The 47,353-nt window shown below is 62.8% G+C and carries 46 protein-coding genes, 4 tRNA genes and 3 pseudogenes; 34 read left to right on the top strand and 19 right to left on the bottom strand.

The annotated features are described in order from the left end of the window. Positions 1–303: 303 nt before the first annotated feature. Genes IRZ56_RS08125 through IRZ56_RS08115 form a run of 3 tightly spaced genes read left to right on the top strand, consistent with a single transcriptional unit; the run spans position 304 to position 3,866 of the window. Positions 304–963: a paraquat-inducible protein A gene (locus IRZ56_RS08125; RefSeq protein WP_196144471.1), complete on the top strand. Its 660-nt coding sequence runs from the start codon at positions 304–306 to the stop codon at positions 961–963. Beyond that, complete coding sequence (locus tag IRZ56_RS08120; protein ID WP_196144470.1) at positions 950–1,573, top strand: paraquat-inducible protein A; 624 nt, start codon at positions 950–952, stop codon at positions 1,571–1,573. The genes IRZ56_RS08125 and IRZ56_RS08120 overlap by 14 nt, the downstream gene beginning before the upstream one ends. Beyond that, positions 1,566–3,866, top strand: coding sequence for a PqiB family protein (locus tag IRZ56_RS08115; protein ID WP_196144469.1), 2,301 nt, complete (start codon positions 1,566–1,568; stop codon positions 3,864–3,866). Before IRZ56_RS08120 ends, IRZ56_RS08115 begins: the two co-directional genes overlap by 8 nt. Positions 3,867–3,989: 123 nt before the next feature. Here IRZ56_RS08115 and rpsT read toward each other — a convergent pair whose 3' ends face one another. After that, the gene (rpsT, locus tag IRZ56_RS08110) at positions 3,990–4,268 is read right to left on the bottom strand and encodes a 30S ribosomal protein S20 (RefSeq protein WP_023382471.1); all 279 of its coding nucleotides are present in this window, start codon (positions 4,266–4,268) and stop codon (positions 3,990–3,992) included. A gap of 251 nt (positions 4,269–4,519) precedes the next feature. On the opposite strand from rpsT, the gene murJ reads away from it, so the two are divergent. From murJ to ispH, 6 genes are all read left to right on the top strand, one after another. Beyond that, positions 4,520–6,058, top strand: a complete 1,539-nt coding sequence (gene murJ / locus IRZ56_RS08105) for a murein biosynthesis integral membrane protein MurJ (RefSeq protein WP_196144468.1) — start codon at positions 4,520–4,522, stop codon at positions 6,056–6,058. A gap of 118 nt (positions 6,059–6,176) precedes the next feature. After that, a complete protein-coding gene (gene ribF, locus IRZ56_RS08100; RefSeq protein WP_196144467.1) occupies positions 6,177–7,127 on the top strand; it encodes a bifunctional riboflavin kinase/FAD synthetase in 951 nt (316 codons plus the stop codon). Next, a complete protein-coding gene (gene ileS, locus IRZ56_RS08095; RefSeq protein ID WP_196144466.1) occupies positions 7,124–9,955 on the top strand; it encodes an isoleucine--tRNA ligase in 2,832 nt (943 codons plus the stop codon). The genes ribF and ileS overlap by 4 nt, the downstream gene beginning before the upstream one ends. Further along, a complete protein-coding gene (gene lspA, locus IRZ56_RS08090) occupies positions 9,948–10,463 on the top strand; it encodes a signal peptidase II (RefSeq protein ID WP_196144465.1) in 516 nt (171 codons plus the stop codon). Before ileS ends, lspA begins: the two co-directional genes overlap by 8 nt. Next, positions 10,456–10,893: an FKBP-type peptidyl-prolyl cis-trans isomerase gene (gene fkpB, locus IRZ56_RS08085; protein WP_196144464.1), complete on the top strand. Its 438-nt coding sequence runs from the start codon at positions 10,456–10,458 to the stop codon at positions 10,891–10,893. The genes lspA and fkpB overlap by 8 nt, the downstream gene beginning before the upstream one ends. Positions 10,894–10,907: 14 nt before the next feature. Next, positions 10,908–11,855, top strand: coding sequence for a 4-hydroxy-3-methylbut-2-enyl diphosphate reductase (ispH, locus tag IRZ56_RS08080; protein WP_196144463.1), 948 nt, complete (start codon positions 10,908–10,910; stop codon positions 11,853–11,855). On the opposite strand, the gene IRZ56_RS08075 is transcribed toward ispH, so the two are convergent. Continuing rightward, positions 11,856–12,347, bottom strand: a complete 492-nt coding sequence (locus IRZ56_RS08075; RefSeq protein WP_196144462.1) for a GspH/FimT family protein — start codon at positions 12,345–12,347, stop codon at positions 11,856–11,858. 108 nt (positions 12,348–12,455) lie between these two features. Here IRZ56_RS08075 and IRZ56_RS23465 point away from each other — a divergent pair, with 108 nt between their 5' ends. Genes IRZ56_RS23465 through thiO form a run of 5 tightly spaced genes read left to right on the top strand, consistent with a single transcriptional unit; the run spans position 12,456 to position 15,480 of the window. After that, complete coding sequence (locus IRZ56_RS23465) at positions 12,456–12,803, top strand: prepilin-type N-terminal cleavage/methylation domain-containing protein (protein WP_196144461.1); 348 nt, start codon at positions 12,456–12,458, stop codon at positions 12,801–12,803. After that, positions 12,800–13,465: a PilW family protein gene (locus IRZ56_RS08065; protein WP_196144460.1), complete on the top strand. Its 666-nt coding sequence runs from the start codon at positions 12,800–12,802 to the stop codon at positions 13,463–13,465. Before IRZ56_RS23465 ends, IRZ56_RS08065 begins: the two co-directional genes overlap by 4 nt. Further along, positions 13,462–13,944: a hypothetical protein gene (locus IRZ56_RS08060; protein ID WP_196144459.1), complete on the top strand. Its 483-nt coding sequence runs from the start codon at positions 13,462–13,464 to the stop codon at positions 13,942–13,944. Before IRZ56_RS08065 ends, IRZ56_RS08060 begins: the two co-directional genes overlap by 4 nt. 1 nt (position 13,945) lies before the next feature. Beyond that, positions 13,946–14,344 (top strand): type IV pilin protein, encoded by a 399-nt coding sequence (locus IRZ56_RS08055; RefSeq protein ID WP_196144458.1) that lies wholly within the window; start codon positions 13,946–13,948, stop codon positions 14,342–14,344. A 35-nt stretch (positions 14,345–14,379) separates the two neighbouring features. Next, positions 14,380–15,480: a glycine oxidase ThiO gene (gene thiO / locus IRZ56_RS08050; protein ID WP_196144457.1), complete on the top strand. Its 1,101-nt coding sequence runs from the start codon at positions 14,380–14,382 to the stop codon at positions 15,478–15,480. 80 nt (positions 15,481–15,560) lie between these two features. On the opposite strand, the gene IRZ56_RS08045 is transcribed toward thiO, so the two are convergent. Together IRZ56_RS08045 and IRZ56_RS08040 are read right to left on the bottom strand one after the other, a co-directional pair. After that, the gene (locus IRZ56_RS08045) at positions 15,561–15,791 is read right to left on the bottom strand and encodes a PP0621 family protein (RefSeq protein WP_196144456.1); all 231 of its coding nucleotides are present in this window, start codon (positions 15,789–15,791) and stop codon (positions 15,561–15,563) included. A 260-nt stretch (positions 15,792–16,051) separates the two neighbouring features. Beyond that, positions 16,052–17,071 (bottom strand): outer membrane protein assembly factor BamD, encoded by a 1,020-nt coding sequence (locus IRZ56_RS08040; RefSeq protein ID WP_196144455.1) that lies wholly within the window; start codon positions 17,069–17,071, stop codon positions 16,052–16,054. A gap of 148 nt (positions 17,072–17,219) precedes the next feature. Between IRZ56_RS08040 and rluD the strand changes: the two genes are divergently transcribed. The 6 genes from rluD (at position 17,220) to IRZ56_RS08010 (ending at position 22,352) form a co-directional block, all read left to right on the top strand. Beyond that, positions 17,220–18,182: a 23S rRNA pseudouridine(1911/1915/1917) synthase RluD gene (gene rluD / locus IRZ56_RS08035; RefSeq protein WP_196144454.1), complete on the top strand. Its 963-nt coding sequence runs from the start codon at positions 17,220–17,222 to the stop codon at positions 18,180–18,182. Next, positions 18,179–18,916, top strand: coding sequence for a peptidoglycan editing factor PgeF (gene pgeF, locus IRZ56_RS08030; RefSeq protein ID WP_196144453.1), 738 nt, complete (start codon positions 18,179–18,181; stop codon positions 18,914–18,916). The genes rluD and pgeF overlap by 4 nt, the downstream gene beginning before the upstream one ends. Before the next feature lie 200 nt (positions 18,917–19,116). Next, positions 19,117–21,681 (top strand): ATP-dependent chaperone ClpB, encoded by a 2,565-nt coding sequence (gene clpB, locus IRZ56_RS08025; protein WP_196144452.1) that lies wholly within the window; start codon positions 19,117–19,119, stop codon positions 21,679–21,681. 432 nt (positions 21,682–22,113) lie between these two features. Next, positions 22,114–22,189 (top strand) — tRNA-Asn (locus tag IRZ56_RS08020). Positions 22,190–22,193: 4 nt separating this feature from the next. Then, positions 22,194–22,270: transfer RNA gene (locus IRZ56_RS08015), tRNA-Pro, on the top strand. A gap of 6 nt (positions 22,271–22,276) precedes the next feature. Continuing rightward, positions 22,277–22,352: transfer RNA gene (locus IRZ56_RS08010), tRNA-Lys, on the top strand. 129 nt (positions 22,353–22,481) lie between these two features. Here IRZ56_RS08010 and IRZ56_RS08005 read toward each other — a convergent pair. From IRZ56_RS08005 to IRZ56_RS07995, 3 genes are all read right to left on the bottom strand, one after another. Next, positions 22,482–23,777, bottom strand: coding sequence for an NAD(P)/FAD-dependent oxidoreductase (locus IRZ56_RS08005; protein ID WP_084857033.1), 1,296 nt, complete (start codon positions 23,775–23,777; stop codon positions 22,482–22,484). Between the two features lie 84 nt (positions 23,778–23,861). After that, on the bottom strand, positions 23,862–24,035 hold the full coding sequence (locus IRZ56_RS08000) for a DUF3094 family protein (RefSeq protein WP_084857035.1): 174 nt from the start codon (positions 24,033–24,035) through the stop codon (positions 23,862–23,864). 132 nt (positions 24,036–24,167) lie between these two features. Beyond that, the gene (locus tag IRZ56_RS07995) at positions 24,168–24,797 is read right to left on the bottom strand and encodes a DUF1780 domain-containing protein (RefSeq protein ID WP_196144451.1); all 630 of its coding nucleotides are present in this window, start codon (positions 24,795–24,797) and stop codon (positions 24,168–24,170) included. A 140-nt stretch (positions 24,798–24,937) separates the two neighbouring features. Here IRZ56_RS07995 and IRZ56_RS07990 point away from each other — a divergent pair, with 140 nt between their 5' ends. Continuing rightward, complete coding sequence (locus tag IRZ56_RS07990; RefSeq protein WP_196144450.1) at positions 24,938–25,618, top strand: energy-coupling factor ABC transporter permease; 681 nt, start codon at positions 24,938–24,940, stop codon at positions 25,616–25,618. 74 nt (positions 25,619–25,692) lie between these two features. On the opposite strand, the gene yacG is transcribed toward IRZ56_RS07990, so the two are convergent. The 4 genes from yacG to IRZ56_RS07970 are packed head-to-tail and all read right to left on the bottom strand — an operon-like array spanning position 25,693 to position 28,589. Further along, positions 25,693–25,893, bottom strand: coding sequence for a DNA gyrase inhibitor YacG (yacG, locus tag IRZ56_RS07985; RefSeq protein WP_084857049.1), 201 nt, complete (start codon positions 25,891–25,893; stop codon positions 25,693–25,695). Continuing rightward, positions 25,890–26,513: a dephospho-CoA kinase gene (gene coaE, locus IRZ56_RS07980; RefSeq protein ID WP_196144449.1), complete on the bottom strand. Its 624-nt coding sequence runs from the start codon at positions 26,511–26,513 to the stop codon at positions 25,890–25,892. Before coaE ends, yacG begins: the two co-directional genes overlap by 4 nt. After that, positions 26,513–27,379 (bottom strand): prepilin peptidase, encoded by an 867-nt coding sequence (locus IRZ56_RS07975; protein ID WP_196144448.1) that lies wholly within the window; start codon positions 27,377–27,379, stop codon positions 26,513–26,515. The genes coaE and IRZ56_RS07975 overlap by 1 nt, the downstream gene beginning before the upstream one ends. Before the next feature lies 1 nt (position 27,380). Further along, a complete protein-coding gene (locus tag IRZ56_RS07970) occupies positions 27,381–28,589 on the bottom strand; it encodes a type II secretion system F family protein (RefSeq protein ID WP_196144447.1) in 1,209 nt (402 codons plus the stop codon). Between the two features lie 220 nt (positions 28,590–28,809). Here IRZ56_RS07970 and IRZ56_RS07965 point away from each other — a divergent pair, with 220 nt between their 5' ends. The 3 genes from IRZ56_RS07965 (at position 28,810) to IRZ56_RS07955 (ending at position 30,417) form a co-directional block, all read left to right on the top strand. Continuing rightward, a complete protein-coding gene (locus IRZ56_RS07965) occupies positions 28,810–29,220 on the top strand; it encodes a pilin (protein ID WP_196144446.1) in 411 nt (136 codons plus the stop codon). Positions 29,221–29,302: 82 nt separating this feature from the next. Continuing rightward, a tRNA-Thr gene (locus IRZ56_RS07960) sits at positions 29,303–29,378 on the top strand. 193 nt (positions 29,379–29,571) lie between these two features. Continuing rightward, positions 29,572–30,417: a DUF6602 domain-containing protein gene (locus tag IRZ56_RS07955; protein ID WP_196144445.1), complete on the top strand. Its 846-nt coding sequence runs from the start codon at positions 29,572–29,574 to the stop codon at positions 30,415–30,417. 2 nt (positions 30,418–30,419) lie between these two features. Here the strand turns inward: IRZ56_RS07955 and IRZ56_RS07950 are convergent, their stop codons facing one another. Then, positions 30,420–31,046 (bottom strand): recombinase family protein, encoded by a 627-nt coding sequence (locus IRZ56_RS07950; RefSeq protein WP_196144444.1) that lies wholly within the window; start codon positions 31,044–31,046, stop codon positions 30,420–30,422. Positions 31,047–31,163: 117 nt separating this feature from the next. On the opposite strand from IRZ56_RS07950, the gene IRZ56_RS07945 reads away from it, so the two are divergent. After that, positions 31,164–32,132 carry a hypothetical protein gene (locus IRZ56_RS07945; RefSeq protein WP_196144443.1) on the top strand — a complete coding sequence of 323 codons (969 nt, stop codon included), beginning with the start codon at positions 31,164–31,166 and terminating at the stop codon, positions 32,130–32,132. A gap of 8 nt (positions 32,133–32,140) precedes the next feature. Here the strand turns inward: IRZ56_RS07945 and IRZ56_RS07940 are convergent, their stop codons facing one another. Genes IRZ56_RS07940 through IRZ56_RS07930 form a run of 3 tightly spaced genes read right to left on the bottom strand, consistent with a single transcriptional unit; the run spans position 32,141 to position 33,710 of the window. Further along, positions 32,141–32,758, bottom strand: coding sequence for a tail assembly protein (locus IRZ56_RS07940; RefSeq protein WP_196144480.1), 618 nt, complete (start codon positions 32,756–32,758; stop codon positions 32,141–32,143). Continuing rightward, entirely contained in the window at positions 32,758–33,099 is a 342-nt protein-coding gene (locus IRZ56_RS07935) for a hypothetical protein (protein ID WP_196144442.1), read from the bottom strand. Before IRZ56_RS07935 ends, IRZ56_RS07940 begins: the two co-directional genes overlap by 1 nt. Continuing rightward, positions 33,099–33,710: a hypothetical protein gene (locus tag IRZ56_RS07930; protein WP_230390349.1), complete on the bottom strand. Its 612-nt coding sequence runs from the start codon at positions 33,708–33,710 to the stop codon at positions 33,099–33,101. The genes IRZ56_RS07935 and IRZ56_RS07930 overlap by 1 nt, the downstream gene beginning before the upstream one ends. On the opposite strand from IRZ56_RS07930, the pseudogene IRZ56_RS23125 reads away from it, so the two are divergent. The 4 genes and pseudogenes from IRZ56_RS23125 to IRZ56_RS07915 form a co-directional block, all read left to right on the top strand. Beyond that, positions 33,645–33,859: pseudogene (locus IRZ56_RS23125) on the top strand (integrase); the annotation flags it as partial. The gene IRZ56_RS07930 and the pseudogene IRZ56_RS23125 overlap by 66 nt on opposite strands. Before the next feature lie 468 nt (positions 33,860–34,327). Continuing rightward, entirely contained in the window at positions 34,328–35,683 is a 1,356-nt protein-coding gene (locus tag IRZ56_RS07925; RefSeq protein WP_196144441.1) for a type II toxin-antitoxin system HipA family toxin, read from the top strand. Next, positions 35,680–36,171 carry a helix-turn-helix domain-containing protein gene (locus IRZ56_RS07920; RefSeq protein ID WP_196144440.1) on the top strand — a complete coding sequence of 164 codons (492 nt, stop codon included), beginning with the start codon at positions 35,680–35,682 and terminating at the stop codon, positions 36,169–36,171. The genes IRZ56_RS07925 and IRZ56_RS07920 overlap by 4 nt, the downstream gene beginning before the upstream one ends. Positions 36,172–37,256: 1,085 nt before the next feature. Beyond that, complete coding sequence (locus IRZ56_RS07915; protein ID WP_196144439.1) at positions 37,257–37,484, top strand: hypothetical protein; 228 nt, start codon at positions 37,257–37,259, stop codon at positions 37,482–37,484. A 164-nt stretch (positions 37,485–37,648) separates the two neighbouring features. Here the strand turns inward: IRZ56_RS07915 and IRZ56_RS07910 are convergent. The 3 genes and pseudogenes from IRZ56_RS07910 to IRZ56_RS07900 all read right to left on the bottom strand — a co-directional run. Beyond that, positions 37,649–37,783 (bottom strand): annotated as a pseudogene (locus IRZ56_RS07910) (type II toxin-antitoxin system RelE family toxin); the annotation flags it as partial. Continuing rightward, entirely contained in the window at positions 37,773–38,012 is a 240-nt protein-coding gene (locus IRZ56_RS07905; protein ID WP_196144438.1) for a type II toxin-antitoxin system RelB/DinJ family antitoxin, read from the bottom strand. The gene IRZ56_RS07905 and the pseudogene IRZ56_RS07910, both read right to left, overlap by 11 nt. A 242-nt stretch (positions 38,013–38,254) precedes the next feature. Continuing rightward, positions 38,255–39,811, bottom strand: a complete 1,557-nt coding sequence (locus tag IRZ56_RS07900; protein ID WP_196144437.1) for a methylenetetrahydrofolate reductase C-terminal domain-containing protein — start codon at positions 39,809–39,811, stop codon at positions 38,255–38,257. 273 nt (positions 39,812–40,084) lie between these two features. Here IRZ56_RS07900 and metE point away from each other — a divergent pair, with 273 nt between their 5' ends. Next, the gene (gene metE / locus IRZ56_RS07895) at positions 40,085–42,391 is read left to right on the top strand and encodes a 5-methyltetrahydropteroyltriglutamate--homocysteine S-methyltransferase (protein WP_196144436.1); all 2,307 of its coding nucleotides are present in this window, start codon (positions 40,085–40,087) and stop codon (positions 42,389–42,391) included. A gap of 187 nt (positions 42,392–42,578) precedes the next feature. Here metE and IRZ56_RS07890 read toward each other — a convergent pair whose 3' ends face one another. Continuing rightward, positions 42,579–43,757, bottom strand: coding sequence for an acetyl-CoA C-acetyltransferase (locus IRZ56_RS07890; RefSeq protein WP_196144435.1), 1,179 nt, complete (start codon positions 43,755–43,757; stop codon positions 42,579–42,581). A gap of 206 nt (positions 43,758–43,963) precedes the next feature. On the opposite strand from IRZ56_RS07890, the gene IRZ56_RS07885 reads away from it, so the two are divergent. The 4 genes and pseudogenes from IRZ56_RS07885 to IRZ56_RS07870 all read left to right on the top strand — a co-directional run bounded on the left by IRZ56_RS07885 (position 43,964) and on the right by IRZ56_RS07870 (position 47,249). Continuing rightward, positions 43,964–44,230 (top strand): PepSY domain-containing protein, encoded by a 267-nt coding sequence (locus IRZ56_RS07885; RefSeq protein WP_196144434.1) that lies wholly within the window; start codon positions 43,964–43,966, stop codon positions 44,228–44,230. Beyond that, positions 44,230–44,786 (top strand): annotated as a pseudogene (locus IRZ56_RS07880) (cytochrome b/b6 domain-containing protein). The gene IRZ56_RS07885 and the pseudogene IRZ56_RS07880 overlap by 1 nt, the downstream one beginning before the upstream one ends. A 137-nt stretch (positions 44,787–44,923) precedes the next feature. Beyond that, entirely contained in the window at positions 44,924–46,135 is a 1,212-nt protein-coding gene (gene fabV, locus IRZ56_RS07875; RefSeq protein ID WP_196144433.1) for an enoyl-ACP reductase FabV, read from the top strand. Positions 46,136–46,340: 205 nt separating this feature from the next. Next, a complete protein-coding gene (locus IRZ56_RS07870; RefSeq protein WP_196144432.1) occupies positions 46,341–47,249 on the top strand; it encodes an alpha/beta fold hydrolase in 909 nt (302 codons plus the stop codon). Positions 47,250–47,353 lie beyond the last annotated feature (104 nt).

Raw genomic sequence — 47,353 nt, 5'->3', positions numbered from 1 at the left:
CTTCCCCATGTGAGAGTAGGTCATCGTCAAGATTCATTTCGCAAAACCCCTATCTGCGCGAGCAGGTAGGGGTTTTGTCTTTCCGGGTCTGGCAGCCGTGCCCCCCCCCCTCCTGTAGGAGCGGCCGCATCGCGGCCGCAAAATCTGCATCCTCGATCACCCAGGTACACCGCGCCCGGGGTCTACGCCCCCTTCGCGGCACAAGCCCGCTCCTATATAAAAGTGGATTACCGTTATGGCTATCTCCCACAATTCGAGTCAGAACACTAGAATAGAGCCCATTCCTCCATCCAGATGTCTGATATGCCCAACCCTGCCGACTCCGAAACGCTGGCTCAATTGCCGCTGGAAAAGCTCGTCGCCTGCCATGAGTGCGACCTGCTGATGCGCAAGCCAACGTTGCAGAATGACGAAAAGGCGCATTGCCCCCGTTGCGGTTACGAGCTATATGCCCACCGTCATAACGTGGTCAACCGCAGCCTGGCCCTGGTGATCACCGCGCTCCTGCTCTATGTGCCCGCCAACTTCCTGCCCATCATGCAGTTGCACCTGCTCGGCCAGACGTCCGACGACACTGTCTGGAGCGGTGTGGTTGGCCTGTATAACTCGCAGATGCGCGGTGTTTCCGTGGTGGTGTTCCTGTGCAGCATGGCGATCCCATTGCTCAAGCTACTCTGCCAGTTGCTGGTATTGCTGAGCATCCGCCTGGACGTCGGGCGCAGTCATGGCCTGCTTTTCTATCGTGTCTATCACCACCTACGTGATTGGGGCATGCTCGAGGTGTATTTCATGGGGGTGCTGGTTGCGATCGTCAAACTGGTCGATCTGGCTGAGCTGACCATAGGGCTTGGCCTGTTCTGTTTCATCAGCCTGTTGCTGGTCCAGGTGTGGCTGGAAGTCGTCATGTCGCCGCACCAGATCTGGAGTGCATTGTCGGGGGAGGATGAGCATGCGGGCGATTGATGCAGGCATCCTGGTCTGCAATGAATGCCATGAGCTCAACCGGCAGGCGCCTGGAGGTGAATCGCAGGCCTGCACCCGTTGCGGGGCGATCGTGCATGCGCGCCGGCCCAACAGTATCGTGCGCACCTGGGCGTTACTCATCACGGCGACCATCCTCTACATACCTGCCAACGTCTTGCCGATCATGACGGTGAGCGCGCTGGGGCAGGGCAGCCCAGACACGATCATGTCCGGCGTCATCACCCTGCTCAAGCACGGCATGCTGCCTATTGCTGCCGTGGTGTTCATCGCCAGTATCCTGGTGCCCACCTTCAAGCTGGTAGGGATCGGGCTGCTGCTTTACTCGGTGCAGCGACATCAGCCCCTGTCGGCAAGGCAGAGGATATTGATGTACCGCTTCATCGAATTCATCGGGCGCTGGTCCATGCTGGATATTTTCGTCATTGCCATCCTGGTGGCGGTGGTGAATTTCGGTCGCATCGCCAGCGTCGAAGCCAACCTGGGCGCCGTCGCTTTCGCCTCTGTGGTGATTCTGACGATGCTCGCTGCTTTAACTTTCGATCCCCGACTGATCTGGGATAACACGGAGTCGGATGACGACCATGAGTGACATGCCTACGGCTAAAACCCGCCCAGCCTCGAACTGGTCGGCCATCTGGATCCTGCCGCTGATTGCCTTGGTGATCGGTGGCTGGCTGGCCTGGCAGGCCTACCGTGATTCCGGGGTGGATATCCAAGTGCGTTTCCTGTCCGGTGAAGGCATCGTCGCCAACAAGACCGAAGTTATCTACAAAGGCATGTCGGTCGGCAAGGTGAAGACCCTGGTGCTCGATGCGGAGGGCAGCAACACCGGTGTCATCGCCACCATCGAGATGAACAAGGCCGCCGAGCCGAACCTGACCACCGGCACGCGCTTCTGGCTGGTCAAACCCAGCGTCAGCCTGGCGGGGATCTCCGGCCTGGAAACCTTGGTATCGGGCAACTACATCGCGGTCAGCCCTGGTGAGGGCGAGAAGACCAAGCGCTTCACTGCCTTGTCGGAGGCGCCGCCGCTGTCCGACACCGAGCCAGGCCTGCACCTGACCCTCAAGGCGGACCGCCTGGGCTCGCTCAACCGCGACAGCCCCGTCTTCTACAAGCAGATCAAGGTCGGCCGGGTGAAGAGCTATCGCCTCTCCGAAGACCAGGACACCGTCGAGATCAAAGTCTTCATCGAGCCTGCCTATGCCAGCCTGGTGCGCAAGCACACGCGTTTCTGGAACGCCAGCGGCATCAGCATCGACGCGGACCTGTCGGGCGTGAAGCTGCGTAGCGAGTCTCTGGCCAGCATCGTGGCCGGTGGCATCGCCTTCGCGACTCCCGAGCATCGCCGGGACAGCCCGCCCACCGATCCGACCCTGCCGTTCCGCCTGTACGAAGACTTCGACGCGGCCCAGGCCGGCATTCGCATCAAGGTCAAGCTGACGGACTACGAGGGCCTGCAGGCCGGTCGCACGCCGGTCATGTACAAAGGTATCCAGGTCGGTTCGCTCAAGACCATGAAGATCGCCGATGACCTGAGCAGCGCCACTGCCGAATTGACCCTGGACCCATTGGCCGAAGACTACCTGGTCGAAGGCACGCAGTTCTGGGTGGTCAAGCCGTCCATTTCGCTGGCGGGTATCACCGGCCTGGAAGCCTTGGTCAAAGGTAACTACATTGCCATCCGCCCCGGCGAGAAGGGCGCCAAGCCCCTGCGTGAATTCGAGGCGCGCGCCAAGGCGCCGCCGCTGGACCTCAAGGCGCCGGGCCTGCACATGGTGTTGTTCGCCGAGAACCTGGGCTCGCTCGAAATCGGCAGCCCCGTCATGTATCGCCAGGTCAAGGTCGGTAGCGTGCAGAGCTACCAGTTCGCCCGTAACAGCAAGCGGATCCTGATCGGCGTACATATCGAGAAAGAGTACGCCAACCTGGTCAATGGCTCCTCGCGCTTCTGGAACGCCAGTGGCATCACCCTGTCTGGGGATTTGTCTGGGATCAAGGTCAAGAGTGAGTCGTTGCAGACGCTCATGGCCGGAGGCATCGCCTTCGATACACCGAAGCCGGACGTGCCGCTCAAGCGTCATATTCCGCGCTTCCGCCTGCACGAGAACCAGGAAGCCGCCGACCGCGCCGGCACCCTGATCACCATTCGCGTCGATCGCGCCGATGGTCTCAAGCCCGGTACGGCGATTCGCTTCCGCGGCCTGGACGTGGGGAGCGTCGAAAGCGTCGACCTCACCGCTGACCTGCAAGCCGTGCTGCTGCGGGCGCGCATCACCCAGGCGCAGGCGCGCATCGCCCGTGCCGGTACCCAGTTCTGGGTGGTCAAGCCTGCCTTCGGCCTGGTGCGCACCGAAAACCTCGACACCCTGGTGGGGGGGCAGTACCTGGAGGTTTTGCCGGCTATCAAGGACAAGGGCCCCCAACATGACTTCATCGCGTTGCCTGAAGCTCCCGAGGTGGCCGGCCCGGTGGTCGGGCTGCCGCTGACCCTCAGTGCGCCCCGGCGTGGCTCGATCAAGCCAGGCGTACCGGTGACCTATCGCGAAGTTACTGTCGGCAAGGTCACTGGCTTCGAATTGGGGCAGACGGCAGACCGCGTACTGATCCACATCCTTATCGAGCCGCGCTATGCGGCCCTGGTGCGCGGTGGCAGCCGCTTCTGGAACAGCAGTGGCTTCGGCTTCGACTGGGGCCTGTTCAAGGGCGCCACGGTGCGTACCGAGTCGCTGGAGACGTTGATCGATGGTGGCATCGCCTTCGCCACGCCGGAAGGCGAGCAGATGGGCAACCCGGCCCGGCCGCAGCAGACCTTCGCCTTGTTCGACAAGCCCGAGGATGAGTGGCTGAAGTGGGCGCCGAAGATCCAGGTCGGCAAGTAAGACGAGAGGGCCGCTATGCGGCCCTTTTGCTAGGCCCGCTCCTACACAGGGGGGTGGTTTCGACACTGAATTGCGGGCAATAAAAAACCGACCCTAGGGTCGGTTTTTCGACAAGCGCGTCGCTTAGGCAGCTGCAGCTTCTTTCAGTGCCTTGATGTGGCCATTCAGACGGCCTTTGTGGCGAGCAGCCTTGTTCTTGTGGATGATGCCCTTGTCGGCCATACGGTCGATTACAGGCACAGCCAGGATATAGGCGGCTTGCGCTTTTTCGGCGTCTTTTGCGTCGATGGCCTTGACTACATTCTTGATGTAGGTGCGGACCATGGAACGCAGGCTGGCGTTGTGGCTGCGACGCTTCTCAGCCTGTTTTGCACGTTTCTTGGCGGAAGGTGTGTTGGCCACCGTCGAGCTCCTCGAAAGACTTTAGGTAAATAGCAAACAAAATAGGCCGCGAATCATGCCGATCAGTCGAACGGTTGTCAAGGCCACCTTGAGGGTTCCGCCGAGCGGTGCGCAAGCGAGAAGGAAGGATTTCTTTCTGCGCAGCGACCTGTAAACTCGGGAGTTTTGGCTTCCCCGTCAAAAGGCGCGGAAGTATCGCATATTCGGGCGCTTTCTGGCAGCGCCCTCCGTCTCAGGCGCGAATTTTTTCCATGAACCTGCTCAAATCCCTGGCCGCCGTCAGTTCCATCACCATGATTTCCCGGGTGCTCGGGTTCATACGCGATACCATCCTGGCCCGTGTATTCGGCGCCGGCATCGCCACCGATGCCTTCTTCATCGCGTTCAAGCTGCCCAACCTGCTGCGGCGGATCTTCGCCGAAGGGGCCTTCTCCCAGGCGTTCGTGCCGATCCTGGCCGAGTACAAGACCCAGCAGGGCGAGGAGGCCACCCGGACCTTCATCGCCTACATCAGCGGCCTGCTGACCCTGGTCCTGGCCGTGGTCACGGCCTTGGGCATCCTCGCCGCGCCCTGGATCGTCTGGGTGACGGCACCTGGCTTCGTCGACAGCGCCGAGCGCTACGAACTGACCACGGCCCTGTTGCGGGTGACCTTTCCTTATATATTGCTGATCTCGCTGTCCTCGCTGGTGGGTGCGATCCTCAACACCTGGAACCGCTTTTCGGTCCCCGCGTTCACGCCGACCTTGCTGAACGTGGCGATGATCGCCTTCGCCGTGTTGCTCACGCCGTACTTCGACCCGCCGATCATGGCCCTGGCCTGGGGCGTGTTGGCCGGGGGACTGGCGCAGTTGCTGTACCAGCTGCCGGCGCTGAAGAAGATCGGCATGCTCGTGCTGCCACGGGTGAGCCTGCGCGATACCGGCGTCTGGCGGGTGCTCAAGCAGATGTTGCCGGCCATCCTCGGCGTTTCCGTCAGCCAGATCTCGCTGATCATCAACACCATCTTCGCGTCGTTTCTGGTGGCAGGCTCGGTATCGTGGATGTACTACGCCGACCGCCTCATGGAACTGCCCTCGGGCGTGCTGGGGGTGGCTCTGGGCACCATCCTGCTGCCCACCCTGGCCAAGACCTACGCCAACCGAGACCGCCATGAGTACTCGCGGATCCTCGACTGGGGCCTGCGCCTATGCTTCCTGCTGGTGCTGCCCTGCACCTTGGCCCTGGCGATCCTCGCCGAGCCGCTGACCGTGGCGCTGTTCCAGTACGGCAAATTCACCGCGTTCGACGCGGCCATGACCCAGCGCGCGCTGATCGCCTATTCGGTCGGCCTGCTGGCGATCATCCTGGTAAAGGTACTGGCACCGGGCTTCTATGCGCAGCAGAATATCCGCACGCCGGTGAAGATCGCGATCTTCACCCTGGTCTGCACGCAGCTGCTCAACCTGGCGCTCATCGGCCCGCTGCAGCATGCCGGGCTTGCCTTGGCCATCAGCCTCGGTGCCTGTCTCAATGCCGGCCTGTTGTACTGGAAGCTGCGCAGCCAGCAGCTGTTCCAGCCACAGCCGGGCTGGGCGATGTTCCTGTTCAAGCTGGTGCTGGCAGTTGCACTGATGTCCGGTGTGCTGCTGGCCGGCATGCATTACTTGCCGGCCTGGGAACAGGGCGGTATGCCCGAGCGGTTCCTGCGCTTGGGGGCGTTGATCCTGGCGGGCGTGGTGACCTATTTCGGTTGCCTGTACCTGTGCGGCTTCCGGCCCCGGCATTTCGCTCGCAAGGCCTTGCACTGAGGCCGATGGCGGGCCAGGCGTCGGTTTTTCGAATTCCACGCCGCCCTGTGGCGCTGCTGCCTGTCACCGGCGCCCGGGTGTGGTTATAATCGGCCACTTTATGAGCAAGAAGCGCGTTATGCAGCTGGTTCGAGGTCTTCACAACCTGCGCCCCGAGCATCGGGGCTGTGTCGCCACCATTGGCAACTTCGACGGGGTTCACCGTGGCCACCAGGCAATCCTGGCGCGCCTGCGTGAGCGTGGGCAGGCGCTTGGCCTGCCCACGTGCGTGGTGATCTTCGAGCCGCAACCACGCGAATACTTCGCCCCCGACACCGCACCGGCACGCCTGGCTCGCCTGCGTGACAAAATCGAGCTGCTGGCCGCCGAAGGCATCGACCGGGTCCTGTGCCTGGCCTTCAACCAGCGCCTGAGCAAGCTCAGTGCCGACGAGTTCGTCAAGGCGATCCTGGTCGACGGCCTGGGCGTGCGCCACCTCGAGGTGGGCGATGACTTCCGCTTCGGCTGCGACCGCGCCGGCGACTTCGCCTTCCTGGTCGAGGCCGGTAAGCACTACGGTTTCACCGTCGAAGCCGCCAACACAGTGATCCAGGACGGCCTGCGCGTTAGCAGCACCGAGGTGCGCAAGGCGCTAGCCGATGGCAACTTCGAGCTGGCCGAGCACCTGCTGGGCCGCCCGTACCGTATTACCGGCCGTGTGCTGCACGGGCAGAAGCTGGCCCGCCAACTCGGCACGCCGACCGCCAACATCCAGCTCAAGCGCCGCCGCGTGCCGCTGTCCGGGGTCTACCTGGCCAGCATCGAGATCGATGGCAAGGCCTGGCCGGGTGTCGGCAATATCGGGGTGCGCCCCACCGTCGCTGGCGAGGGCCGGCCGCACCTCGAGATTCATCTACTGGATTATGCCGGCGATCTCTATGGCCGGCGCCTGACGGTGGAGTTCCACCACAAGCTGCGCGAGGAGCAGCGTTTCGCCTCCCTGGAGGCGCTGAAGTCGGCGATCGACGCGGACATCGCCGCCGCACGTGCCCACTGGCACGCTCAACCGCTAACGAAGAGCCTGAAATGACCGACTACAAAGCCACGCTAAACCTTCCGGACACCGCCTTCCCGATGAAGGCCGGCCTGCCTCAGCGCGAACCGCAGATCCTGCAGCGCTGGGACAGCATTGGCCTGTACCAGAAGCTGCGCGAAATTGGCAAGGATCGTCCGAAGTTCGTCCTGCACGACGGCCCGCCCTATGCCAACGGCAAGATCCACATCGGTCATGCGCTGAACAAGATCCTCAAGGACATGATCGTCCGCTCCAAGACCCTGTCGGGCTTCGACGCGCCCTACGTACCGGGCTGGGACTGCCACGGCCTGCCGATCGAGCACAAGGTCGAGGTCACCCATGGCAAGCACCTGGCCGCCGACCGCACCCGTGAGCTGTGCCGCGAGTATGCCGCCGAGCAGATCGAAGGGCAGAAGACCGAGTTCATCCGCCTGGGTGTGCTGGGTGACTGGAACAATCCCTACAAGACCATGGATTTCGCCAACGAGGCCGGTGAAATCCGCGCCCTGGCCGAAATGGTCAAGCAAGGTTTCGTGTTCAAGGGCCTCAAGCCTGTGAACTGGTGCTTCGATTGCGGTTCGGCCCTGGCCGAGGCCGAGGTCGAGTACGCCGACAAGAAGTCCCAGACCATCGACGTGGCCTTCCCGGTCGCCGACGATGCCAAGCTGGCCGCGGCCTTCGGCCTGGCCTCGCTGGCCAAGCCGGCCGCCATCGTGATCTGGACCACCACCCCCTGGACCATTCCGGCCAACCAGGCCCTGAACATCCACCCGGAGTTCAGCTATGCCCTGGTCGACACCGGTGAGCGCCTGCTGGTGCTGGCCGAAGAGCTGGTCGAGTCGTGCCTCAAGCGCTACAACCTGGAAGGCTCGGTGCTGGCCACCGCCCCGGGCTCCGCGCTGGAGCTGATCCATTTCCGCCACCCGTTCTATGATCGCCTGTCGCCCATCTACCTCGCCGACTACGTCGAGCTGGGCGCCGGTACCGGCGTGGTCCACTCGTCGCCTGCCTACGGTGAAGACGACTTCGTCACCTGCAAGCGCTACGGCATGGTCAACGACGACATCCTCACCCCGGTGCAGAGCAATGGTGTGTACGTCGAGTCGCTGCCGTTCTTCGGCGGCCAGTTCATCTGGAAGGCCAACCCGGCCATCGTCGACAAGCTGAGCGAAGTCGGCGCGCTGATGCACACCGAGACCATCAGCCACAGCTACATGCACTGCTGGCGCCACAAGACCCCGCTGATCTACCGCGCCACCGCCCAGTGGTTCGTCGGCATGGACAAGCAGCCAAACACCGGCGAGCCGCTGCGCGAGCGTGCCCTCAAGGCCATCGAGCAGACCAAGTTCGTCCCGTCCTGGGGCCAGGCGCGCCTGCACGCGATGATTGCCAATCGCCCTGACTGGTGCATCTCGCGCCAGCGCAACTGGGGCGTGCCGATCCCGTTCTTCCTGCACAAGCAGACCGGTGAGCTGCACCCGCGCACCGTCGAGCTGATGGAAGCCGTGGCCAAGCGCGTCGAGAAAGAAGGCATCGAGGCCTGGTTCAAGCTCGATGCCGCCGAACTGCTCGGTGACGAAGCCGGCCAGTACGACAAGATCAGCGACACCCTGGACGTGTGGTTCGACTCCGGCACCACCCACTGGCACGTGCTGCGTGGTTCCCACGACATCGGCCATGCCACTGGCCCGCGCGCCGACCTGTACCTGGAAGGTTCCGACCAGCATCGTGGCTGGTTCCACTCTTCCCTGTTGACCGGTTGCGCCATCGACAACCACGCGCCGTACCGCGAGCTGCTGACCCACGGCTTCACCGTGGACGAGAGCGGCCGCAAGATGTCCAAGTCGCTGGGCAACACCATCGAGCCGCAGAAGGTCAACGACACCTTGGGTGCCGACATCCTGCGCCTGTGGGTCTCGGCCACCGACTATTCCGGCGAGATGGCGGTTTCCGAGCAGATCCTGCAGCGCAGTGCCGACGCCTACCGTCGTATCCGCAACACCGCACGCTTCCTGCTGTCGAACCTGTCCGGCTTCGATCCGGCCCGCGACCTGCTGCCGGCCGACGACATGCTGGCCCTGGACCGTTGGGCCGTCGACCGCACCCTGCTGCTGCAACGCGAGCTGGAAGAGCACTACAGCGAGTACCGTTTCTGGAACGTCTACTCCAAGGTGCACAACTTCTGCGTCCAGGAGCTGGGTGGCTTCTACCTCGACATCATCAAGGACCGCCAGTACACCACCGGCGCCAACAGCGTCGCCCGCCGTTCCTGCCAGACCGCGCTGTACCACATCAGCGAGGCGCTGGTGCGCTGGATCGCGCCTATCCTGGCGTTCACCGCCGACGAAATCTGGCAGTACCTGCCGGGCGAGCGCAACGAATCGGTCATGCTCAACACCTGGTACCAGGGTTTGTCCGAGCTGCCTGAAGGCTTCGAGCTGGATCGCGCCTACTGGGATCGCGTCATGGCCGTCAAGGCAGCGGTCAACAAGGAGCTGGAGAACCAGCGTGCGGCCAAGGCCATCGGTGGCAACCTGCAGGCCGAAGTCACTCTGTTCGCCGAGGAAGGCCTGAGCGCCGACCTGGCCAAGTTGGGCGACGAGCTGCGCTTCGTGCTGATCACCTCGGCCGCCAGCGTGGTGCCGTTCGTCCAGGCGCCGGCCGATGCCGTGACAACCGAGGTCGAAGGCCTCAAGCTGAAGGTCGTCAAGTCCGGCCATGCCAAGTGCGGCCGTTGCTGGCACTTCCGCGCCGACGTCGGCAGCCATCCGGAGCATCCGGAAATCTGCAGCCGTTGCGTAGACAACCTCAGCGGTTCCGGTGAGGTGCGCCACTATGCCTAACCCTGCAGCGGGGCGCTTCGGGCGCCTTGCCTGGCTCTGGCTGAGCCTGGTGGTGCTGGTCCTGGACCAGGCCACCAAGGTCTACTTCGAAGGGGCCTTGAGCCTGTACCAGCAGATCGTGGTCATTCCCGACTACTTCAGCTGGACCCTGGCCTACAACACCGGCGCTGCGTTCAGCTTCCTCGCCGACAGCTCCGGCTGGCAGCGCTGGTTGTTCGCCCTGATCGCCTTGGTGGTCAGCGCCGTGCTGGTGGTCTGGCTCAAGCGCCTGGGGCGCGGCGAGACCTGGCTGGCCGTTGCCCTGGCCCTGGTGCTTGGCGGTGCGCTGGGCAACCTGTACGACCGTATCGTGCTGGGCCACGTGGTCGACTTCATCCTGGTGCACTGGCAGAACCGTTGGTATTTCCCGGCCTTCAACCTGGCCGACAGCGCAATCACCGTTGGTGCGGTGATGCTGGCGCTGGATATGTTCAAGAGCAAGAAGTCCGGAGAGCCTGTCCATGACTGAGACCCGTATCGGCCAGAACACCGAAGTCACCCTGCACTTCGCGCTGCATCTGGAAAACGGCGACACCGTCGACAGCACCTTCGACAAGGCGCCAGCCACGTTCAAGGTCGGCGACGGCAACCTGTTGCCTGGCTTCGAGAATGCGCTGTTCGGCTTCAAGGCCGGCGACAAGCGTACCCTGACCATCGCCCCGGAGAACGCCTTCGGCCAGCCGAACCCGCAGAACGTGCAGGTCATGCCACGTTCGCAGTTCACTGACATGGAGCTTTCCGAAGGCTTGCTGGTGATCTTCAACGATGCCGCCAACGCCGAACTGCCAGGTGTGGTCAAGGCGTTCAATGACGACCAGGTCACCATCGACTTCAATCACCCACTGGCCGGCAAGACCCTGACCTTCGAGGTGGAGATCCTCGAGGTCAAGGCCCTGTGAGCCTGGAGCCGAGCATGCAAATCAAACTCGCCAACCCTCGCGGCTTCTGTGCGGGGGTGGACCGGGCGATCGAGATCGTCAATCGTGCCCTGGAAGTCTTCGGCCCGCCGATCTATGTGCGCCATGAAGTGGTGCACAACAAGTTCGTGGTCGAAGACCTGCGCAATCGTGGCGCCATCTTCGTCGAAGAGCTCGACCAGGTGCCCGACGACGTGATCGTCATCTTCAGCGCCCACGGCGTTTCCCAGGCCGTGCGCCAGGAAGCTGCCGGCCGTGGCCTGAAGGTGTTCGACGCCACCTGCCCGCTGGTGACCAAGGTGCACATCGAAGTGGCCAAGTACAGCCGCGACGGCAAGGAGTGCATCCTCATCGGCCATGCCGGGCACCCGGAAGTCGAAGGCACCATGGGTCAGTACGATGCCAGCAATGGCGGCGCCATCTACCTGGTGGAGGACGAGGATGATGTCGCCAAGCTTCAGGTCCGCGACCCGGAGCACCTGGCCTTCGTCACCCAGACCACGCTGTCGATGGACGACACCAGCCGCGTCATCGATGCCCTGCGCGAACGCTTCCCGCATATCGGTGGCCCGCGCAAGGACGACATCTGCTATGCCACCCAGAACCGCCAGGATGCCGTCAAGCAACTGGCCGACGAATGCGACGTGGTACTGGTGGTCGGCAGCCCCAACAGCTCCAACTCCAACCGTCTGCGTGAGCTGGCCGAGCGCATGGGCACCCCGGCCTACCTGATCGACGGTGCCGAGGACATGCAGCAAGGCTGGTTCGACGGTATCGCTCGTATCGGCATCACCGCTGGCGCTTCGGCCCCTGAGGTGCTGGTGCGTGGCGTCATCGAACAGCTGCGCGCCTGGGGCGCCACCGGAGCTGAAGAGCTCGATGGCCGTGAGGAGAACATCACGTTCTCCATGCCCAAGGAACTGCGGGTCCGCTCGCTGATCTGATCAGGCGCCTGCGCACCGTGACGGCTCGTTCGACACGGTGCGCAGGTCGACCCTGCCGCTGGGGGCCAGCACTATCCAGTAACGGCTCGCCTGCGCTGTGCTGGGGCAAATTTCCAATGTTCCGCCCAGGAACCCACCATTGCCTCGCAGCGGTACGCCCAAGCCACTGAACTTCACTTCCTTGCCCAGGTTGCTGGCGATACTCAGCTTGTGCGCCAGGCGTTGCTCGCGCAGTGATTGGGTGTTGTGCGCCAAGCGTGTTCGCCATCCCTTGCCCCAATCACCCTCCAAGGGTTCAACCAACACTGTTTGCTGCTGCAGCAACGCGTGGCTGCGTGCGTTGCGCAGGGCTTGTGCCAGGTCCCGTGCTGCAGCGGCTCGGTGTAGGTCGTCGCTGAGCTGGTTGTAGGCAGGTAAACCCACGTTTGCCAGAAGGCTGGCCAACGCCAGCGCGCACATCATTTGTATCAGTGTTACACCACGTTGCTTCATCGTGCATTCCTCCCTGGAAGTGCTTCGCTGTAGCTTCAAGGTCGATGGGCGGGGCGTCCAGTCGGCCAGGGCGAAGTGCAGAGGCAGGAAATTTCCCAGGAGGGATGAGTGGAGGCGAGGGAGCGCGGGATGACGCTGCTGGAAGTGTTGCTGACGATAGTGGTGCTGGCGCTCGGCTTGTTTGCCGCGGCAGCCCAGCAAATGCGCGGGTTACAGGCCCTCGATGAGGCGCGGCGCGAAGCCCAGGCGGTGTTCTTGGCACAGGGGGTGTTGGAGCGGAGTAGGGCAGCGGGCACCCTGGCGCCGGGCGAGCAAGACGCCTGGCAGGCGAGGCTCGTCCAGCTGCTGGGGGCTTCAGCGCAAGGGCGCGTAACGGGAGTGGGCCAGGGCCTGGTGGTCGAGGTCCATCACGCAGGCCGGCTGCTCGTCAGCCTGCAAGGCAAGGCCAGGCCATGAGCCGCCCCCAGGCCGGCTTCGGTTTGCTCGAAGCGCTGCTGGCGTTGGCGATCGGGTTGATGTTGCTAGGGGCAGCGAGTCAGGTATTCGTCTCGGCCTACCAGGCTTGGCAAGTGCAATCGGTAGCTGCCCGATTGCAGGACGATGCCCGCCTCGCATTGCAACGAATGGCCCAGGACATCCGCATGGCCGGCATGTTCGGCTGTTTGCGCCAAGATGCCATCGATTTCCAAAGCCAGGCCGCTGCCGAGGCGTTCGCCCATCCGTTGCAGATCACCCAGGCCGCAGATGGGCGCCTCGAGACCCTGGGCCTGGTGGGTGAGCAGTTGCCAGGTTCCGGGCGCCAGCCCGACTGGGTATTGCTCACGAACTGCCAGAGCTGGGCCCAGGTCAGGCATCGACGCCCGCCGGACAGCGGGGCGGCATTGGTGATTCCCATCCAGCGCGTCACCTATCAATTGCATGGCGACACTTTGAGGCTTGGGCGCGCGGGCCAGGCGCAAGCCTTGATCGACCGGGTGCGAGACCTGCGGGTGGCCCTGGTGCCGACCCGGCAGGGTGGTCGGGTCGACCTGCAGCTCACATTGTTCGACCCGCAATACCAGGTCGAGCTGCGGCACGAGATGAGCATTGCCCTGCGTAACGGGGTGCCCGACGCATGAAGCGCCAACGTGGCATTGCCCTACTGGCGGGCCTGGTGCTTAGCCTGTTGGCCGGTTTGCTGGCCGCCTCGGCCCTGCGCGATGCCCTGGTGCAGGCCCGCATGACCGGGCAGTTACGGGCCAACGCCCAGGCCTTGGAGCAGGCCGAGGCAGTCTTGCTGGAGGGCAGGGCACGGCTGCTGCTGGCGCCACCCGCGCCGTGCCAGCCCTGTCGACCACCTGCCAATGCCCACGACGTGCGAGGCGGGGAGCCTGGCTGGCAACCCGCAGAGCAAGGCTTCTTCCTGCTGCAGAACTTGGGCGAAAGTACCTTGGTCGCGCACTTGCCCGATGATGCCCGGGCGCGCCTGTATCGAGTGACCGCCGTCAGCCGCCAACAGCAGGCGCGGCTCGTGCTGGAGGCAGTCTATGCCCTGCAGTCGGGCCCCAACGCCTCACTTCAACGCGTCCTGTGGCGCCAACGCTTGAGGGAGCCGTGACATGCAGCGAGGCCTGAGCCTGATCGAATTGTTGATTGTAGTGGCCGTCAGCGGCATTCTGGCAGCCATTGCCTACCCCAGTTACAGCGACCAGCTCAGGCGTGCCGCGCGAAGTGAAGTGGTCGGCCTGCTGCAGGACGCAGCCCTGCGCTTGGAGCGCCATCGTGCGCGCACGGGCCGATACGCAGGTTCCGACCCTCAGCTACCGCCATTGCCTGCCGGCAGCCGCTACTACAGCGTGCAGGTGCAGCGCGACGACGACAGCTTCCGTCTGCTCGCCAGGCGCCAGCCCGATGGGCTGATGGCCGACGACCGCTGCGGCGACTACCAGCTCGACCATGCCGGCGTGCGTGACAACCCAGGCGCTGGCGCGACGGCGGAAGGTTGTTGGGGGTATTGAAGGCCAGGTTTTTATTTCAGGTAGTGGATCGACAGATGAGCAAGCAAGTAGTGATTGTCGGTGGCGGTGTGATCGGCCTGTTGACTGCGTTCAACCTGGCGCCGAAGGTCGACCGGGTGGTGGTCTGTGACCAGGGCGAAGTCGGGCGCGAGTCGTCCTGGGCCGGTGGCGGTATCGTCTCGCCGCTCTACCCATGGCGCTACAGCCCGGCGGTGACCGCTCTGGCGCACTGGTCCCAGGACTTCTACCCGCAATTGGGCGAGCGGCTGTTCGCCACGACCGGAATCGACCCTGAAGTGCACACCACAGGCCTGTACTGGCTGGACCTGGACGACGAAGCCCAGGCACTGGCCTGGGCCCAGCGCGAGCAGCGGCCGCTGAGCGCCGTGGACATCTCGGCGGCCTACGACGCCGTGCCGGTACTCGGCCCCGGCTTCAAGCGCGCCATCTACATGGCAGGCGTGGCCAACGTGCGTAATCCGCGGCTGGTCAAATCGCTCAAGGCTGCCTTGCAGGCCCTGCCCAACGTGACCCTGCGCGAGCATTGCGCGGTCACTGGGTTCCGGCAGGAGAAGGGGCGGGTAACCGGTGTCCAGACCGCCCAAGGTGTGCTGGAGGCTGATGATGTGGTGCTCAGCGCAGGTGCCTGGAGCGGCGACCTGCTCAAGACCCAGGGGCTTGCGTTGCCGGTCGAGCCGGTCAAGGGTCAGATGATCCTGTTCAAGTGCGCCGAAGACTTCCTGCCGAGCATGGTACTGGCCAAGGGGCGCTACGCCATTCCGCGTCGCGATGGGCATATCCTGGTCGGCAGTACCCTGGAGCATGCCGGCTACGACAAGACGCCCACCGGCGAGGCGCTGGAGAGTCTCAAGGCGTCCGCAGTGGAGCTGTTGCCCGCGCTGGCCGATGCCACCGTGGTGGCGCACTGGGCAGGCCTGCGCCCAGGGTCGCCTGAGGGCATTCCCTATATCGGGCGCGTGCCAGGGCATGACGGGCTGTGGTTGAACTGCGGTCATTACCGCAACGGGCTGGTGCTGGCACCGGCATCATGCCAGCTGTTCGCCGACCTGCTGACCGGCAGCGAGCCGATCATCGACCCGGCGTCGTATGCGCCAGGTTCGCGTCTGGTTCCTTGATGGCAGAGCGGGTAAACCTGCCTCCACACAACAACCTGTGGGAGCGGGCTTACCCCGCGATTGGACCATCCCGCGAAGCATCAACGCTGCGAGCCAGGCCCTTGTTCCAGGTGCGCCTGGCTGCAATACCAGTCGCTACCCAGCCGCAGGGCGCGGTCATTGGGCAGGTGTACGCCGCAATGGGCGCAGCGCACCATTTTCAGCGGGTCGTCGAGCTTGGGCTCGGCAGGGGAGTGTTGGCTGGCCTTGAACTTGCGCCACAGCCAGAACGCAGCGGCGATCAGGGCGATCCAGAAAAGTAGACGAACCATGGTGTCCAGCTTGTCGAGAATGAAGAGCGACAGTCTAGGGCGGCGCCAACAAAAAAGGGAGGCCTTTGGCCTAATGCTGCTCAGTTAAGTAATTGGGGCTGCTATGCAGCCCATCGCGGGGCAAGCCCGCTCCGACAGGATCACGCAAACCTTGCCAACGGCGGGTTTCCTGTAGGAGCGGCCTTGTGCCGCGATGGGGCCCTAATTGCTTAACTGGCCGGCATTAGGCCTCGGGCCTCCCTTTCTCAGGCTGCGGTCGATCAGTCGAACAGACCGAAGGTCATATAGCTGAACCACGAACGGTCCTTCTCGGCCTCCTTCGGGCCTTCAGGGCGGATCGCATCACCGTCTTCGTCCTTTGGCAGCAGCTCTTCAGGCATTTCTGCGCGGGCATCCTGGAACTGCTTGACCACATCCTGGTTGGCGCGGGTTTCGCCCGGCGGCAGCGGGGTGTCGGTTTCGATCAGGCCCAGGGTCGCCTTGGACAGCCACGAGCGGTTGTCGGCTTCGTCCTGCTTGGGCTCGAACTGGCCGTCGACCAGGCTTGGGTGGTCCGGGTAGTTGAGCTTGAGGGTTTCCAGGCTGGTGGCGGCCAGGTCGTCCAGGTGCAGGCGCTGGTAGGCCTCGACCATCACGGCCAGGCCATCGCCGACCGATGGCGTTTCCTGGAAGTTCTCGACCACGTAGCGGCCACGGTTGGCCGCGGCCACGTAGGCCTGGCGGCTCAGGTAGTAGTCGGCCACGTGGATCTCGTAGGCCGCCAGCAGGTTGCGCAGGTAGATCATGCGCTGCTTGGCGTCCGGCGCGTAGCGGCTGTTGGGGAAGCGGCTGGTGAGCTGGGCGAACTCGTTGTAGGAGTCGCGGGCAGCGCCCGGGTCACGCTTGGTCATGTCCAGTGGCAGGAAGCGCGCCACCAGGCCACGGTCCTGGTCGAACGAGGTCAGGCCCTTGAGGTAATAGGCGTAGTCGACGTTCGGGTGCTGCGGGTGCAGGCGGATGAAGCGCTCGGCGGCGGACTTGGCGGCTTCCGGCTCGGCGTTCTTGTAGTTGGCGTAGATCAGCTCCAACTGGGCCTGGTCGGCGTAGCGACCGAACGGGTAGCGCGACTCCAGGGCCTTGAGCTTGCTCACGGCGCTGGTATAGCTGTGGTTGTCCAGGTCGGCCTGCGCCTGCTGGTACAGCTCGGCCTCGCTGAGGTTCTCGTCGACGACTTCCTTGTTGGAGGAACAGGCAGCGGTGAGCCCGAGGATGGCGATCAGCAGCAGGTGTTTCACTTGCATGGCGGCTTGCGTCCCTTTGACGGCCGCTGTCTTGGGCGGTGCCGTCCTGTTATGATGAGCGCCCCCGGCCGAACCCGGGGCAAAAGAAGTCGTATTTAACCACAAGCGCGCAGCCGAAACCAAAGGCTGTGCGCCCGCCGAATCGAGCATGTCCGAGATCATTCAACTTAGCGCAGAGGTCCCGTCCGAACTGGGCGGTCAACGCCTCGACCAGGTCGCCGCCCAACTCTTCTCCGAGTACTCGCGTTCGCGCCTGGCCTCGTGGATCAAGGACGGTCGCCTGACGGTCGACGGCGCGGTGCTGCGCCCGCGCGACACCGTCCACAGTGGCTCCATCCTGGCCTTGGAGGCCGAGCAGGAGGCCCAGGGCGAATGGGTGGCCCAGGACATCGAGCTGGACATCGTCTACGAAGACGACCAGATCCTGGTGATCAACAAGCCTGCCGGGCTGGTTGTGCACCCGGCGGCGGGCCATGCCGACGGCACCCTGCTCAATGCCCTGCTGCACCACGTGCCGGACATCGTCAACGTGCCCCGTGCCGGTATCGTGCACCGCCTGGACAAGGACACCACCGGCCTGATGGTGGTCGCCAAGACCCTGCAGGCCCAGACCAACCTGGTCGACCAGCTGCAAAAGCGCTCGGTCAGCCGCATCTATGAATGCATCGTGGTGGGCGTGGTGACTGCCGGTGGCAAGATCGACGCGCCCATCGGTCGCCATGGCGGCATGCGCCAGCGCATGGCGGTGACCGACGGCGGCAAGCCGGCGGTCAGCCATTACCGTGTGCTCAAGCGCTTCCGCTCGCACACCCATGTGCGGGTCAAGCTTGAAACCGGCCGTACCCACCAGATTCGCGTGCACATGGCGCATGTGGGCTTCCCGCTGGTCGGCGACCAGACGTACGGCGGCCGTTTCCGCATCCCGCCGGCTGCCAGCGTGGCCATGGTCGAGGCGGTCAAGAACTTCCCGCGCCAGGCCCTGCACGCGCGCTTCCTGGCATTGGACCACCCGACCACCGGCGAGCGTATGGAATGGGCCTCGCCGCTGCCGGATGATTTCGTCTGGCTGCTGTCGCTGCTCAACCAGGACCGCGAGAGCTTCATCGGATGAGTGGCCTGACGCAGTCGCTGCTGTTCCCTGACTGGCCGGCCCCGGCCTCGGTACGCGCCTGCGTCACGACCCGCCAGGGCGGTATCAGCCTGCCGCCCTACGACACGTTCAACCTCGGTGACCACGTCGGCGACGACCCGGCTGCGGTCGCCGAGAACCGTCGCCGCCTGAGCGCCGAATTCGGTATTCGCCCTGCTTGGCTCAAGCAGGTCCATGGCGTGGTGGTGGCCGATGCCAACCCGGCCCGTGTGGCCGAGGCCGACGCCAGCTTCACCGACCAGCCCGGCATCGCCTGCACCGTGATGACCGCCGACTGCCTGCCCGCACTGTTCTGCGACCGCACCGGCACCCGCGTGGCCGCCGCCCATGCCGGCTGGCGCGGGCTGGCAGGCGGCGTGCTCGAAGCCACCCTGGACCGCCTTGGCGTGCCCGCCGAAGACGTGTTGGTCTGGCTGGGCCCGGCCATCGGCCCCCAGGCTTTCGAAGTCGGCCTGGAAGTGCGCGATGCGTTCACCGCCCTGCATCCGCAAGCGGCCCAGGCCTTTGTGCCGGGCGAACGCCCAGGCAAACTGATGGCCGACATCTACCAGCTCGCCCGCATCCGCCTGGCTGCCCGTGGTGTCACCGCCGTTTATGGCGGGGGCCTGTGCACGGTCAACGACCCGCGCTTCTTCTCCTATCGCCGCACCCCGCAGGGCGGGCGTTTCGCCTCCCTGGTCTGGCTGCAAGCCTGAATCACATTCCCTTGTAGGAGCCGGTTTTCCGGCGATTGGGCTGCAAGGCAGCCCTAACCACTCTTCCATCCGCTGACCCGTGTCAACCCCGCTACGCTTGAATCTTCCAGAATCACCCTTATCTATTGGTCATCTCAGGCAGGTTTCTTCATTCAGGTGCTATCCATCGCTCCGCCTGCCCTTATAGGAAGGTATCCCCCATGCGAATAGACCGTTTGACCAGCAAGCTGCAACTGGCGTTATCCGATTCCCAATCCCTGGCCGTAGGCATGGACCACCCGGCCATCGAGCCCGTGCACCTGATGCAGGCGCTTATCGATCAGCAGGGCGGCTCCATCAAACCACTGCTGATGCAGGTCGGTTTCGACGTCAATGGCCTGCGTCAGGCCTTGGTGAAGGAAATGGACCATCTGCCGAAGATCCAGAACCCTACGGGCGATGTGAACATGTCCCAGGACCTGGCGCGCCTGCTCAACCAGGCCGATCGCCTGGCCCAGCAGAAGGGCGACCAGTTCATCTCCAGCGAGCTGGTGTTGCTGGCCGCCATGGACGAGAACAGCAAGCTCGGCAAGCTGCTGCTCAGCCAGGGCGTGAGCAAGAAGGCCCTGGAGAACGCCATCAACAACCTGCGTGGCGGCGCGGCAGTCAACGACCCCAATGCCGAGGAGTCGCGCCAGGCCCTGGACAAGTACACCGTCGACCTGACCAAGCGTGCCGAGGAAGGCAAGCTCGACCCGGTCATCGGCCGTGACGACGAAATCCGCCGCACCGTGCAGGTGCTGCAGCGCCGCACCAAGAACAACCCCGTGCTGATCGGCGAGCCTGGCGTCGGCAAGACCGCCATCGCCGAAGGCCTGGCCCAGCGCATCATCAACGGCGAAGTGCCCGACGGCCTCAAGGGCAAGCGCCTGCTGGCGCTGGACATGGGCGCGCTGATCGCTGGCGCCAAGTACCGCGGCGAGTTCGAAGAGCGCCTGAAGGCGCTGCTCAATGAGCTGTCCAAGCAGGAAGGCCAGATCATCCTGTTCATCGACGAACTGCACACCATGGTCGGCGCCGGCAAGGGCGAAGGGGCCATGGACGCCGGCAACATGCTCAAGCCGGCCTTGGCTCGGGGCGAACTGCACTGCGTCGGTGCCACCACGCTGAACGAATACCGCCAGTTCATCGAGAAGGATGCCGCCCTGGAGCGTCGCTTCCAGAAGGTGCTGGTCGACGAGCCGAGCGAGGAAGACACCATCGCCATCCTGCGCGGCCTGAAAGAGCGCTATGAAGTGCACCACAAGGTGGCCATCACCGACGGTGCGATCATCGCCGCGGCCAAGCTCAGCCACCGCTACATCACCGACCGCCAGCTGCCGGACAAGGCCATCGACCTGATCGACGAAGCGGCCAGCCGCATCCGCATGGAGATCGACTCCAAGCCGGAAGTGCTCGATCGCCTCGACCGTCGCCTGATCCAGCTGAAGGTTGAGTCCCAGGCCCTGAAAAAGGAAGAGGACGAAGCGGCCAAGAAGCGCCTGGAGAAACTCACCGAGGAAATCCAGCGCCTTGAGCGCGAATATTCCGACCTCGAGGAAATCTGGGCGTCGGAAAAAGCTGAGGTGCAAGGTTCGGCGCAGATCCAGCAGAAGATCGAGCAGGCACGCCAGGAACTCGAGGCCGCCCGCCGCAAGGGTGACCTGAGCCGCATGGCCGAGCTGCAGTACGGGGTGATCCCGGATCTGGAGCGCAGCCTGCAGATGGTCGACCAGCACGGCAAGAGCGAGAACCAACTGCTGCGCAACAAGGTCACCGAGGAAGAAATTGCCGAAGTGGTGTCCAAGTGGACAGGCATCCCGGTGGCCAAGATGCTCGAAGGCGAGCGCGAGAAGTTGCTGAAGATGGAGGCGCTGCTGCACCAGCGCGTCATCGGCCAGAACGAAGCCGTCACCGCCGTGGCCAACGCCGTGCGTCGCTCCCGTGCCGGCCTTGCCGACCCGAACCGGCCGAGCGGCTCGTTCCTGTTCCTCGGCCCTACCGGCGTGGGCAAGACCGAGCTGTGCAAGGCCCTGGCCGAATTCCTGTTCGATACCGAAGAGGCCATGGTGCGCATCGACATGTCCGAGTTCATGGAGAAGCACTCCGTGGCTCGCCTGATCGGTGCCCCGCCCGGGTACGTGGGCTACGAGGAGGGCGGCTACCTGACTGAGGCCGTGCGGCGCAAACCCTATTCGGTGGTGCTGCTCGACGAAGTGGAGAAGGCGCACCCGGATGTATTCAACGTACTGCTGCAGGTGCTCGAGGATGGCCGCCTGACCGACAGCCATGGCCGTACGGTGGACTTCCGCAACACGGTGATCGTGATGACCTCCAACCTGGGCTCGGCGCAGATCCAGGAACTGGCCGGTGACCGCGAGGCCCAGCGTGCGGCGGTGATGGATGCGGTGAGCTCGCACTTCCGTCCAGAGTTCATCAACCGGATCGACGAAGTGGTGGTGTTCGAGCCGCTGGGCCGCGAGCAGATCGCTGGTATCACCGAGATCCAGCTCGGCCGCCTGCGCAGCCGCCTGGCCGAGCGCGAGCTGTCGCTGAGCCTGAGCCCGGAGGCCCTGGACAAGCTGATCGCCGTCGGCTACGACCCGGTGTATGGCGCGCGTCCGCTCAAGCGTGCGATCCAGCGCTGGATCGAAAACCCGCTGGCACAGTTGATCCTCAGCGGGCAGTTCCTGCCAGGCGCGGCGATCACCGCCAAGGTCGAAGGCGACGAAATCGTCTTCGCCTGATCCGCTCTACCGAAAGCCCCGCATCTGCGGGGCTTTTTTGTGGGCGTCCGCTGTGGGAGCGGGCTTGCCCCGCGATCGCGTCAGCCCAGCAAACGCCATGCATCCTGCCCACGCATTCGCGTAACGAACCCGCTACCACAAAGGCAAGCCCAGGCAGGAGGGGCCGTTGCAGGCCCTCTGGGATAACTATTTGAGAAAGTTGAATTTTTTGCTTGCATCCTGAATCGAGTGCACCTAATATACGCCCCGCTGTCAGGCACTACACAGATCACCGGCGGTACAAGGGATCTGAAAACAATTTGCAAATCAGTAACTTGAAAGCAAATTGGGGGTTGACAAGCAAAACGAAGAATGTAAAATAGCCGGCCTCAGCAGCGACAACGCTGAAGAGTTCGAAGCTAACACAGACTTCGAAGTTGTACGAAGTTCAGTTCCGCGATAGCTCAGTCGGTAGAGCAAATGACTGTTAATCATTGGGTCCCTGGTTCGAGTCCAGGTCGCGGAGCCAATTTCGGGGTGTAGCGCAGTCCGGTAGCGCGCCTGCTTTGGGAGCAGGATGTCAGGAGTTCGAATCCCCTCACCCCGACCATTTTCCGGGTCGTTAGCTCAGTTGGTAGAGCAGTTGGCTTTTAACCAATTGGTCGTAGGTTCGAATCCTACACGACCCACCATGTAAAAAGGGCATCTCGAATGAGATGCCCTTTTTCTTTTGCCTCGAATTCATACGCCCACGCTGCAGTCGCCCTGTTGTAGGAGCGGCCTTGCGCCGCGAAAGGGGCGCAAAGCGCCCCCGGCGATCTTCAGTGCAACTTCAAGCGCGGCTCGGTGCCCCGGCCAATCTTGCTTCCGAGCATCATCATCGCCGTGCGGAAGAATCCGTACAGCGCCATCTGGTGCATCCGGTACAGCGACACATAGAACATCCGCGCCAGCCAGCCCTCCAGCTTAACGCTGCCCATCAGGTTACCCATCAGGTTGCCCACCGCCGAGAACCGCGACAGTGACACCAGCGAGCCATAGTCCTTGTACTCATAGCTCGGCAGCGGCTTGTTCTCCAGGCGCGCTTTCAGGCTCTTGGCCAGCATCGAGGCCTGCTGGTGCGCCGCCTGTGCCCGTGGCGGCACGTTGCGGTCGCTGCCCGGTTGCGGGCAGGCGGCGCAGTCGCCGAAGGCGAAGATGTCATCGTCGCGGGTCGTCTGCAGGGTAGGGCGCACCACCAGCTGGTTGATACGGTTGGTTTCCAGCCCATCGATGTCTTTGAGGAAGCCCGGCGCACGGATACCGGCCGCCCACACCTTCAGGCTGGCCTGAATCACTTCGCCGGAGGCCGTCTTGAGCCCATCCTCGGTCACTTCGCTGACCGCCGCATTGGTCATCACCGTCACCCCGAGCTTTTCCAGGGTCTTGTGCACCGGCACGCTGATGCGCTCCGGCAGGGCGGGCAATACGCGTGGGCCGGCCTCGATCAGGGTGATGTGCATGTCCTTCGGCTGGATGCGGTCCAGGCCATAGGCCGCCAGTTCATGGGCTGCGTGGTGCAGCTCGGCTGCCAGTTCCACGCCCGTGGCGCCTGCGCCGACGATGGCCACGCTGATCTTCTCGCTGGCCACATCACCGGCGTGGGCACGCAGATAATGGTTGAGCAACTGCTGGTGGAAACGCTCGGCTTGCTTGCGGGTGTCGAGGAACAGGCAATGCTGCGCCGCGCCCAAGGTACCGAAGTCGTTGGTGTTGCTGCCGACGGCGATCACCAGCGTGTCATAGCCCAGGGTGCGCGCAGGCAGTAGCTCGCGGCCCTCTTCGTCGAGGGTCGCGGCCAGCTGGATCTGCTTGGTTTCCCGGTCGAGCCCGCTCATGCGCCCCAGCTGGAAGTTGAAGTGGTTCCACTTGGCCTGGGCCACGTAGTTCAGTTCATCTTCCGAGGAGTTCAGCGAGCCTGCAGCCACTTCGTGCAGCAAAGGTTTCCAGATGTGCGTCAGGTTGGCGTCGACCAGGGTAATCTCGGCCTGCTTGCGCTTGCCCAGGCTTTTACCCAGGCGGGTCGCCAGTTCCAGGCCGCCGGCGCCGCCGCCGACAATCACGATGCGATGAGTCATTGGGATATCTCACAAGTTTTACGGAATTCGTGGCCATGTCGGCCGGCCGCGGCATGCGGGAGAGGAGGGCGAGCGCAAGGCAGCTCATAGCACCAGTCCACTCAGCAGGCGGCTCAACAGGCCCAGACCGATGGTCACCGCGACCACCAGCACAAGGAGCAGCAAAGGCCGGAAGGGCCTGCGCTCGACTCGATGCTGGGGGGCACGCAGATACTCATCGACGCGACGCTGATCTTCAGGATTCAGGCGGCTGGTCATGGTGGGCCTCGTCAGATAGACGTTTGTGACTGCGCGTACGCCACAGCGTTCACGCAAGCGCTTGAAACAAATGATAATGCGTTCTATCCCTGGCGCCGAGTGTACGTCATCGCAAAGACTCTCGGCACTGGATCAAAGACTGATGCCCACGTCGAAGACGATGCTGCGCCCCAGGTTGCCGCGTAGGAAATCTGGCGCATCGGGGTGGGCGAACAGCACCCTGGCGAACGTCGGCCCCACCAGCGACAACGACCGCCAACCTTGGCGCAGGTATTCGGTGGGCGGTGGGAAATGGCTGTTGAGGTCCAGCACCTCGCGCTTGAGGCTGGCGAAGGCGATGATGTCCAGCTCGCCCAAATCCAGCCCGCGCTCCTGGTAGTTGTGCGCCTTCTTGCGCAGCGTCGGCGCCAGGCGCCCAAGCAGTTCCTGGGCGCTGATCCGCCGTGGCCGGGCCTCGCGGCGCACCAGCTGGCTCAGGGAAAACGCGCTGCGCCGGCGCTGCAGCTCCGCGCGCCACTCATCATTGAGCCGGCGCCCTTCATCGAGCACGAAGAACACCTCGAACGCCGCATCGCGAAACAGTACGTCTGGCGGCTCCTGGCCGGCCGGGGTGAAATCTTCGCTGCGGTAAGGAATGTTCAGCCCTTGCAGCAGGCGTTGGCACACCCAACGCTCGCGTTCCCATTTGCGGGCATTGGACAGAAACGCATTCGCTTGTTCGGCCTGGATGGTGAGCAGGCGCAGGTAGTCTGAGTCATCCATGGGAACAAGCTTAGTCGCTATCCATGACGGTAAGATGCTGTTTGTGCGCAAGAATCGCCCTTCGGCCAGCCGACCCGGCCGGCGCTGGCGACGATAGGGTGTAGACTCGGCCTATTCGGCACGGCAGAAGGAGCGAACCGGTGATCAGCGCGCAGGTCCTGTCCACCACCAGCCTCACTCTGGGTTGGCTCGGCTACGTGCCTCTGCTCATCTGGGCCCTGGGCCGCACACGCTGGGTGGAACTGTTCAGCGATAGCCGCCGCCAGCACCTATTGTTCGGCACCGTGTTCGGCTTGTTCATTCTGTGGTTGGTGCGGCGCGATTTCGACACAGGCGTGTCCTACCATTTCATCGGCATGACCGCCGTGACCCTTCTGCTCGACTGGCCATTGGCAATTGTCGGCGGCGCCCTGGCCCAGCTCGGCCTGCTGGCCCTCGGGCGCCTGGATCTGGCCGCGCTGGGCGTCAACGGCCTGTTGATCATCGGCCTGCCGGTGTTGGTAACGGAGGTGTGCGCCATCTTGGTCGAACGCGCGCAGCCACGAAACCTGTTCGTCTATATCTTCTCGGGGTTCTTCGCCGCAGCGCTGTCGGCTTTGCTCTGCCTGCTCGCCGCGCTTGGCCTGCTGTGGCTCGATGGGCGTTTCGCCATGCCGGAGTGGCTGGCGGACTTCATCGGTTATCTATGGCTGATCATTTTCCCCGAGGCCTTCATCAACGGCACGGTGATCAGCGCACTGGTAGTGTTCTGCCCGGAATGGCTGGAAACATTCAACCGCACTCGATATTTGCAGGCGCCCTGGAACGACGAAGATCGCTGACCCCAAGCACCCACAACCGCGAGCCCGCGATGGGCCGCGTAGCGGCCCCAACTACACGAATGATCGGGACTTCCTCAATGCCGAGGCTCAAGATCCCCAGAATAAAGCTCATCCTCCGACTCATCCGCTCCCGGAATCTTATGCTCCTCAGCCGCCCAGGCCCCTAGGTCGATCAACTTGCAACGATCGGAACAAAACGGCCGGAACGGGCTCTTCTCGCTCCATTCCACAGGTGCACCGCAGGTCGGACAGTCCACAGTCATCGGCTGGCTCATGGCTGGCCTCCTCGTAACGTCAGGTAAAAGTGGTGCAGACGGTCGATCTGCTCATGCAACCAGCCAAGGTCCCGGTCATTGACCACCACGTCATCGGCATGGCGCAACCGCTCCTCGCGGGCCGCCTGGGCCTTGAGGATCGCCTGCACCTGCTCGGGGCTGGTGTTGTCTCGCGCCAGGGTGCGCTGGACCTGCAGCTCTTGCGGCGCATCGATCACCAACACCCGCTGGGTTTTCTCGATCTGGCCAGACTCCACCAACAGCGGCGAGACATAGATCGCATAGGGCGACTCGGCTTTGGCCAAGTAGCTGAAGATCTCCTGCCCGATCAATGGGTGCAGCAGTTCCTCCAGCCAGCGGCGCTGAGTGGGGTCGGCAAAGATCAGCTGGCGCAACGCCGCGCGGTCAAGCTGCCCATCGCCCTGCAGCACGCCGGGCCCGAAGCGCTCGACGATGCTCGCCAATGCCGGCCGGCCAGGCTCCACGACCCAGCGCGCCGCCTGGTCGGCATCGACCAGGTGCACACCCAGCTCCACGAAACGCGCTGCCGCGGCGCTCTTGCCGCTGCCGATGCCGCCGGTGAGCCCGAGAATCCAAGGGGTAAATGCCGCAGTGGTCATCAGTTTCCAAGCAGTTGCATGTAAGAGACGTATATTTCATCACCCCAGAGCATCGCGATCCAGCCCGCAATGGCCAGATACGGCCCAAAAGGCATGGTCGAGCCCATCGACGCCTTGCGCAGGCGCAGCAAGCACACGCCGATCACCGCCCCCACCACCGACGACAACAACAGCGTCAGCGGCAGCACATGCCAGCCACCCCAGGCACCGATCAATGCCAGCAGTTTGAAATCGCCATAGCCCAGCCCCTCCTTGCCAGTGACCAGCTTGAACAGCCAATACACTGCCCAAAGGCTCAGGTAGCCGATTATTGCCCCCCACACGGCCGCTGACAGAGGCACGAACAAGCCAAAGGCGTTGCAGGCCAGCCCAAGCCACAGCACCGGCTTGACCAGCGCATCGGGCAATAACTGGTGATCGCTGTCGATCAGGCTCAGGCTCAACAGGCTCCAGGTCAGCACCAACCCAAGCAGCGTCTGCAGCGTCGGCCCGAACTGCCACGCCACCACCACCGAAAGCACCGCGCACCCCAGTTCCACCAGCGGGTAGCGGATGCCGATGGCGGCCTTGCACGCCGAGCAACGCCCACGCAGGGCGAGGTAACTGAGCACCGGGATATTCTCCCAGGCACGAATACGATGTCCGCAATGGGAACAGCGCGACGCCGGCAGGCACAGGTCGAAGCGCTCGTGTTCCTGCACGGGCAGGCCAAGCACCTCCTGCGCCTCCCGCTGCCATTGGCGCTCGAGCATGATCGGCAGCCGATACGCCACCACATTGATGAAGCTCCCGACCAGCAACCCCAACAAGCCTGCGAAGGCCAGAAACAGTGCCGGCTGCCCGGCGAAAAAAGTCCAGAGATTCATGTCAGACCAAGTTACCCAACTGGAAGATCGGCAAGTACATGGCGACCACCAGGCCACCCACCACCACGCCGAGGACCAGCACGATGGCGGGCTCCAGCAGGCTGGTCAACTGGTCGAGGGCCTGGCTGACCTGTTCTTCGTAATGTGTGGCGGCTTTTTTCAGCATCTGGTCGAGCGTGCCGCTGGATTCACCGATCGCCGCCAGCTGCACCAGCAAGGGCGGAAACAGCGGGTCCGCCGCCATCGCCTGATGCAACCCCTGGCCATTGCCCATGGCCTGGCGCAAGCGCAAGACCGCCTGCTCATGCACCTGCCCACCACACACCGTCGCCACCGTGCCCAGTGCATCGAGCAATGGCACCCCAGCCCCATAGGCCGTGGCCAGGCCCCGCGCAAAGCGCGCCAACGCCGCTTGCCCCAGCAGCTTGCCCAGCACCGGCACCCGCAACGCCTGGCGTGCGATCCACAAGCGTGCCGGCGCATGACGCCGATGAAGCTCGCGCACGCCCGCTGCCAACAACACAACCGTCGCCGCTACCCAGGGCGCATACCGCCCAAGCCCTGTTGATAAGTCGATCACCCATTGCGTAAACGCCGGCAGCGATGAATCGAAGCTGGCGAACAACCCCTGGAACCGCGGCACCACCTCCAGCAGCAACAGCGCCGACACCCCCAGCCCGGTCAGCAACAGCAGCAACGGGTAGAGCATCGCCTTGCGCACCCGACGCTGCAGCGCCTGGCGCTGTTCCAGCATGCCCGCCAACTGCTCGAGCTGCCCGTCCAGCGTGCCGGACTGCTCACCCATGCGCACCAGGTTGCAGTACAGCCGGTCGAACCACGCCGGGTGGCGTTGCAGCGCCTCGGCCAGCCCCAGCCCCGCGCCAACATCCTGTTGCAATTGCGCCAGCAACCGCCCCAAGTGTTCGTCGCCCCCGCTGCGGCCCATCACCTCGAACGCCTGCAGCAGCGGCACGCCAGCCTTGAGCAAGGTCGCCAACTGCCGGCTGAACCCCGCCGCATCCGCCTTGCCGCGGCCTGCTGGCCAGCGCCATTGCAGGCGGCTCGCCGGCCGCACCCGCCCCACGCGAATGCCCTGGCGCTGCAAGTCGGCCCGCACGAACGCCAAGCTGCGCCCCTCGGTGCGGCCGTTGATTCTGTTGCCGTTGATGGTGGTGCCTTCCCAGGCGTACAAGCGTGTCGAATGGCTCATGCAAACGTCCTATGTTGCAATGCCGACAAGCCCCGTAACAGCTTGCCGTGCCCATGGCCGGGCGGGTTTCCCTGTTGGTCACTAGAGTAGTCCAGCGAGCCCGGCATCCAGGCGGGCAGGGGTGACAAAAGGTGTCGGTTCGGCTCTACTGCGCGCCTGTCTGTCCTAGGTGTCCGAGATTGGATCCAAGGCATAGCCGTATCAACAAGGAAAAGCGTTCATGAAAGGGCAACGGGGCATCACCCTGATCGAGCTGATGATCGTCGTGGCGATCATCGGCATCGTGGCGACCATCGCCATTCCCATGTACACCAACCAGCAAGCCCGCGCCAAAGCCAGCGCTGGCCTTGCGGAAATCTCCGCACTCAAGACCGCGATGGAACTGCGCCTGAACGAAGGCAAGGACGTTGCCGACGTCAACGCCCTCGGCGGCCAGCCCACCACCGCCCACTGCGCCATCACCGCCCGTGGTACCGCAGCCGACGGCACCGCGGCAATCACCTGCACCCTCGCCGATGCACCGGCCAACGTGCTCGGCAAGACCCTCACCTTGACCCGCACCACCACTGGCTGGCGCTGCACCACCACGGTGGAAGAAGACCTCGCCCCGAACGGCTGCAAGGGCGCCTGATGCGGGCGCCAGGGGCGGGGGAATAAGCGAGGGGAAACAGAGGTTTGCGTAACGCCCGCGGCAGTGGTAGCGTTGCGCTCACGCCGGTGTAGCTCAGTCGGTAGAGCAGCGCACTCGTAACGCGAAGGTCGCAGGTTCGATTCCTGTCTCCGGCACCAGTAAAATCAAGAGGTTAGGTTAGTTTCGGTTTTACCTGCAGTCGGTGATGACAGCAAGGTGACAGCAACTGATGGCTTTCTCAACGACCTCACCTACCTTCCTTATCCCCCCTAACGGGAAGGTTGGCCGTTCAAACCGGCCCGGGGACGCCATATCTTCTCAACCCCGCGCAACTGTTCAAGAGGCATCTTCATGGATGATTCTTTTGATGTATCTCAGTTCCTTGGTTATCTTGCTCAAGATCTAGTAGATAGCTTCGCCCGGGCTGGCAACGCAACTACGCCCGGCTTGGTGGGTGGGGCCCGCGAGCATTCCGTTCGAATGAAGCTTCAAACGCTTCTGCCTGCGGCAGCTAGCGTGGCAACAGGCTGCGTTATCGATTCTTTTGGTGGTACATCGAATCAAGCAGATGTGGTGATCCATGAAAGAGATAATTGTCCTGTTTTCTCTATTGGCGGCTCTCCGGAAGCGACTTATATCCCGTGCGAGGGGGTGATTGCTGTTGGCGAAATCAAGAGCACGCTGGGAAGCAAGGAGTTGCGAGATTCAGTCCTCAAAATTAGACGGGTCAAATCACTGCAGCGCGCATCGAAAGACGCGACGTGTTTTAGGCACTTCGGCAGCGCAATGGTAATACAGGGTGCTGACTCTGAAGCCTTCGATCCAGAGCGGAACCGCTACGATCAGCCATTCTGCTTCGTTCTCTGTCAATCTTACGGGGTTAGTCGCGCAACCCTCGGTAAGAATTATGCTGCTATTTGCGCAGAGGCAGCCCCTCACCTTTCTCCGAATGTGGTCGTCTCGCTTACGGAGGGGATAATGCTCTTCGCTGACGCTAAAGGTGCATTGCTTCGCAGTGCCGTGGGAGCCAGTCAAGTTGCGTTTTTCAAACATCCCGGAGGGGATTTTCAATTTCTGTTAAATGAGCTGGTAAATGCTTGCCACAGAGGGCGCACGACTGCTGTATTGCCTTACTCAACTTACATCCTGGGCGAGCAGCTGAACGCATTTGCCCACCCAGATTATGTTCAGATCTAAAGCTAAAGACGCTCTGGAAAAAATTGCGATTTAATTTTAAGCACCGTGGTAGTCGAACAGTTTGCGTGCCGAGCCGCAGCGCGGATTCCAAGCCCAGCCTTCAGTAGCTCCTTTACGCGCTTGTGCAGATCAGCGTCCACCGGCCGCCCCTGATATTTGCCAGCGGCCTTGGCCTTCTCAATGCCCTGGGCCTGGCGGTCGCGCCGCTGCTCGTAATCCTTGCGCGCGATCGCGGCCATCATTTCCACCAGCATCGAGTTGATCGCGGCCAGCATCCGGTCGGTGAATTCGTCGCCTCGCGTGTCACGCATACCCTGATGACTGGTGGGCAGATCCAGCGCGACGATGCGCAGGCCCTTGGCGTCGATCGCAGCCTTGAGTTTGGCCCAGTCATCAGCGGGTAGACGAGAAAGGCGGTCGATGGATTCGACAAGCAGTACGTCACCCTTGCGTGCATCCGAGAGCAGGCGCAGCAGCTCCGGCCGATCTGCGGCGGCACCGCTGGCGTTCTCCAGGTACTCGCAGGCGATGACCTTGTTATGGTCGCTGGCGAACTTCTCCAGGGATGCACGGGCACGGCCGGCGTCTTGCTCGTCGGTGGATGCTCGAAGGTAGGCGCGGATGAACATAGTGCAACCTGTATCAGTTAGGGTGTTATCCTAATACTGTTGCATTTTGGGTGGTACTTATCAAGCAAAAAGGCTGATAAAAGCTCAAATTGCCCGTATCAGCCTAGGCATACCTCGATGTATCATTCTTACCTTTCCCACCAATCCAAAGGTCAAGTAATGGCGGTTCATGATTCTGAAGCTGCAGCCCTTGAGTCGCGCCGTCAATACGCAGTCCTAGCCAAACGGGAAAAAGAACTCGACAGCCTGCGTAAACAGTTAGCAGAGCGGGAAGATTACATCGAGAGCAGGATGCAGCAGGAGCGTAATATTTTCGCGCAACGCGAAACAGAGCTTCTGGCCTCGATAGAGCAACGAAATGAAATGCTTTCAAAGCAAGAGCAAATTCTGTCTCAACGAAGAGAAGCTCTCGAGTCGAGGCTAGCTGAGCAGCAGGCTCAGATGATTGCCGATAAAGATGAGCTTATTTCATTCCGTATGACTCTAGAAGAGCAAAGGAAAGAGTTGGAGCTCGAAAAGAAAAGGCTTACAGAAGAGAGCCAAAAAGCCCTGCAAGGAAATTCTAAACGATTTGTGAAGGACGCACTGGGCCTCCTAAGCTCGAAAGAGAGCCGGTTCCACGGGATATCCATAGCCTGGGCGGTCGCAGGCGCTTTTTCGCTAGTAATCGGTGTTATTATCGCCATTCTTACTATGGTTAACAGCTCCGATAACTTTCATCATGCATCAGGGGCAGGTCTAGCTTATTACTTTTTCCACCTCTTTAGAGGTTTGGTCGTGGTCGGGCTTTGCGGCTTCCTTGCCAGGTACTCCTTTGTTTTCAGTAAGTCTTATATGCATGAGTCTTTGAAACTTGGGGAGAGAGCCCATGCTATTCGTTTTGGAGAGTTTTATCTTGATACTTATGGGGCTAACGCTCAATGGGAAGAGGTCAAGGAAGCCTTTGCCCACTGGAATATAAGTGGGCAAAGCGCATTTTCAAATGCCGAGACTGGCCCAGCTGATCCGGCAGTTGTAGGTGCCGCCACCAACTTGGTAGAAAAGGCGATAGCCAGCGCAGCGGAGCTTGGCAAGAAGTCCTCGTGAGCTTGCTTTCATTTATCTTGTGCTTCGATTGAGGCGGATATAATCGCTCCGCCCCAGCGTCGTTCTCCGATGCAAATCGGTACAGGGTTGCCGCTGGCAGTGGTGTTCTTGGCGGAACCGAAGGCATACGAAGGCAGGTTTTCAGGGGTGCCGCTTTGAGAAAGCCCTTTTGCCTGGGGGCTGAGCATTTGTATCACGCCGCCGACCATCATTGAGGCGCCCATCGTTATCATGGCTGAGCCGAATGGAGCCCCGGCGCCGAACGTGCCGCCGGTAATCACAAGGCCGACCACGACCATCACAGCCCCCACGATCGTCTGCAGGGTACCCCCGCGTTTGCTCCCGCCGACTACGGGCACGATTCGGATCTCACTAGCACCGCCACGCTCGAAATCATCTTCACCGACATTCTTCCTGTTTCGGAAGATCGCGAACCGCATACCTAGCGCTTCCAGGCGCTTGATCTCCTGCTCAAAGCCTTCTAGCGTGGCCTTCAAGGCTCGGAATACCTCCCAGGTGTTTTGGCTGTCCAGCAGATAATCTTTCTTGCGGAAGAACTTGCGAATCAGCGGGCCGGACAGGTAAACGGTGGTCCAAGCTTCAGCTCTTCGAACTTGAGCAGTCATCATGGATTCTCCTTTGGGATTGGAAGGTGGACACCCAGGCGGCGAGCGAGCATTTCGCGACTCTGCAGGCCCTGGATGCGAATAGCCTTCTCGCGGGCAGGGTCAGGGTTCCAGGCTGCGCAGTGGCAGGCCGATACTGCCTTCACGCCGCGGTAAGATCCGCGCAGCAGGTCGGCTGAGATGCGCGCCTCTTCTTCAGTGAAAAATGGGCCGTCTATGTCGACGTGGCGACCACGCTGCACGCACTGCACATTCCAGACGTCATAGCCGCTCACAGCTATGGGATTGACGGCGAAGTCGCCGGTTTTGCACGCCTCGCTGAATCGATCTTTGTAGCTCATTAGGCCGCCTCCGCAGAGGGCTGCTGCTTTATCCGCTCAGCCATCTCGGGCGTCAGGGGGGTGTTGCTTGGCAGTTCCAGCGGAATCGGCTTGAGCCACTCGATCAGGTCCATCAGGCCCTGGCTTACCTTAGTCAGGGAGCCGATCTCTGCTGTCTTGCTGTCAAGCTCTACCCCGGCCCGGATGACGTCATTGCCCAGGGGCTGCACCATGTGCAGGAGGTCGCGCATACCACCCGCCAGGCGGCCCAGCGTCAGCACGGCATCAGTGTGATGGACAGCAATGCCGGCGGCGCCGAGCTGGATCAGCTGTTCATTGGAAAAACCGCTGAGACGGGCGGGGCCGCGCAGGATTGCTGCGGTGATGCGCTGCTCCCGGCCCTGGCGCATTTCGGCCATCAGGTCACTACGGTCCTTCGAGTTCAGGTCGTAGACATAGGCCCTGCACTCGGCATCCATCGCCGCGCCCGCTGTTTCGGCGATACTGGGCAGAGCCGCTTTAGCGGCGTCGGTGAAAAGGGTGTATGCGTCGAGCGACTGACGGGCCTTGACCGAATCGACAACTACACCGGTCGCGAGCTGACTCGGCTCGCAGTGCTGCTGACGCTGCATGTGTTCGTGCGCTCCAGCGAACTGCGCTTCGCCCGATGGGATGAATTCGACCTCAACGGGCGAAGTGGGAGATCCCCGATACCCGTAAGCCGATTGAAGGCGTCCGCTATTCCACACGCGGGACCAAGATGAGTGGGGACGCACGCATGCCTGACAGGCAAAAGCAGCATCCACGACCTGCAGTTAGCTGGCGTAGCAGCAAAGATCAAAAAATCACCGTTTTCGCGTGGTAACGCGTTGGCAAGGTGCGGAGCCTGAGGGCAGAGCTTATCGAGTCAGTTCAATGACTATCGAACGGCTGCCCCCTCAACGCATGAAGCTGGTAATCCATCACTGACTGAAACAGGAACTCCGCGTGCTGCCGTAGCTGCTCGACTTCTTCTGAAGGTGTGCCGGCATGCTGCGCCTCTTGGTAGCCATCCACCACCTGACCACGCAAATAAACATGGCCCTATAACCCAAAAGCCGAATCACAGGCAGTTCTGCTTCCCAGGCGCAGCAACTACCTCTAGCACCCTCCCATGCGCTGTGAATGCATAATCGGTAGTATGGTGCCGGTTTTACCCGTGCTGACGCTTCTAATCAGCAAAGTATTGCCGGTTTCTCCCGTGCACACTATGATAATCAGCATTCAAATGCTGATTAATGGTGTTGCGATGCCGCTCAGACTCACGATCCAGGCTTTCTCCGATGGTGCATGGAGCGATGCAGCAACACTCACGGTTGAGAACCCCGAGCGTGTTGCTGATGGAAGGTGTCTTGTCGCATACGACGACGAATACATCATCGCGAACGTTGACCGCATGGAAGATCGTTGCGAACTGGCCCTAAGCGTTAACCTTCCGTTGAACTGGGACCACCATGACGTCAAAGGGTATCCAGCATTCCTCTACGACATCATTCCCTCTGGTGCTGCCAAGGATTCTCTTGAATCCCGCTACGGGCGTCTTAAACCCGAAGGCGTGGAAATGGGGCTGTACCTTCTAGAACGTTTCACGCCGGCCCCTATTGGGCATGTGCGCATCAAGGAGTCGGTGGAAGGCCTTCAGCCAGATCGGAACGAGGCTTTCGCGCACGCTGAGGTCGTGGACAGGACGAACGAATTTCTTGAGTACGCCTATGAAGCCGGTGCGGCGTTGGGCGGTGCTACCGGTGCCAACGGGCAAGCCCCCAAGCTGGTCATGACCGAAGCCCGCGACGGTGCTTTGTACGCTGATGCGATGCTCCCCGATGACCAGGCGTGCCGTCACTGGCTGATCAAGTTTGCGCGTAATCGAGGTGGCGAGCGCGACAAAGACATCCTGCGAACAGAGTTTCATTACTACAAGGCGGTTGCTGCCCTCGGCCTTGATACGGTTCCCACTGATGGTTTGGCACTTGAAGAGGCGGTGAAGCCAAGCCTCTGGATGCCACGATTTGATCGCCGAGTAGTGGATGGCGTGGTGGAGCGGATACCGCTGGAGTCGGTGTACTCGATCTGCGGCATTACCGGCTACGGGCATCCGATGGCACACGCCGAAGTGGTTCACCGACTGGTAGGTCTATGGATCGAGAACGGCCAGCAGGATGAGGTGGACGACCTGGTGTTCGAGTACGTGCGGCGCGATCTGCTGAACCGCATTCTAGGGAACACCGATAACCACGGCCGCAACACCTCCATCATGCGTGAGGGTGGGAGGTTTCGTTTAGCGCCAATCTATGACCTCGCGCCAATGATCCTGGATGAAGAAGGCATCACACGGACGACGAAGTGGGCGGCGGAGCGTAAGGGGTCTTCTAATTGGGGCGACAACTGCGCTGAGCTTGTTGGTTACACTGATCCCGATGTTCTGCTGCAACGGTTGATGAATGCGGCTGAGGAATTCCGGGCGTTGCCCGATCTGTTGACCGATGCTCCTGAATCGATGCGCAATGCAGCCTCTCTACCCGTGAATAACCTGGATAAGCGACTCGTGGAGTGGGGACTGCGATGAAAAAACTACAGCCTGAAGAGCGCGCTCAGCTCGTAGAGGATATCGTCAAGCGCAACGCGGCGGGGCTCGATCCAATTGGGACATCCATCCGCCGTCTGCGGCTCGAAGTCACCGGGCTTGACCAAGAGACCTTCGCGGTCATGTGCAAGATGTCCACGAAAAGCCTGTACGAACTGGAAAGCGGGAAGTCGAATCCGAAGCTCAGCACTTTGGAGGCCGTGCTGCGTCTCTTTGGCGTGCGGATGGGTATGGTGATGACTGCCAAAGATAAGCCCACTGGAACGGTCGTCGGCAACAATGTTGGCCAGTTGAAGGCTGGTGGGCCAATCGCTGTGGCCGCGCCGCTGGTGGCGAATCTTTCGCCGCTGGCCAGTTCCAACGTGATGGCCGGACCGAAACGAGGAAAAAGCCCTGCGGCAGCCAAAGCGAAGAAGGCAGTGTCGAGGCCGGCATCGCCACGGGCACGGAAAAGCGGTCAGGAAAAGTGAGATTGCGCATTCACTTGCCTCACTGGGCAAGCAAGGTTGCACAACCCTGCCCACGGGGATAAAACGCCTAGGTCGCCGACACATCGGCGATGCGACCTTGGCCGGTCGGAATCGAAAGGCGCAACAGCGCCCAGTCTTCATCGCAGGCGCTTTTTTTGTGCCCGCGATGTTGCGTCATGGCGGTGGTGCGCGGGACACCTTCGGGTGTGCCGGGCCCCTTTCGTCCCGGTCGGCCAACCCGCGTATTGCTGCCACCCTGACTTGTTTGGTCATGAGTGGTGACAAGCTTCCTAGAACAACCCGCTGGTGGCACGCGAATACACCTGCATGAGCGGCTTTCAGAGCGGCAAAAAAAATGTGCCAGGGTGGTTCTGGCACGCGAGCGGTGACAATTTAATGGGAGTCCCTTAACGAAACGGGACTCTCCCAAATGCGTAAATTTCTTCATGACCTCACGGTGGCCATCGTTGGTGGATTCATCTGCGACTTGGTGCTGTCTGTGGCACTCTCACCGGCAATGCTTACACAGCAACCAACCCTGTTGATCCTTGTTATACAAGTGCAATAGGCGGTTCACCTTTTACCGGAAGAGGCGCGGCGTCATTTGGGTGATGGCCGCCGAACTAAGCGATATCAAGCCTTTTCCTACGGCAAGTCACGGCCTTTTCATGCAGCCTTGACCTTGCACTAGCGGACCTGCAGGGATAAATTGCCCTCAGTCGCGGCAAATTCCGCGACCGGGTTTGGCGACCCGGATAAACTTGGCGCATCAGCGCCCCACACGACTGCAGGCGCTTTTTTTATGCTTGCGGCCTCGTGCTATGGCGGCTGTGCGTGGGAGACCCTCGGGTCTGCCGGGTTCCAAGTTCCCGGTTCGCCAACCTGCGTACAGCTGCCACCCATTGTTTGGCGACGGTGCGTGGCAGCTCCAACCTAACTTGGAGTCTCATGCATGCTTACGTTGAGCCGACTCAGGATCCTCGCATCCGCTCTCCGCCGCCTAACCTCGCCGGCGCCTGAACCCCACCGTTTCTACCCTATCCATACCCAGGGCAACCCAAAGCCTGCGCAACGGCAGGTGCCCCATGACTGATAATGAACACATTGCCACCCTCCAGCGCTATGTCTGGACCCTTGAGCTGCTCGGCGAATCGCTGGTGCATCACGACGAGCAACTGGAATGTGATCACCAGCCGCAGCTGAGCTTCCGTGCCACGGCGGGGATTCATCAGGCGATCAGGATCATTAGCCGTTTGGCGGGTGAGCAGTGCGGCAAGCTGCTTGATGAGGGGCGGGCTGGGGAGGGGGAATAGAGGGTTTGTTGTAGGCGTTGGGCGCTGGAAGGTGTTTTGGTCGGGATTGGGGCCGCTGTGCGGCCCATCGCGGCACAAGGCCGCTCCTACAGGATTGGGAAATGGGGTTGATTCGCGATGGGCTGCGCTTGCATGAAAAGCTGAGAACTATATGCACGTTTGGGCAACCTCCCTGTTTCATGACACCGAGGGTTGAGCAAAACCGAAGCTAGCTTTTTCTTGAATTGTTGGCGAACGGTGTCGCCTAGTTTTTGCCATTCTTTCAGTGCCCTGGCATCGAATTCGAGGTTATAGGTCATCCAGCGAAACCTTTACCCGTTGAGGGGAGGCGATGCGTTCGCGAACCGTGGCGAGCAGGGCTTCATCCTCTTCCGTCAGGAGTACCGGTTTGAAAGGCAGTTGCCCGCGCTCTGCCACGTATTGCAACGCTTGGCGCATCAGCTCGGATGGCGTGACGCCCAATTTTTCGAGCTCGCGATAGGCGCGGATTTTGAGATCGTCGTCAATACGAACATTGATGGATGCCATGATATCGGTCCCTTGTAATGACATTGGTCTTTACAATGGCCTAAAGTGGCTCACCGAGCAAGCCAGTACATGGTCTTGCCGACGGGTTGTCGCTTTGATGTGAGTGATGATTGCTGGCGCAGAAGAGGGAGCAGGTATTGGCGCTGAACAGAGTGCGCTTGATGGAGATTGGGGCCGCTGTGCGGCCCATCGCGGCACAAGGCCGCTCCTACAGGGAGGTAGGGTTGTTTTTTGGGGAGAGATCAATTCTCCAGCTCGGTCGCTGGGCGGGCCGGCTGTGTTGGTAATTTGGGCTCGGCTTGAGGGCCTAATCGCGGGGCAAGCCCGCTCCCACAGGGCGTTGCAATGGTCAGGGGCGCTGCGGCCGGGGCTTCGAACCAGGTTGGCCAGGAGCTGCGGTGGCGGGTGTCTTCTTCGATGCAGGGGATGAGCCGTTCGGTCAGCACGGCGGTTTGCTGCACGGCCTTGGCGGTGCGGTATTTCACGCTGTGCACGCATTCCCGGTCGCCAAACTCGCAGCGGTTGAGCGTGGTCCCGCCGCAGGGGCCGTTCGCCAGGCCTTTGGGGCAGCTTTCGGGGCAGATATAGAGCGTGTCTTCCAGTCGGCAGCGGCCGCAGGTGTCGCAACCGAGCAATGGCCTTTTCACGCTGCGTTCCAGGCGATGGAGTACGCGGGCGCCGGTGGGCGTTGCCCAGAGGGGGCGTTGCACGGCCCAGCCGAAGGCCTGGCTCAGCCAGTTGGTGCGGCTGAACAGCAATGAATGCGCGCCGTGCAGCAGGTGGTAACGCGCTGTTTCCTTCGGCGAGGCGCTGACCTGGGACTCACCCAGGCGCCAGTTGGCGCCGGGTGGGTGGAAGGTGACGGCGGGTAGGCCGGGCATCTGCCAGCAGGCTTGCCAGGCGGGGGCCCATTGTTCGAGCGAATGAATGCGGGCCTGCCAGTCGTTGAGGGTGTTTTCCAGTGCCTGCAGTTGTTCCAGGTCGTGGATGCCGGAGAGGTGGATGCCGGCATAGCCCATCAGGCGCAGGCCGATGATCTGCAGGGCCAGGCGCTCGAGGCTGCGGGCCTGGGCGTGGGCCTTGGACACGGCGACCTCGGCGGCGAGCAGGTCGTGCATGGAGGGGGTGACGACGATGCCGGCGACGTGCTCGAAGATCTTCGCGCGGCCCAGGGTCAGGCCCATCACGCAGGCCATCAGCGGCTTGGGGTTAGGCTGGCGGTGCATCCACTGGATGGCTTCGAGGTGCTTGCTGGCGTCGAAGCCCAGTTGCAGGGCGAGAAAATCCGCGCCGGCAGCGAGTTTCTTTTCGGCCTTGAAGTACTGGGCGCCGCCTTCTTCCTCGCGGTACTTGAACGGGTGCATGCCAGCGCCCAGCAGCCAGTCGGGGCGGGCCTGGCGAACGATCTGCAGGGCGGCGACGGACTCGAGGTAGCGCACCGGGCGCTGGCCGAGCACGTGGCCGGGCAGGCGGTCGCCGGTCAGCAGCAGGAGCTGGTCGAGGCCGGCGGCGTCCATCCGTTGCAGTTGGTCGAGCAGATGGTGGCGCTCGCGGTCCTTGCCGGAAAAGTGCAGCAGGGTGGGGTGGGGCTGCTGGAAGCTGCTATAGGCGTCGAGCGGCGACATTTCGAACGGGCTGCCGACGCGGTCGGCGATGGCCACGGTCATGGGCCAGCCGCACAGGTGCTTGCGCGCCATGAGAGCTTCGATGCTGGCGAAGCGCTCGCTGGAAGACTTGGGGACGAACTCCATGACGCAGACGAAGGTGTTGTCGTGCAGCGCCGTTTTCAGCTGGCTCATGGGCGGTCGGGTATCTGGTTTGGGCACAGTGGCATTGTGGGGCAGGGCGGGAAGTGGGGGATGTCCGGATGCGTAGGGAATTGCTTTGAATGAGACATGGGGGGTGGCCTTGAGGGCCCTGATCGCGGGACAAGCCCGCCCCGCAGGGAGGATGCGAGCTGAGGGCGCATCATGAGCAAATCTTGAGTTGTGCTCAAATTAAATGAGTTTGTCTCACGCTGCTGTGCCCAGGAAAATCCCCTCATTCATTTTCACGTTTCTGAGGGACAAGACATGGCACTGGCGCACAACCTGGGCTTTCCGCGTATTGGGCGCGACCGCGAGCTGAAGAAGGCCCAGGAGGCCTTCTGGAAGGGCGAGCTCGACGAAGCCGGCCTGCGCGCGGTGGGCCGCGAGCTGCGCGCCACACACTGGCAAGTGCAGAAGGACGCGGGTATCGAGCTGCTGCCGGTCGGCGACTTTGCCTGGTACGACCAGGTACTCACCCATTCGTTGACCTTCGGCGTGATCCCGGCGCGCTTTGGCGCCCAAGACGGTGCCAAGCCGACCCTGCACACCCTCTTCGCCATGGCCCGGGGCGTCAGCGACAATTGCTGTGGCGCTCATGCCCAGGAGATGACCAAGTGGTTCGACACCAACTACCACTACCTGGTCCCGGAATTCACCGCCGACCAAGCCTTCACCCTGAGTTGGGAACAGCTGTTCGAGGAAGTGGATGAGGCCAAGGCCCTGGGCCATGCGGTCAAGCCGGTGGTGATCGGCCCGCTGACCTACCTGTGGCTGGGCAAGGCCAAGGGCGGTGACTTCGACAAGCTGGAGCTGGTCGATCGCCTGCTGCCGCTCTACGACACCATCTTCAACCGCCTGGCCGGCCAAGGCGTGGAATGGGTGCAGATCGACGAGCCGATCCTGGCGCTGGACCTGCCTCAAGACTGGAAGAATGCCTACGAGCGCGTCTACAACATCCTGCAGCGCGCGCCGCTGAAGAAGTTGGTCGCCACCTATTTCGGCGGCCTGGAAGACAACCTGGGCCTGGCTGCCAACCTGCCGGTCGATGGCCTGCACATCGACCTGGTACGCGCGCCGGAGCAGTTCCCGACCATTCTCGATCGCCTGCCGGCCTACAAGGTCCTGTCCCTGGGCGTGGTCAATGGCCGCAACGTGTGGCGCTGCGATCTGGAAAAGGCCCTGGGTGTGCTGCGCCACGCCGCCGAGCGCCTGGGCGAGCGGCTGTGGGTCGCGCCGTCCTGCTCGTTGCTGCACGGCCCGGTGGATGTGGCCCGTGAAGACCAGCTCGATGCCGAGCTGCAAAGCTGGCTGGCCTTCGCCGTGCAGAAGTGCCAGGAAGTGGCCGTGCTGGCCAAGGCCATCGACGCGCCGCAGGCCCCCGAGGTGCTCGTGGCCCTGGAGCAAAGCCGCGCCGTGCAGGCCAGCCGCGCCGCCTCGCCGCGTATCCACAAGCCGGTCGTGCAGGCTCGGGTAGCGGCGATCGAGCCGGCGGACAGCCAGCGCCAGTCGGTCTTCGCCCAGCGCATCGTTAAGCAGCGTGCCGTATTGGATCTGCCGGCGTTTCCGACCACGACGATTGGCTCCTTCCCACAAACTGCGTCGATCCGTCTGGCGCGCCGGGCATACAAACAAGGCCAGCTGGCCGAGGCCGACTACATCGAGGCGATGCAGAACGAAATCCGCCAGGCGGTGCAGATCCAGGAGCAACTGGGCCTGGATGTGCTGGTGCACGGCGAGGCCGAGCGCAACGACATGGTCGAGTACTTCGCCGAGCAGCTCGACGGCTACGCCTTCACGCGTTTCGGTTGGGTGCAGAGCTACGGTTCACGCTGCGTGAAGCCGGCGGTGATCGTCGGCGACCTGAGCCGCCCGAAAGCCATGACCGTAGGCTGGAGTACCTATGCCCAGGGCCTGACCGACAAGCCGATGAAGGGCATGCTGACAGGCCCGGTGACCATGCTGATGTGGTCCTTCCCGCGTGAGGACGTGAGCCGTGAGACCCAGGCCCGGCAGCTGGCGCTGGCCATTCGTGACGAAGTGCTGGACCTCGAGGCGGCGGGCATCCGCATCGTGCAGATCGACGAAGCCGCCTTCCGCGAGGGTCTGCCACTGCGTCGCAATGCCTGGCCGCATTACCTGGACTGGGCGACCGAAGCCTTCCGCCTGTGCGCCTCGGGCGTGCGTGACGAGACCCAGATCCACACCCACATGTGCTACAGCGAGTTCAACGATGTGATCGAGTCGATCGCTGCGATGGACGCCGATGTGATCACCATCGAGACTTCGCGTTCGGACATGGAGCTGTTGGCGGCCTTCGAGCGTTTCAACTACCCCAACGAGATCGGCCCTGGGGTGTACGACATCCACTCGCCACGGGTGCCGGGCAAGGAGGCGATGGTGGAGTTGTTGCGCAAGGCGGCCCTGCGTATTCCGGCCGAGCGGCTGTGGGTCAACCCGGACTGTGGCTTGAAGACCCGTGGCTGGCCGGAGACCGAGGCGGCATTGGTGAACATGGTGGCTGCGGCTCGGGAGCTGCGGGGTGATGGCTTGGTTGTGGGTTCGAAGGGGTAGGGCGGCGGGGGCCGGTGTTGCCTGTACTGGCCCAATCGCGGGACAAGCCCCCACAGGGATCCCATGGCAACAAGCGTACACGGGGCCTGTGGGAGCCAACTGTCTTGAGCTCCCACAGGTACGGCGGTGTCTCTGAAGACAGCGCAGGCCTGTGGGAGCGGGCTTGTCCCGCGATTGGGCCTTAAGATCAGCGCTCGATCGCCAGCGCCACACCCTGCCCGCCACCAATGCACAGCGTCGCCAGCCCTTTCTTGGCATCGCGCTTGATCATCTCGTGCAGCAAGGTCACCAACACGCGGCAGCCGGAGGCGCCGATGGGGTGGCCAAGGGCGATGGCGCCGCCGTTGACGTTGACGCGCGCAGCGTCCCACTCCAGCGACTTGCCCACCGCCAGGGCCTGGGCGGCGAAGGCTTCGTTGGCTTCGATCAGGTCCACATCGCCCAGCTGCCAACCGGCTTTATCCAAGCAGCGCTGGGTGGCGGACACCGGGCCGATGCCCATGATCGCCGGGTCGACGCCTGCGCTGGCATAGGATGCGATCTTCGCCAGCACCGGCAGGCCCAGGGCTTTGGCCTTGGTGGCGCTCATCAGCAGCACGGCGGCGGCGCCGTCGTTCAGGCTCGAGGCGTTGCCGGCGGTGACGCTGCCGTCTTTCTTGAAGGCCGCGCGCAGCTTGCCCAAGGCCTCGGCCGTGGTGCCGGGGCGTGGCTGTTCATCGGTGTCGAACACCCGCGGCTCGCCTTTTTTCTGCGACATCACGATCGGGGTGATTTCATCCTTGAAGTGGCCGGCTTCGATGGCGGCCACGGCCTTGCGCTGGGATTCGGCGGCGAAGGCATCCTGCTGCTCGCGGGTGAGGCCGTATTTTTCCACCAGGTTCTCGGCGGTGATGCCCATGTGGTAGTCGTTGAAGGCGTCCCACAGGCCATCGCTGATCATGGTGTCGACCATCTGGCCATGGCCCATGCGCTGGCCGGTGCGGGCCGAGGGCAGCACGTAGGGCGCCAGGCTCATGTTCTCCTGGCCGCCGGCGATCACCACCTCGGCGTCGCCGCAGCGGATCGCCTGGGCCGCCAGGTGCAGGGCCTTCAGGCCCGAGCCGCACACCTTGTTCAGGGTCAGGGCGGGCACGCTGTAGGGCAGGCCGGCCTTGATCGCGGCCTGGCGCGCCGGGTTCTGGCCGGCACCCGCGGTCAGCACTTGGCCGAGGATCACTTCGTCGACCTGGGCCGGGGCCAGCTGGGTCTGCTCCAGCAGGCGCTTGATGACTGCGGCGCCGAGGTCCACGGCCGGCACATTGGCCAGCGCACCCTGGAAGCTGCCGATGGCGGTACGGGTTGCGGCGACGATGACCACGTCGTTCATCTTGTTGTTCTCCGTGCAAGGGGTGGGCGCCGGGTCGGCGGATTGCACCAGCATCGGCGGGTTGGGTTCATTTGTTAAGTTTGTTTTTCTTTGCGATTGATCCGAAAAGCAAATGAATGGCCGGCAGGCGTGAAGAGGGCCCTCGGGCAAATGCGCCGCGGCTGGCTAAGCTTGTTCTGTTCACTTCTCCCATTGGAGCCATCACCATGCGGACCCTGATCGCCGTCGGCGTGCTGCTCGCAAGCAGCGCCGCCTTCGCCACCACCGAATGCACCACTGCCGACAAAAGCACCTGGCAAGACCAGGAAAAATTCCAGGCCCAACTCAAGGAGCAGGGCTATCGCATCAACAAGTTCAAGGTCACCAAGGGTAACTGCTACGAGATCTACGGCTTCGACAAGGACGGCCGCAAGGTCGAGATCTACCACGACCCGGTGACCGGCAAGGCGGTCAAGAGCGAGATCCATGACTGATGGCCAGCGTGCGGCTCTGGGACCCGTTGCTCAGGTGCTGCCACTGGTCCCTGGCCTTGGTGTTCTTCGCCAATTCCTTCTTCAACGAAGAGGGTGACGACTGGCACCAATGGCTGGGCTACTACGCCTTGGCCTGCGTGGCCGTGCGCCTGGTCTGGGGCTTCGTGGGGCCGCCCCCCGCCGGTGGGGGGGGCCGCCCGGGGGGGGGGGGGGGCACTTCTGGCTGACGCCGTCGCGGCTGGCGGCACACGCCAGGGCCCTGGTGAAGGGCGCGCCCTATCATCGTCTTGGCCATTCGCCGATCGGCGCGCTGGTGATGCTGCTGATGCTTGCCTGCGTCGTCGGGTTGGGCGTGACCGGCTGGCTGTCCCAGGAAGTGGATGCCCTGTGGGGCGTCGACTGGCCCACGGATGTGCACAGCGTCCTGGCCAACGCCTTGCTGGCGCTGGTCTGCGTGCACCTGCTGGCTGCGGTGGTGGAGAGCGTGCGCCTGCGGGAAAACCTGCCGCTGTCGATGCTCACCGGCCGCCGTCGCCTGCCGGACGACCAGGGCTGAGCCAGGTTGTTTTGAATCACGCCAATCACCTCCGTAATATGTGTCGGATAACCTGCGGGGGTAGTCTCACCCTCTGATCAAACGGAATCGTCCCCTGCGGCGCGCTTCCTCGGCACAAACCTGAAGAGGTACAGACATTGGCCATCATTCATCCCAAGGTTCGCGGTTTCATCTGCACCACGACTCACCCGAAGGGCTGCGAGCTCAACGTTCGTGACCAGATCGAAGCCACCCGCAAGCAGGGTGTGCGCGAAGATGGTCCGAAGAAAGTCCTGGTGATCGGTGCATCCAGCGGCTACGGCCTGGCGGCGCGCATCACCGCAGCCTTCGGCTTCAAGGCCGACACCCTGGGTGTGTTCTTCGAAAAGCCGGGCACCGAGACCAAGGCCGGTACCGCCGGTTGGTACAACGCTGCCGCCTTCGACAAGTTCGCCAAGGCTGAAGGCCTGTACAGCAAGTCGATCAACGGTGACGCCTTCTCCGACGAAGCCCGCGCCAAGGTCATCGAGCTGATCAAGAACGAAATGGGCGGCAAGGTCGACCTGGTGGTCTACTCGCTGGCCTCGCCGGTGCGCAAGCTGCCGCAGACCGGCGAACTGGTACGCTCGGCGCTCAAGCCGATCGGCCAGCCGTACAAGTCGACCGCCATCGACACCAACAAGGACACCATCATCGAGGCCAGCATCGAGCCGGCCACCGAGCAGGAAATCCAGGACACCGTCACCGTCATGGGCGGCCAGGACTGGCAGCTGTGGATCGACGCCCTGGCGGGCGCCGGCGTGTTGGCCGAAGGTGCGCGTACCGTGGCCTTCAGCTACATCGGCACGGAAATCACCTGGCCGATCTACTGGCACGGTGCTCTGGGCCAGGCCAAGCAGGACCTGGACGAAACCGCCCTGCGCCTGGACAAGAAGCTGGCCGCCGAGGTCAAGGGTGGCGCCAACGTGGCGGTGCTCAAGTCGGTCGTCACCCAGGCCAGCTCGGCCATCCCGGTCATGCCGCTGTACCTGTCGATGGTCTTCAAGATCATGCAGGAGAAGGGCGTGCACGAAGGGACCCAGGACCAGCTGGACCGCATGTTCCGTGACCGCATGTACCGCGCCGATGGCGCTGCGATGCCGGTGGACGAAAAGGCCCGCCTGCGCCTGGACGACTGGGAACTGCGCGACGACGTGCAGGACGCCTGCAAGGCCCTGTGGCCGCAGGTAACCACCGAGAACCTGTTCCAGCTGACCGACTATGCCGGTTACAAGAAGCAGTTCCTCAACCTGTTCGGCTTCGAGCGCGCTGACGTCAACTATGACGAAGACGTGGCCACCGACGTGAAGTTCGACTGCGTCGAACTGTAAGCGCTCGTAGGTTGTGGGGGCCGCTGTGCGGCCCCTTTCGCGGCGCAAGGCCGCTCCTACAGGGCGACCTCCGGCCCCTGTAGGAGCGGCCTTGTGCCGCGATTGGAGGGCAAAGCCCTCCCCAATACCCCCACCCACCCACGAAAAGGGCCACAAAAGCCCCAGGTTTTTGCTAGCGTTGGCGCACCAGCACAGGACGCGCGCCATGAGCAGCCTCATCCAACCCGCCACCGCCTTTCGCCACACCGCTGCCGATGGCTACACCCTCGGCGGTTTCTGCTGGCGCCATGCCGAACCCGACGCCCAGCGCCCGCTGGTGATCATCAACGCCGCCACCTCGGTGCGCTGCCGCTACTACACGCGTTTTGCCGACTACCTCTTCGCCCAGGGCTTCGATGTGCTGACCTACGACTACCGGGGTATCGGCGAGTCGCGCCCGGCATCGCTGCGCGGCTTCCAGGCGTCCTGGAGCGACTGGGGGCGGCTGGATTTCGAGGCCATGCTGCAACTGGCCGGCGAAGCCTTCCCCGGCCAGCCGGTGGATGTAGTAGGGCACAGTTTCGGCGGCTGCGCGGTGGGCCTGGCGCCCTCCGGCAACCGGCTGCGGCGGGTGGTGATGGTGGGCGCGCAGTTCGCCTACTGGCGCGACTACGCAGCTGACCAGCGCTGGCGACTGCTTGGCAAATGGCACCTAGTGATGCCGCTGCTGACCCGCTTGTGTGGCTACTTCCCCGGCAAGCGCCTGGGCTGGATGGAAGACACCCCGGCCGGGGTGGTGCACGACTGGACCACCCGCACGCCACGCTACGAGCATCGCCCCAGTGGCCGGACGCTGGCCGAGCTGCCGTTCGCCAGGGTGCGCGCGGCGACCCTGGCGATCAGCCTGACCGACGACCCATTCGGCACCGTGGCCGCCACCGAGCGTCTGCTGGGGTACTTGCAGAACGCCGAGCGTCGGCACCTGCGCCTGGCGCCTGGGGATATCTCGGTGGGTGAGATCGGCCATTTCGCGTTCTTCCACGACCGTTTCCGCGAAAGCCTGTGGCCGATTGCCTTGGCCTGGTTGCAGCAAGGCGGGTTGCCCGATCAGGTACCGGGTCAAGTCATCGGTTGAGGTTGCCTGATCCGGCCCAATCGCGGGGCAAGCCCGCTCCCACAAAAAACGTCGTCGCCCTCTGGACTGCCTCCAAGGTTTGGAGGGTAAGGGCAGTTCAGGGA

It is taken from the genome of Pseudomonas guariconensis (assembly GCF_015680235.1).
GTDB classification, from domain to species: Bacteria; Pseudomonadota; Gammaproteobacteria; order Pseudomonadales; family Pseudomonadaceae; genus Aquipseudomonas; species Aquipseudomonas guariconensis_A.
This window is presented reverse-complemented; position numbering and strand designations above follow the sequence as displayed.

Bases quoted from the DNA above. Each gene is read 5' to 3' on its own strand.
- IRZ56_RS08125 (WP_196144471.1), top strand. From the start codon at position 304: ATGCCCAACCCTGCCGACTCCGAAACGCTGGCTCAATTGCCGCTGGAA.
- IRZ56_RS08120 (WP_196144470.1), top strand. From the start codon at position 950: ATGCGGGCGATTGATGCAGGCATCCTGGTCTGCAATGAATGCCATGAG.
- IRZ56_RS08115 (WP_196144469.1), top strand. From the start codon at position 1,566: ATGAGTGACATGCCTACGGCTAAAACCCGCCCAGCCTCGAACTGGTCG.
- murJ (WP_196144468.1), top strand. From the start codon at position 4,520: ATGAACCTGCTCAAATCCCTGGCCGCCGTCAGTTCCATCACCATGATT.
- ribF (WP_196144467.1), top strand. From the start codon at position 6,177: ATGCAGCTGGTTCGAGGTCTTCACAACCTGCGCCCCGAGCATCGGGGC.
- ileS (WP_196144466.1), top strand. From the start codon at position 7,124: ATGACCGACTACAAAGCCACGCTAAACCTTCCGGACACCGCCTTCCCG.
- lspA (WP_196144465.1), top strand. From the start codon at position 9,948: ATGCCTAACCCTGCAGCGGGGCGCTTCGGGCGCCTTGCCTGGCTCTGG.
- fkpB (WP_196144464.1), top strand. From the start codon at position 10,456: ATGACTGAGACCCGTATCGGCCAGAACACCGAAGTCACCCTGCACTTC.
- ispH (WP_196144463.1), top strand. From the start codon at position 10,908: ATGCAAATCAAACTCGCCAACCCTCGCGGCTTCTGTGCGGGGGTGGAC.
- IRZ56_RS08075 (WP_196144462.1), bottom strand. From the start codon at position 12,347: ATGAAGCAACGTGGTGTAACACTGATACAAATGATGTGCGCGCTGGCG.
- IRZ56_RS08065 (WP_196144460.1), top strand. From the start codon at position 12,800: ATGAGCCGCCCCCAGGCCGGCTTCGGTTTGCTCGAAGCGCTGCTGGCG.
- IRZ56_RS08060 (WP_196144459.1), top strand. From the start codon at position 13,462: ATGAAGCGCCAACGTGGCATTGCCCTACTGGCGGGCCTGGTGCTTAGC.
- IRZ56_RS08055 (WP_196144458.1), top strand. From the start codon at position 13,946: ATGCAGCGAGGCCTGAGCCTGATCGAATTGTTGATTGTAGTGGCCGTC.
- thiO (WP_196144457.1), top strand. From the start codon at position 14,380: ATGAGCAAGCAAGTAGTGATTGTCGGTGGCGGTGTGATCGGCCTGTTG.
- IRZ56_RS08045 (WP_196144456.1), bottom strand. From the start codon at position 15,791: ATGGTTCGTCTACTTTTCTGGATCGCCCTGATCGCCGCTGCGTTCTGG.
- IRZ56_RS08040 (WP_196144455.1), bottom strand. From the start codon at position 17,071: ATGCAAGTGAAACACCTGCTGCTGATCGCCATCCTCGGGCTCACCGCT.
- rluD (WP_196144454.1), top strand. From the start codon at position 17,220: ATGTCCGAGATCATTCAACTTAGCGCAGAGGTCCCGTCCGAACTGGGC.
- pgeF (WP_196144453.1), top strand. From the start codon at position 18,179: ATGAGTGGCCTGACGCAGTCGCTGCTGTTCCCTGACTGGCCGGCCCCG.
- clpB (WP_196144452.1), top strand. From the start codon at position 19,117: ATGCGAATAGACCGTTTGACCAGCAAGCTGCAACTGGCGTTATCCGAT.
- IRZ56_RS08005 (WP_084857033.1), bottom strand. From the start codon at position 23,777: ATGACTCATCGCATCGTGATTGTCGGCGGCGGCGCCGGCGGCCTGGAA.
- IRZ56_RS08000 (WP_084857035.1), bottom strand. From the start codon at position 24,035: ATGACCAGCCGCCTGAATCCTGAAGATCAGCGTCGCGTCGATGAGTAT.
- IRZ56_RS07995 (WP_196144451.1), bottom strand. From the start codon at position 24,797: ATGGATGACTCAGACTACCTGCGCCTGCTCACCATCCAGGCCGAACAA.
- yacG (WP_084857049.1), bottom strand. From the start codon at position 25,893: ATGAGCCAGCCGATGACTGTGGACTGTCCGACCTGCGGTGCACCTGTG.
- coaE (WP_196144449.1), bottom strand. From the start codon at position 26,513: ATGACCACTGCGGCATTTACCCCTTGGATTCTCGGGCTCACCGGCGGC.
- IRZ56_RS07975 (WP_196144448.1), bottom strand. From the start codon at position 27,379: ATGAATCTCTGGACTTTTTTCGCCGGGCAGCCGGCACTGTTTCTGGCC.
- IRZ56_RS07970 (WP_196144447.1), bottom strand. From the start codon at position 28,589: ATGAGCCATTCGACACGCTTGTACGCCTGGGAAGGCACCACCATCAAC.
- IRZ56_RS07965 (WP_196144446.1), top strand. From the start codon at position 28,810: ATGAAAGGGCAACGGGGCATCACCCTGATCGAGCTGATGATCGTCGTG.
- IRZ56_RS07955 (WP_196144445.1), top strand. From the start codon at position 29,572: ATGGATGATTCTTTTGATGTATCTCAGTTCCTTGGTTATCTTGCTCAA.
- IRZ56_RS07950 (WP_196144444.1), bottom strand. From the start codon at position 31,046: ATGTTCATCCGCGCCTACCTTCGAGCATCCACCGACGAGCAAGACGCC.
- IRZ56_RS07945 (WP_196144443.1), top strand. From the start codon at position 31,164: ATGTATCATTCTTACCTTTCCCACCAATCCAAAGGTCAAGTAATGGCG.
- IRZ56_RS07940 (WP_196144480.1), bottom strand. From the start codon at position 32,758: ATGACTGCTCAAGTTCGAAGAGCTGAAGCTTGGACCACCGTTTACCTG.
- IRZ56_RS07935 (WP_196144442.1), bottom strand. From the start codon at position 33,099: ATGAGCTACAAAGATCGATTCAGCGAGGCGTGCAAAACCGGCGACTTC.
- IRZ56_RS07930 (WP_230390349.1), bottom strand. From the start codon at position 33,710: ATGCAGCGTCAGCAGCACTGCGAGCCGAGTCAGCTCGCGACCGGTGTA.
- IRZ56_RS07925 (WP_196144441.1), top strand. From the start codon at position 34,328: ATGATAATCAGCATTCAAATGCTGATTAATGGTGTTGCGATGCCGCTC.
- IRZ56_RS07920 (WP_196144440.1), top strand. From the start codon at position 35,680: ATGAAAAAACTACAGCCTGAAGAGCGCGCTCAGCTCGTAGAGGATATC.
- IRZ56_RS07915 (WP_196144439.1), top strand. From the start codon at position 37,257: ATGACTGATAATGAACACATTGCCACCCTCCAGCGCTATGTCTGGACC.
- IRZ56_RS07905 (WP_196144438.1), bottom strand. From the start codon at position 38,012: ATGGCATCCATCAATGTTCGTATTGACGACGATCTCAAAATCCGCGCC.
- IRZ56_RS07900 (WP_196144437.1), bottom strand. From the start codon at position 39,811: ATGAGCCAGCTGAAAACGGCGCTGCACGACAACACCTTCGTCTGCGTC.
- metE (WP_196144436.1), top strand. From the start codon at position 40,085: ATGGCACTGGCGCACAACCTGGGCTTTCCGCGTATTGGGCGCGACCGC.
- IRZ56_RS07890 (WP_196144435.1), bottom strand. From the start codon at position 43,757: ATGAACGACGTGGTCATCGTCGCCGCAACCCGTACCGCCATCGGCAGC.
- IRZ56_RS07885 (WP_196144434.1), top strand. From the start codon at position 43,964: ATGCGGACCCTGATCGCCGTCGGCGTGCTGCTCGCAAGCAGCGCCGCC.
- IRZ56_RS07870 (WP_196144432.1), top strand. From the start codon at position 46,341: ATGAGCAGCCTCATCCAACCCGCCACCGCCTTTCGCCACACCGCTGCC.